This is a genomic window from Rhodoferax sp. P2_H8_2, from assembly GCF_056403235.1.
The window spans coordinates 1-57,435 of sequence record NZ_JBFUFW010000007.1; the positions used below are offsets into that span (position 1 = coordinate 1).

At 59.8% G+C, this 57,435-nt stretch carries 51 protein-coding genes, 1 rRNA gene and 1 riboswitch (1 of these 53 only partly in view); of the genes, 37 read left to right on the forward strand and 15 right to left on the reverse strand.

The genetic code is table 11. The features are described 5' to 3' along the window. The first annotated feature begins 93 nt into the window (after positions 1-93). Positions 94-206: ribosomal RNA gene (gene rrf / locus AC1DV6_RS13080) — 5S ribosomal RNA — on the forward strand. Positions 207-283: 77 nt separating this feature from the next. Here the strand turns inward: rrf and AC1DV6_RS13085 are convergent. Then, on the reverse strand, positions 284-1,027 hold the full coding sequence (locus tag AC1DV6_RS13085) for an FFLEELY motif protein (RefSeq protein ID WP_477978012.1): 744 nt from the start codon (positions 1,025-1,027) through the stop codon (positions 284-286). 179 nt (positions 1,028-1,206) lie between these two features. Here AC1DV6_RS13085 and AC1DV6_RS13090 point away from each other — a divergent pair, with 179 nt between their 5' ends. From AC1DV6_RS13090 to lnt, 3 genes are all read left to right on the forward strand, one after another. Beyond that, a complete protein-coding gene (locus AC1DV6_RS13090; protein WP_477978014.1) occupies positions 1,207-1,938 on the forward strand; it encodes a GNAT family N-acetyltransferase in 732 nt (243 codons plus the stop codon). Positions 1,939-2,012: 74 nt separating this feature from the next. Next, entirely contained in the window at positions 2,013-2,882 is an 870-nt protein-coding gene (locus tag AC1DV6_RS13095) for an HlyC/CorC family transporter (RefSeq protein ID WP_477978016.1), read from the forward strand. A gap of 22 nt (positions 2,883-2,904) precedes the next feature. Then, on the forward strand, positions 2,905-4,452 hold the full coding sequence (lnt, locus tag AC1DV6_RS13100) for an apolipoprotein N-acyltransferase (protein ID WP_477978018.1): 1,548 nt from the start codon (positions 2,905-2,907) through the stop codon (positions 4,450-4,452). Between the two features lie 33 nt (positions 4,453-4,485). On the opposite strand, the gene AC1DV6_RS13105 is transcribed toward lnt, so the two are convergent. After that, positions 4,486-6,237 (reverse strand): N-acyl-D-amino-acid deacylase family protein, encoded by a 1,752-nt coding sequence (locus tag AC1DV6_RS13105; RefSeq protein ID WP_477978020.1) that lies wholly within the window; start codon positions 6,235-6,237, stop codon positions 4,486-4,488. A 95-nt stretch (positions 6,238-6,332) separates the two neighbouring features. Between AC1DV6_RS13105 and glyQ the strand changes: the two genes are divergently transcribed. The 5 genes from glyQ to AC1DV6_RS13130 all read left to right on the forward strand — a co-directional run bounded on the left by glyQ (position 6,333) and on the right by AC1DV6_RS13130 (position 11,786). After that, complete coding sequence (gene glyQ, locus AC1DV6_RS13110; RefSeq protein ID WP_477978024.1) at positions 6,333-7,238, forward strand: glycine--tRNA ligase subunit alpha; 906 nt, start codon at positions 6,333-6,335, stop codon at positions 7,236-7,238. Positions 7,239-7,249: 11 nt separating this feature from the next. Continuing rightward, positions 7,250-9,487 carry a glycine--tRNA ligase subunit beta gene (glyS, locus tag AC1DV6_RS13115; RefSeq protein WP_477978026.1) on the forward strand — a complete coding sequence of 746 codons (2,238 nt, stop codon included), beginning with the start codon at positions 7,250-7,252 and terminating at the stop codon, positions 9,485-9,487. 18 nt (positions 9,488-9,505) lie between these two features. Then, complete coding sequence (gmhB, locus tag AC1DV6_RS13120) at positions 9,506-10,054, forward strand: D-glycero-beta-D-manno-heptose 1,7-bisphosphate 7-phosphatase (protein WP_477978028.1); 549 nt, start codon at positions 9,506-9,508, stop codon at positions 10,052-10,054. 86 nt (positions 10,055-10,140) lie between these two features. Beyond that, complete coding sequence (locus tag AC1DV6_RS13125; protein WP_477978030.1) at positions 10,141-10,848, forward strand: lysophospholipid acyltransferase family protein; 708 nt, start codon at positions 10,141-10,143, stop codon at positions 10,846-10,848. Between the two features lie 5 nt (positions 10,849-10,853). Next, complete coding sequence (locus tag AC1DV6_RS13130; RefSeq protein WP_477978032.1) at positions 10,854-11,786, forward strand: M48 family metallopeptidase; 933 nt, start codon at positions 10,854-10,856, stop codon at positions 11,784-11,786. A 17-nt stretch (positions 11,787-11,803) separates the two neighbouring features. Here AC1DV6_RS13130 and AC1DV6_RS13135 read toward each other — a convergent pair whose 3' ends face one another. After that, complete coding sequence (locus tag AC1DV6_RS13135) at positions 11,804-12,736, reverse strand: LysR family transcriptional regulator (protein ID WP_477978034.1); 933 nt, start codon at positions 12,734-12,736, stop codon at positions 11,804-11,806. Positions 12,737-12,936: 200 nt separating this feature from the next. On the opposite strand from AC1DV6_RS13135, the gene AC1DV6_RS13140 reads away from it, so the two are divergent. Next, positions 12,937-13,329, forward strand: a complete 393-nt coding sequence (locus AC1DV6_RS13140) for a DUF4148 domain-containing protein (protein ID WP_477978036.1) — start codon at positions 12,937-12,939, stop codon at positions 13,327-13,329. 78 nt (positions 13,330-13,407) lie between these two features. Here the strand turns inward: AC1DV6_RS13140 and AC1DV6_RS13145 are convergent, their stop codons facing one another. Beyond that, positions 13,408-13,986 (reverse strand): hypothetical protein, encoded by a 579-nt coding sequence (locus tag AC1DV6_RS13145; protein WP_477978038.1) that lies wholly within the window; start codon positions 13,984-13,986, stop codon positions 13,408-13,410. 92 nt (positions 13,987-14,078) lie between these two features. After that, positions 14,079-15,140, reverse strand: a complete 1,062-nt coding sequence (locus AC1DV6_RS13150) for an MBL fold metallo-hydrolase (protein WP_477978040.1) — start codon at positions 15,138-15,140, stop codon at positions 14,079-14,081. 140 nt (positions 15,141-15,280) lie between these two features. On the opposite strand from AC1DV6_RS13150, the gene AC1DV6_RS13155 reads away from it, so the two are divergent. The 11 genes from AC1DV6_RS13155 (at position 15,281) to AC1DV6_RS13205 (ending at position 26,948) form a co-directional block, all read left to right on the forward strand. Then, entirely contained in the window at positions 15,281-15,703 is a 423-nt protein-coding gene (locus AC1DV6_RS13155; RefSeq protein WP_477978042.1) for a MerR family transcriptional regulator, read from the forward strand. After that, complete coding sequence (locus AC1DV6_RS13160; protein WP_477978044.1) at positions 15,700-16,881, forward strand: isovaleryl-CoA dehydrogenase; 1,182 nt, start codon at positions 15,700-15,702, stop codon at positions 16,879-16,881. Before AC1DV6_RS13155 ends, AC1DV6_RS13160 begins: the two co-directional genes overlap by 4 nt. Positions 16,882-16,911: 30 nt before the next feature. Then, the gene (locus AC1DV6_RS13165; protein ID WP_477978046.1) at positions 16,912-18,921 is read left to right on the forward strand and encodes an LTA synthase family protein; all 2,010 of its coding nucleotides are present in this window, start codon (positions 16,912-16,914) and stop codon (positions 18,919-18,921) included. Between the two features lie 6 nt (positions 18,922-18,927). Next, positions 18,928-19,605, forward strand: coding sequence for a carbonate dehydratase (gene can, locus AC1DV6_RS13170; protein ID WP_477978048.1), 678 nt, complete (start codon positions 18,928-18,930; stop codon positions 19,603-19,605). Between the two features lie 69 nt (positions 19,606-19,674). Then, entirely contained in the window at positions 19,675-21,507 is a 1,833-nt protein-coding gene (aceK, locus tag AC1DV6_RS13175; protein WP_477978050.1) for a bifunctional isocitrate dehydrogenase kinase/phosphatase, read from the forward strand. Further along, the gene (locus tag AC1DV6_RS13180; RefSeq protein ID WP_477978052.1) at positions 21,504-23,066 is read left to right on the forward strand and encodes a serine hydrolase; all 1,563 of its coding nucleotides are present in this window, start codon (positions 21,504-21,506) and stop codon (positions 23,064-23,066) included. Before aceK ends, AC1DV6_RS13180 begins: the two co-directional genes overlap by 4 nt. An 86-nt stretch (positions 23,067-23,152) precedes the next feature. Continuing rightward, positions 23,153-24,334 carry an acetyl-CoA C-acyltransferase gene (locus AC1DV6_RS13185; protein WP_477978054.1) on the forward strand — a complete coding sequence of 394 codons (1,182 nt, stop codon included), beginning with the start codon at positions 23,153-23,155 and terminating at the stop codon, positions 24,332-24,334. Between the two features lie 75 nt (positions 24,335-24,409). Continuing rightward, positions 24,410-25,075: an SDR family oxidoreductase gene (locus tag AC1DV6_RS13190; protein ID WP_477978056.1), complete on the forward strand. Its 666-nt coding sequence runs from the start codon at positions 24,410-24,412 to the stop codon at positions 25,073-25,075. 30 nt (positions 25,076-25,105) lie between these two features. Next, entirely contained in the window at positions 25,106-26,233 is a 1,128-nt protein-coding gene (locus AC1DV6_RS13195; RefSeq protein WP_477978058.1) for an acyl-CoA dehydrogenase family protein, read from the forward strand. After that, on the forward strand, positions 26,230-26,640 hold the full coding sequence (locus AC1DV6_RS13200; RefSeq protein ID WP_477978060.1) for a YchJ family protein: 411 nt from the start codon (positions 26,230-26,232) through the stop codon (positions 26,638-26,640). The genes AC1DV6_RS13195 and AC1DV6_RS13200 overlap by 4 nt, the downstream gene beginning before the upstream one ends. A 14-nt stretch (positions 26,641-26,654) precedes the next feature. After that, positions 26,655-26,948, forward strand: coding sequence for a hypothetical protein (locus tag AC1DV6_RS13205; protein WP_477978062.1), 294 nt, complete (start codon positions 26,655-26,657; stop codon positions 26,946-26,948). A gap of 47 nt (positions 26,949-26,995) precedes the next feature. Here AC1DV6_RS13205 and AC1DV6_RS13210 read toward each other — a convergent pair whose 3' ends face one another. Together AC1DV6_RS13210 and AC1DV6_RS13215 are read right to left on the reverse strand one after the other, a co-directional pair. Beyond that, on the reverse strand, positions 26,996-27,541 hold the full coding sequence (locus tag AC1DV6_RS13210) for an N-acetyltransferase (RefSeq protein ID WP_477978064.1): 546 nt from the start codon (positions 27,539-27,541) through the stop codon (positions 26,996-26,998). Between the two features lie 476 nt (positions 27,542-28,017). Beyond that, the gene (locus AC1DV6_RS13215; protein ID WP_477978066.1) at positions 28,018-28,494 is read right to left on the reverse strand and encodes a thioredoxin family protein; all 477 of its coding nucleotides are present in this window, start codon (positions 28,492-28,494) and stop codon (positions 28,018-28,020) included. 157 nt (positions 28,495-28,651) lie between these two features. Between AC1DV6_RS13215 and AC1DV6_RS13220 the strand changes: the two genes are divergently transcribed. Genes AC1DV6_RS13220 through AC1DV6_RS13230 form a run of 3 tightly spaced genes read left to right on the forward strand, consistent with a single transcriptional unit; the run spans position 28,652 to position 33,240 of the window. Continuing rightward, positions 28,652-30,274, forward strand: a complete 1,623-nt coding sequence (locus AC1DV6_RS13220) for a carboxyl transferase domain-containing protein (protein ID WP_477978068.1) — start codon at positions 28,652-28,654, stop codon at positions 30,272-30,274. A 15-nt stretch (positions 30,275-30,289) separates the two neighbouring features. After that, positions 30,290-32,317: an acetyl/propionyl/methylcrotonyl-CoA carboxylase subunit alpha gene (locus AC1DV6_RS13225; RefSeq protein WP_477978070.1), complete on the forward strand. Its 2,028-nt coding sequence runs from the start codon at positions 30,290-30,292 to the stop codon at positions 32,315-32,317. Positions 32,318-32,319: 2 nt separating this feature from the next. Beyond that, on the forward strand, positions 32,320-33,240 hold the full coding sequence (locus AC1DV6_RS13230) for a 2-hydroxyacid dehydrogenase (RefSeq protein ID WP_477978072.1): 921 nt from the start codon (positions 32,320-32,322) through the stop codon (positions 33,238-33,240). Between the two features lie 19 nt (positions 33,241-33,259). Here the strand turns inward: AC1DV6_RS13230 and AC1DV6_RS13235 are convergent, their stop codons facing one another. Continuing rightward, complete coding sequence (locus AC1DV6_RS13235; protein ID WP_477978074.1) at positions 33,260-33,850, reverse strand: NAD(P)H-dependent oxidoreductase; 591 nt, start codon at positions 33,848-33,850, stop codon at positions 33,260-33,262. Positions 33,851-34,036: 186 nt separating this feature from the next. Here AC1DV6_RS13235 and AC1DV6_RS13240 point away from each other — a divergent pair, with 186 nt between their 5' ends. The 8 genes from AC1DV6_RS13240 (at position 34,037) to uvrA (ending at position 45,462) form a co-directional block, all read left to right on the forward strand. Then, positions 34,037-34,945 (forward strand): hydroxymethylglutaryl-CoA lyase, encoded by a 909-nt coding sequence (locus tag AC1DV6_RS13240; protein WP_477978076.1) that lies wholly within the window; start codon positions 34,037-34,039, stop codon positions 34,943-34,945. Continuing rightward, complete coding sequence (locus AC1DV6_RS13245) at positions 34,946-35,455, forward strand: YbaK/EbsC family protein (RefSeq protein ID WP_477978078.1); 510 nt, start codon at positions 34,946-34,948, stop codon at positions 35,453-35,455. It abuts the gene before it with no gap. 3 nt (positions 35,456-35,458) lie between these two features. Next, positions 35,459-35,728, forward strand: a complete 270-nt coding sequence (locus AC1DV6_RS13250) for a DUF1289 domain-containing protein (RefSeq protein WP_477978080.1) — start codon at positions 35,459-35,461, stop codon at positions 35,726-35,728. Further along, on the forward strand, positions 35,725-36,369 hold the full coding sequence (locus AC1DV6_RS13255; protein WP_477978082.1) for a 2-hydroxychromene-2-carboxylate isomerase: 645 nt from the start codon (positions 35,725-35,727) through the stop codon (positions 36,367-36,369). Before AC1DV6_RS13250 ends, AC1DV6_RS13255 begins: the two co-directional genes overlap by 4 nt. A 168-nt stretch (positions 36,370-36,537) precedes the next feature. Beyond that, positions 36,538-38,298, forward strand: coding sequence for an MFS transporter (locus tag AC1DV6_RS13260; protein ID WP_477978084.1), 1,761 nt, complete (start codon positions 36,538-36,540; stop codon positions 38,296-38,298). 95 nt (positions 38,299-38,393) lie between these two features. Then, the gene (locus AC1DV6_RS13265; RefSeq protein WP_477978086.1) at positions 38,394-38,582 is read left to right on the forward strand and encodes a hypothetical protein; all 189 of its coding nucleotides are present in this window, start codon (positions 38,394-38,396) and stop codon (positions 38,580-38,582) included. 59 nt (positions 38,583-38,641) lie between these two features. After that, positions 38,642-39,127, forward strand: coding sequence for a hypothetical protein (locus AC1DV6_RS13270; RefSeq protein WP_477978088.1), 486 nt, complete (start codon positions 38,642-38,644; stop codon positions 39,125-39,127). A 47-nt stretch (positions 39,128-39,174) separates the two neighbouring features. Beyond that, complete coding sequence (uvrA, locus tag AC1DV6_RS13275) at positions 39,175-45,462, forward strand: excinuclease ABC subunit UvrA (RefSeq protein WP_477978090.1); 6,288 nt, start codon at positions 39,175-39,177, stop codon at positions 45,460-45,462. Between the two features lie 5 nt (positions 45,463-45,467). On the opposite strand, the gene AC1DV6_RS13280 is transcribed toward uvrA, so the two are convergent. After that, positions 45,468-46,418, reverse strand: a complete 951-nt coding sequence (locus tag AC1DV6_RS13280; RefSeq protein ID WP_477978092.1) for a helix-turn-helix transcriptional regulator — start codon at positions 46,416-46,418, stop codon at positions 45,468-45,470. An 84-nt stretch (positions 46,419-46,502) separates the two neighbouring features. Between AC1DV6_RS13280 and AC1DV6_RS13285 the strand changes: the two genes are divergently transcribed. Then, complete coding sequence (locus AC1DV6_RS13285; protein WP_477978094.1) at positions 46,503-47,123, forward strand: LysE family translocator; 621 nt, start codon at positions 46,503-46,505, stop codon at positions 47,121-47,123. A gap of 18 nt (positions 47,124-47,141) precedes the next feature. Here AC1DV6_RS13285 and AC1DV6_RS13290 read toward each other — a convergent pair whose 3' ends face one another. From AC1DV6_RS13290 to AC1DV6_RS13310, 5 genes are all read right to left on the reverse strand, one after another. Further along, on the reverse strand, positions 47,142-47,570 hold the full coding sequence (locus tag AC1DV6_RS13290; protein WP_477978096.1) for a hypothetical protein: 429 nt from the start codon (positions 47,568-47,570) through the stop codon (positions 47,142-47,144). Between the two features lie 150 nt (positions 47,571-47,720). Next, positions 47,721-48,194 carry a hypothetical protein gene (locus AC1DV6_RS13295; RefSeq protein WP_477978098.1) on the reverse strand — a complete coding sequence of 158 codons (474 nt, stop codon included), beginning with the start codon at positions 48,192-48,194 and terminating at the stop codon, positions 47,721-47,723. Positions 48,195-48,274: 80 nt separating this feature from the next. Continuing rightward, positions 48,275-49,108, reverse strand: a complete 834-nt coding sequence (locus AC1DV6_RS13300; RefSeq protein ID WP_477978100.1) for an HAD family hydrolase — start codon at positions 49,106-49,108, stop codon at positions 48,275-48,277. Between the two features lie 15 nt (positions 49,109-49,123). Then, positions 49,124-50,575: a S41 family peptidase gene (locus AC1DV6_RS13305; RefSeq protein WP_477978102.1), complete on the reverse strand. Its 1,452-nt coding sequence runs from the start codon at positions 50,573-50,575 to the stop codon at positions 49,124-49,126. Positions 50,576-50,627: 52 nt separating this feature from the next. Beyond that, positions 50,628-52,259: a peptide chain release factor 3 gene (locus AC1DV6_RS13310; protein ID WP_477978104.1), complete on the reverse strand. Its 1,632-nt coding sequence runs from the start codon at positions 52,257-52,259 to the stop codon at positions 50,628-50,630. Between the two features lie 81 nt (positions 52,260-52,340). Next, positions 52,341-52,434, forward strand: a riboswitch (S-adenosyl-L-homocysteine riboswitch). Positions 52,435-52,508: 74 nt separating this feature from the next. On the opposite strand from AC1DV6_RS13310, the gene ahcY reads away from it, so the two are divergent. The 3 genes from ahcY to metF are packed head-to-tail and all read left to right on the forward strand — an operon-like array spanning position 52,509 to position 55,693. Further along, a complete protein-coding gene (ahcY, locus tag AC1DV6_RS13315) occupies positions 52,509-53,957 on the forward strand; it encodes an adenosylhomocysteinase (RefSeq protein ID WP_477978106.1) in 1,449 nt (482 codons plus the stop codon). Positions 53,958-53,969: 12 nt separating this feature from the next. Beyond that, positions 53,970-54,842, forward strand: coding sequence for a TlyA family RNA methyltransferase (locus AC1DV6_RS13320; protein WP_477978108.1), 873 nt, complete (start codon positions 53,970-53,972; stop codon positions 54,840-54,842). An 11-nt stretch (positions 54,843-54,853) separates the two neighbouring features. Further along, positions 54,854-55,693 (forward strand): methylenetetrahydrofolate reductase [NAD(P)H], encoded by an 840-nt coding sequence (gene metF, locus AC1DV6_RS13325; RefSeq protein ID WP_477978110.1) that lies wholly within the window; start codon positions 54,854-54,856, stop codon positions 55,691-55,693. A gap of 133 nt (positions 55,694-55,826) precedes the next feature. On the opposite strand, the gene AC1DV6_RS13330 is transcribed toward metF, so the two are convergent. Beyond that, the gene (locus tag AC1DV6_RS13330) at positions 55,827-56,723 is read right to left on the reverse strand and encodes a 23S rRNA (adenine(2030)-N(6))-methyltransferase RlmJ (RefSeq protein ID WP_477978112.1); all 897 of its coding nucleotides are present in this window, start codon (positions 56,721-56,723) and stop codon (positions 55,827-55,829) included. 107 nt (positions 56,724-56,830) lie between these two features. On the opposite strand from AC1DV6_RS13330, the gene AC1DV6_RS13335 reads away from it, so the two are divergent. Beyond that, positions 56,831-57,435: the 5' portion of a serine/threonine protein kinase gene (locus AC1DV6_RS13335; protein WP_477978114.1), read on the forward strand. The gene runs 1,153 nt beyond the window's last position; only the first 605 of its 1,758 coding nucleotides appear in the window; its start codon is at positions 56,831-56,833; its stop codon lies off the right edge, out of view.

Consider the following 57,435-nt stretch of genomic DNA (forward strand, 5'->3'; position numbering starts at 1 on the left):
TGTGTGAGAGATCGCACTTCAGTGTCGAAAAGACAAGCTGATTAGCTCTATAAATTGGTCGCCTTGACCTGGTCAAGGTGGCAACAAGTTATGCCTGACGACCATAGCGACTTGGTACCACTCCTTCCCATCCCGAACAGGACAGTGAAACGAGTCAGCGCCGATGATAGTGCGGATTCCCGTGTGAAAGTAGGACATCGTCAGGCTATTACAGCCCGAAAACGCCCCCTCGACCGAGGGGGCGTTTTTTTTTGGGTCGAATGGAAATGGGGTTTGATTACGTTTATGCACGCAGGCATAAACGTAGCTCGCGTAAGCACAAGTCTTTGGGCGTATTGAAGAGCATGCCGATCCATGTCCGTTCGCGATTCGCTATCGTTTCCAGGAACCCGGCTGCAAGATTCTTCGCCCCGGACATCTCCGAAAAAGTGTCAAACCCGGACTCCAGAAACCGTTGAAGTGCATCCAGTCCTGCTGCCTTAGCAGGGCCACGCATCATTCGGAGCATCGTTCGCAGCCCCCGTATTCGGGTTAAGCGGTTGAGCTCCGCGCCAACATTCAAGACGGCATCCAATTGGTGTGTTCGATCAGCCTGACGACCAACAAGTCTCCAGCACTCGAGATAGCGCAGGCATTCGTCGGTCTTTTTGCGGCCATCCAGTGTTAAGCACGCCTTCGCCATTGCGAAGTCCAGTTCCTCCGTCAAGGCATGCAGTTGTGCCAGTGCTACCGCAGTGTCGACCACGGACGCTGGGAAGTATTTCTGCAAAGCGCTGGCAATACGCGCAAACTGTGCATCTCTTAATGCGTAATCTTTGTCTCCGTAAAGTTCAAGGAGAAAGAATCGTGAAGCCGCGCCGAAGTCTCTGGAGTTAAGCAGATCCAAATAGGTTGCGGCAAAGCGGCGGGACTGAAACTCTTTGACCCAGCGCAGGGCTTGGTCCAAATCGGGGCTGTTGTGCGCCGATCCACGAAGTTGGGCTACCTGGTCAACGCAAGAGCGGATGATTTCTGCTGGTTTCGCCATGAATGAAAGTGTAAATGCCAAATACATAAGTATGGGCATTGAAACGAATAACTAAAACCGTTAAGGCGTAAGTGAGCGCAAACATGTAGAAATTTGATTGTCGAAGAAACTGTTGTTTGGAGGGCCGGCGGCATTCGATTGGTATGAAAAGACTAGGGAAAACCCTTATATTTCCGTTCATGGTTCACACCAAGGATTTAATCAAGGCATCGCTGGAGATGGGGCTCGACTTTTTGCGCCCTCCCAGTGATGGCGCGGTTGCGCGCGGAGAAACGCGGGCTACCCCGGTTATCGTACCGATCCGTTCCCTGGGCGAGAATCATCGTGAGCGAATCGCACAACATTTGCTGTCTCTGGAAGACCATGACCGGTATCTCCGATTCGGCTATGCAGCCCAGGATGAGCAGATACGCATTTACGCGGATTCACTGAACTTCGAACGAGACGAAATATTTGGCATCTACAACCGCCGCCTCGAGTTGATTGCAATGGCCCACCTGGCTTACACCCCAGACCAGATGCCAGAGGCGTGCGCAGAGTTCGGCGTGTCAGTTCTAAAAAGCGCTCGGGGTAAGGGGTTTGGCGCACGGCTGTTTGAGCGCGCGGCTATTCATGCCAGTAACGACGGGGTGTCGCTGATGCTCATCCACGCATTGAGTGAAAATACCGCAATGCTCAAGATCGCCCGCAATGCAGGCGCGACGGTTGAGCGTGACGGCTCCGAAACCGAGGCCTACTTGCGACTGCCGCCGGCGACATTGGACAGCAAAGCCACTGAATTCCTGGACGAACAAATCGCACTAACGGACTACCGCATCAAGCAGCAGGCCAAGAGCTTCTGGGGTTTCCTGGCGGATCTCCAGAAAGTGCGGCGTGACGCTATCCAGGCGCAAAAAGACAGTGCGTCCTGAAGGTACTTTCGGGTGGTGGTGCAAATCCGCTATCCTTGGGCCTCCGCAACCACGGCAACTTTGCCACAACGTCAGTGTCTGAACCCCACCATGCGCGCACTCCCGACCGGGAAGACAAGCGCACCTTCCTGCAAAAACTGGCCGAATTCATCCATCCCGGACCGGACTCCACTGCAGAATTGATAGAAACACTGGCTGAGGCGGAAGACAACCACATCATCGGCGCCGAATCGCGCCTGATGCTTGAAGGCGTAATCCGCATGGCGGACATGACGGCCGGTGACGTGATGGTGGCTGCCACGCGCATGGACCTGCTGAACATCCAGGAAACCTTCGACGAACTGCTGCACAAGGTGATCGACACCGCGCACTCGCGTTTCCCGGTATTCGATGGCGACCGCGAGAACATCATTGGCATTTTGATGGCCAAGGATTTGCTCAAGCTGCAGCGCGCGCCTGAGCTCAATATTCGTGCCTTGCTGCGTCCGGCCGTCTTTGTGCCGGAATCCAAGGGTCTGAACGATCTGTTGCGTGACTTTCGCGGCAATCGCAACCATCTAGCTATTGTCATTGATGAGTTTGGCCGCGTGGCGGGGCTTATCACGATCGAGGACGTGCTGGAGCAAATCGTCGGTGAGATCGAAGACGAGTTTGATGTGGCCGAAGACGACGGCGATATCTTCGGTCTGGCCGACCGCACTTACCGCGTCAGCGGCGATACGCCGATAGAGCGGGTCAACGCTGCGTTCTCTGTCACGCTGACCGGTTCTGACCCAGAGGACCATTTCGACACCATTGGCGGGCTGATCGCGCACGAAATGGGTCATGTGCCCAAGCGCGGTGAGCGCCACACCTTGGGTGGGCTCAATTTCCTGGTGCTGCATACCAAGGGCGGCGCGGTGAAGTGGTTCAAAGTGTCGCCTACGGACACCGCCGCGTCCTGACCTCTACGGACGCGTTTCGCTGATGCGCGCCAGACTGCCAGCTGCTGCGACGCTCGCTATTCTTTTCATAGCTGGTTGCGCACATTCTGCGGGCGTTGCGTGGCCTTTCTCCATGCTTTTTCCATACGGTTCAGCGCTTTGGCCGTTGCAAATTCTTTCCCTCGCAGCGCTGGCATGGTGCTTGCCGCGCGGACATAGCTGGAAGCAGGCCGCTGCATTTGGATGGCTGTTTGCTAGCGTTTGGCTCAGCGCTACTTTCTGGTGGCTGTTTATTGCGCTGCACACCTATGGTGGATTGAATGCCGTCTTAGCAGTGGTTGCCGTGGTGGCGTTGGCGGCGGCTCTGGGTCTGTACTACGCCGCAGCGTGCGGTATCTATTGGCGCCTGGCGCACTCTGGCAACAGAAAGAATTCGCAGCCCTTGCTGTTCGCAGGTCTGTGGATTGCTGCTGAACTTGCGCGCAGTACCTGGCTCACCGGATTTGGCTGGGGCGCGATTGGCTATGCGCATGTGGACGGGCCATTGGCCGCTTACGCGCCGCTGATCGGCGTTTACGGCATGGGCGTGTTGGCTGCGTGGCTGGCGATGGTATTGGCCGCGGGATGGAAACAATCGCATGCATCAAAAGCAATCGCCGTGGCTGTGCTGGTGATTCCGTTGCTGATTCCGCAGTCAGCCCTCGATTGGACCCGTGCAAACGGCAAGCTTCCCGTCACGCTGTTGCAGGGCAATATCCCGCAGGACGAGAAGTTCGAAGCGGGCTTGGGCGTTCCGCAGGCACTGCAGTGGTATGGCGCAGAGCTACAGCGCGCGCGCCCCGGCCTGGTCGTGGCGCCTGAAACTGCGATACCGCTACTGCCGCAAGAGTTGCCCGAGGGTTATTGGGAGCAACTGCAAAGCCACTTTGCAACGGGTCAACAAGCGGCTTTGCTCGGTATTCCGCTGGGGAACTATTCCCTTGGCTATACCAACTCCGTCATTGGCCTGGCGCCGGGAGTGGCAAAACCCTGGCGCTATGACAAACACCATCTTGTGCCCTTCGGCGAATTCATTCCGCCTTTCTTCAAATGGTTCATTCGGCTGATGCACATCCCGCTTGGGGATTTCAACCGCGGTGATGTGGGTCAGCCCTCGTTTGCATTTCAGGATCAGCGGCTTGCGGCCAACATTTGCTACGAAGACTTGTTTGGCGAAGAGCTGGGCGTGCGATTCACGGACGCTGAACAGGCGCCGACCATCTTCGTCAACGTCAGCAACATCGGCTGGTTTGGCGATTCGGTCGCGATTGACCAGCACTTGAATATCTCGCGCATGCGCGCATTGGAGTTTCAGCGGCCGTTTGTGCGGGCAACGAATACAGGCGCCACGGTGATCATCGACCACGCGGGCAAAGTCACCGCTTCGCTACCACGCCTGACCCGTGGTGTGCTGGAAGGCGAAGTGCAGGGGCGGACAGGTGTGACGCCCTATGCCTGGTGGGTGGCGCGCCTGGGTCTGTGGCCCTGGTGGGTTGTGATCATCGCGTTGGTGGCATTCGCCTGGCGAGGCAAGGCAAAGCGACTGCTATAAAAACAGTAGCTGCTTACGCACGTATTTCGGGTGCTAGCGCCCCATTCGTACCAATTTTCCGGGGCGCGCTGCGGTGATCTCACCCTCCTTCTGCACCAATACACCGCCTACCCAGGTTCCCACATAGCCCACGCCGCGTTGCAGAAAACGCTTGCCGCCAGCCGGCAGGTCTTGCACCAATTTCGGAGTGCCCATGTTCAGCCGCTTGGGGTCAATCACATTCAAATCAGCGCGCATGCCGGGCGCGATCACCCCGCGGTCGGTCAGGCCCATATAGCGTGCATTGCGGCGCGTCATCATTTCCACCGCACGTTCCAGCGGCAGCGTGTCTTTCGCGCGGTCGCGGACCCAGTGGGTCAGCATGAAGGTCGTGAAGCTGGCATCGCACACCGTGCCCACGTGCGCGCCCGCGTCGCTGAGCGAACTGAGCGCCTGCGGGTGGTCGAGCATGCGGCGCACCACGTCCAGCGAGCCCTCGTTGTAGTTGAAGATCGGGAAGTAAATCAGGTTGGCGCCGTTGCCCGCGCTCAGGTAATCGAGGATCGCCTCCAGCGCGGTGGTACCGGACTTCTTGGCCCGCACAAAGAAGCTGTCCATCACCGTGGGCTCGTAGTTCAGGTTGTCCTCCAGCGGGAACATGCGCCCGCTGATCAGTTCAATCTGCGCTAGCAGGATGTCCACCAGTGGCGGTATCGCCGTGCCGTCACCCGCGAGCTTGTCAGACTTTTCGCTGAGGATGCGCGCCTTGCGCGTCGGTTCGCGCAGTGCGGCCGCACGCTCGGCCAACGGCAGATGCGCGACTTCCTTGTACGCCGGGAAGCCCATGAAGGGGTGAAAGCTGGCGTCCAGCCCGGTGATCACACCAATACCGCGCGCGGCGCATTGCATGTAGAGCGGCAGGCCCGCCTTCACGGCGGCGTCCACACGCTCCTGAATCTTCAGATACTGCTCTCCGCCCGGGTCGCGCTGCATCCAGCTGACCGACAGTGGCTTGCCGCTGACCTTGGCCAAGTCTTCCACCAGATCAAACTCCGCGTCGAAGCGCTCTGGCCCCTGCATCAGGTCGTAATCGCTGACCACCTGCACCACGCCGTGCTTCACGCCCTCAAAGGCCTTGGCGATGCCGGTCAGCTCGTCCCGGCTGGCTTCGGCCGCCGGGGTCTCCTTGCCTTCGGACGTGCGGTGGTTGTCGCTGCGCCCCGTGCTGAAACCCGCAGCGCCGGCTCGCAGCGCGTCGTGCAACAGCGCGCGCATATCGTCGATGTCGTTGGCCGTGGCGATCTGCTTGGTGACGGCGCGCTCGCCCATCACATACATGCGCAGCGGGTCGTGCGGTACCTGCACCAGAAAGTCCAGGCTGTGCGGCATTGCCTCCAGTGCGTCCATGTACTGCGGAAAGCTCTCCCAACCCCAGCGAATGCCCTCGTGCAGCGCGGCGCCGGGAATGTCCTCCACACCCTCCATCAGCTTGACCAAATCGTCCTCATGGCCTGGGCGCAGCGGCGCAAAGCCGACGCCGCAATTGCCCATTACCAGCGTGGTCACGCCGTGGTAAATGCTCGGCGTAAAGCACTCGTCCCAGGTCACTTGGCCGTCGTAATGGGTGTGGATATCCACAAAACCGGGGGTGACCCATTGGCCGGTGGCGTCAATCGTGGTCAGGGCGTCTTCGGTGGTATTGCCTACGGACACGATTTTTCCGTCCCGCACGCCCACATCGGCCACCACGGGCTTGGAACCGGTTCCGTCCACCACGGTACCGCCCTTGATCAGCATATCCAGCATCTTTGTGTCTCCTACGGCGCCAGTCATTCGTCTGGCTATTAGGTTAAATGAAGCCGCCTCTGTAAACCATGGGGTTGACCCGTAAAATCACCCCCATGCTTACATTCCAGCAAATCATCTTGAAATTGCAGTCCTACTGGGCTGAACAGGGCTGCGCCCTTTTGCAACCGTATGACATGGAAGTCGGCGCCGGTACTTCGCATACCGCTACGTTTTTGAGAGCAATCGGCCCGGAGCCATGGAGGGCCGCCTACGTGCAGCCCAGCCGCCGCCCGAAAGATGGCCGTTATGGCGAGAACCCGAACCGCCTGCAGCACTACTACCAATACCAGGTCGTGCTGAAGCCCGCGCCCAGCAACATCCTGGAGCTGTACCTCGGTTCGCTGGAAGCTTTGGGCTTTGATCTGAGGAAAAACGACATCCGCTTCGTCGAAGACGACTGGGAAAACCCGACGCTCGGCGCCTGGGGTCTGGGCTGGGAAGTCTGGCTCAACGGCATGGAAGTGACGCAGTTCACTTACTTCCAGCAAGTGGGCGGCATTGACTGCAAGCCCATCACCGGTGAGATCACTTACGGCCTGGAGCGCCTGGCGATGTACCTGCAAGGAGTGGACAACGTCTACAACCTGACCTGGACTGACGGTCTGACCTATGGCGACGTCTACAAACAAAACGAGGTGGAGCAGTCCACCTACAACTTCGAACACAGCGACGCCGATTTCCTGTTCACCGCATTCACTGCGCACGAGAAACAGGCCAAGCATTTGATGGAAAACCAGTTGGCGCTGCCCGCGTATGAGCAGGTGCTCAAGTGCGCGCACAGTTTCAACCTGCTGGATGCGCGCGGTGCGATCAGCGTGACCGAGCGTGCAGCCTATATCGGCCGCATCCGCAACCTGGCGCGCAGCGTGGCGCAGAGTTATTACGAGAGCCGTGAGCGCCTGGGTTTCCCGATGGCGCCGCGCGAATGGGTGGAACAGATGACGAAGAAGGCAGCGTGAGAGAGATGACGATGACTAGCAAAAACCTTCTCGTTGAACTGTTTGTCGAAGAGCTGCCGCCCAAGGCTTTGAAGAAGCTGGGTGAGGCGTTTGGCAACTCCATCGCGAAATCACTGCTGAGCGACAAAGTTGCGAGCACATCTTCCGTGATCACTATTTTTGCGTCTCCGCGACGGCTAGCCGTCCATATGACAGATGTTCTGTCAAAGGCGCCAGATGAGAACAAGCGCTACAAACTGATGCCTGCAAAGGTAGGTTTGCAACCGGACGGCACTCCCACGGCGGCCCTCCAGAAGAATTTGGAAACAAAATATGGTGGGCTTCATACGGCAATGGGCGACCGCCTAGTAACTGCCAAAGAAGGCGATGCGGATTACATCTATCTCGAACGCGATGTAGTCGGCTCCCGCTTGCAGGGCTGTTTGGGAGATGCCTTGCAAGAGGCAATTCGCACCTTGCCCATTCCCAAAGTGATGACCTACCAATTGGAATCTGGCTGTGAACTGCCTGGCTGGAGCAGCGTGAGCTTTGTACGGCCGGCACACGGCCTTGTGGCAATGTACGGAAGCGAAGTTGTGCCTATCGAGGCACTGGGTCTGAAGGCGGGCAACAGCACGCAAGGCCACCGCTTTGAGGCCAAGGTCTCGCCCGTGGTGTTCAAGGATGCGGACAGCTACGCTGCCGCATTGGCGAGCGACGGTTCAGTGATCGCCAGCTTCGCCGAGCGCCGCGCCGAGATCGTGCGCCAACTGGCCGCTGCTGCGGCCAAGGTTGGCGGGGGCTGCAAACCGATTGATGACGACGCGCTGTTGGATGAAGTGACCGCGCTGGTCGAACGTCCTAACGTTCTCATCTGCAAATTCGAAAAAGAGTTTCTCGAAGTGCCGCAGGAGTGCCTGATCCTGACGATGAAGGCCAATCAGAAATACTTTCCGCTGCTGGACGCGACCAACAAGCTGACCAACAAGTTTCTGGTGGTCAGCAACATTTCGCCTGAAGACACAAGCTTCGTGATCGGCGGCAACGAGCGCGTGGTGCGCCCGCGTCTGGCCGATGCCAAGTTCTTCTTTGACCAGGACCGCAAGAAGACATTGGCTTCGCGTGTTGAAGGCTTGGGTAAGGTGGTTTATCACAACAAGCTGGGCACGCAGGGCGAACGCGTGGAGCGTGTGCGTGCGATTGCGAAGGCCATCGCGGCGCAACTGGGTGATGCCACTTTGGTCGCGCAAGCCGACCAGGCCGCGCAACTGGCCAAGACCGATCTGGTGACCGACATGGTGGGCGAGTTCCCTGAGCTGCAAGGCATCATGGGCGGCTACTACGCACTCAACGATGGCTTGGCGCCCGCAGTGGCCCACGCGATTGAAGACCACTACAAGCCGCGCTTTGCAGGCGACGCATTGCCACGCAACGATGTGGGCGTGGTGGTGGCGCTGGCCGACAAGCTGGAAACGCTGGTGGGTATGTTTGGTATTGGCAACTTGCCGACCGGTGACAAGGATCCGTTTGCGCTGCGCCGCCATGCGCTCGGCGTGGTGCGCATGCTCATCGAGCAAAACATGGCGATTGAGCTTGCGTCACTTGTAAAGGCCGCATTTGATGTTTTGGATGATCCTGTTATCCAGCGTGCAGTTTGGGATCGCCAGCAAGCCGAAGAGTTAAAAACTAAGGCTGCAGCTGGAGGTATTTCCATGCATGCATCCAGCTTTTCTCCTCGCGTGTTCGACCCTTCGACTATCGCAAATTTAGCCGCGTTCATATACGAACGCCTTGCTGGCTCTTTGCGGGAGCAAGGCTACAGCGCTCAGGAAGTTGACGCTGTACTCGCCTTGCACCCGCAGCGTCTGGGCGACGTACCAAAACGTCTTGCAGCAGTACGCGCTTTCGCCGCACTGCCCGAAGCCCCGGCCTTGGCTGCAGCAAACAAACGCGTTGGCAACATCCTGAAGAAGGCCGAGGGTGCAGTGGAAGCATCCATCAACGACGCCTTGCTGGTCGAACCAGCCGAGAAGGCCTTGGCGGATGCTATTAAATCCGTAGCTGCTCACGCCGATTCTGCTTGGGTTGCAGGAAATTACACTGAAAATCTGCAAGCACTGGCTGCGTTGAAGGCTCCAGTCGATGCGTTCTTTGATGGCGTGATGGTCAACGCTGAAGACCCGGCGCTGAAGGCGAACCGACTAGGCCTGCTGGCCACGCTGCACGCTGCAATGAACCGCGTGGCCGACCTCTCCAAACTAGCCGCCTAAACCCAAACGCAACGCCCCATGAAACTCTGCATCCTCGACCGCGACGGCACGATCAACGAAGACAGCGAAGAGTTCGTGAAGTCGCCCGGCGAGTGGCAGCCGCTGCCCGGTGCATTGGAAGCGATTGCCAAGCTGAACCACGCGGGCTGGCATGTGGTCGTCGCGACCAACCAGTCTGGCTTGGGCCGTGGTCTGTTTGACATGTCCGCGCTGAACGCGATGCACGCCAAGATGCACAGCATGCTGGCATCTGTTGGCGGTCGTGTCGATGCGATTTTCTTCTGCCCGCACGCGCCGGATGACAACTGCCGTTGCCGCAAGCCCGAGCCGGGTCTGTTCGAGCAGATTGGTGAGCGTTACGGCGTGGACCTGCACAGTGCAGTGGCGGTGGGCGATTCGGCGCGCGATCTGGTGGCCGCCGTGACAGCCGGTTGCGAGCCGCATCTGGTGTTGACCGGCAAATCGCTGGCGCACCGCGGACGCGCTTTGCCCGAAGGCATTCCGGCGCACACGATGGCGCATCAAGACTTGGCCGCATTTGCAGACTATCTGGTCGCGCGCGCATGAGCAGAAAAAACACCGGCAAAAAATTCGCCCCCGCGCGCGCCGGTTTGATTCCGGCTTTTCTCCGTTCCTGCATTCACCTACTTTGGATGATTGTCACAGTGATCCCGTGGGGCATCATCATGGTGACCGCGTCGATCCGCGTGCGCGGCAAGCCGCTGTGGTGGATGGCGGTGCGCTGGCTGGGCTGGGCGATAGGCGGTGCGCGGGCCATTCTGGGCATTCAGACGCGCATCACGGGATGGGAAAATTTGCCAGTGGGTGAGACCGCCCCGGCGATTCTGCTGGTCAAACACCAGTCCACGTTAGAAACCTTTTTGATGCCCACACTGATGCCGCACCCGCTGGCTTATGTGTTCAAAAAAGAGCTGATCTATGTGCCCTTTTTCGGCTGGGCGATGGCGCGGCTGGACATGATCCACATCGACCGCAGCCAGCGCGCGCAGGCCTTCAACAAGGTCGTCGCGCAGGGCAAGGATCTGCTGGCGCAAGGCATCTGGATCATCATGTTTCCTGAAGGCACGCGCATTCCGCGTGGCCAGAAGGGTGTCTACAAAACTGGTGGCACGCGCCTGGCGGTAGAGACCGGTGCCCCGGTGATTCCGGTGGCGGTGACGTCTGCCAAATGCTGGCCGCGCCGGGCTTTTATCAAGACGCCGGGCATTGTGGACGTGTCCATCGGCAAGCCGATTCCCAGTGCAGGGCGTCAGCCGGAAGAGTTGATGCGCGAAGTGGAGGCTTGGATTGAAGGCGAAATGCGCCGACTGGATCCAGAGGCCTACTCAGCCCCCAACTGACCCCCATGCTGCCGCTGCTTCGCTACACGCTGGACCTGTTTGACGTACTGTCGCAGCCGGCGCCAGTACCGAAGAAATCCAGATCAAAACGGCCTGCAACGCCCGTAGATCGTGCGCAAGCAGCTCCTGAAAATATAGCAACCCCATTGCCACAAGGGCCCTTTGTTGCGGGCCAGAACCTGCAACAAGTGGTCGCGCCGGTAGCGTTTGCGCACCCGCAAGCCACGCGCGAAGTGCGATTGGGCGATGCGGTGGTGGCCTATGCGTTTGCGCGCGCCCGGCGTCGCACGATTGGCTTCATCGTTGGCGCTGAAGGCTTGGTGGTGCGCGCACCGCGCTGGACGCCGCTGTACGAAGTCGACGCCGCGCTCAAAGAGAAAGCGTCATGGATTTTGCGCAAGCTGCAGGAGACGCGCGAGCGCGCGCAGCGGCATGACGACACGCGCATCGCCTGGGCCGACGGCGCAGAGCTGCCCTATCTGGGCGACACGATCCGTATCCAGCTCGACCCGGAACATGGCTTTGCAGCGCGTGGCGCGCAACTCGACGCGCAGACGCTCCGAGTCGGCCTCCCGCACAGCGCCTCGCAAGACCAGATTCGTGACGCCGTGCAGGCCTGGCTGATGCGTCAGGCGCAATCGCTGTTCAAGCAGCGGCTCGACCACTTCGCAGTGCCGCTGGGTGTGAAGTGGAGCAAGCTGTCACTGAGCAATGCCGGTACACGCTGGGGCAGCGCCAAGTCTGACGGGTCCATTCGCCTGCACTGGCGGCTGGTGCATTTCCGGCCTGAGGTGATTGACTACGTGGTCGCGCATGAGCTGAGTCATTTGCGCGTGATGGACCACAGCCCGCGCTTCTGGGATACCGTGCGCTCTGTGGTGCCAGATTACGCCGAACTGCGTGGGCAGCTCAAAGACGAAGCCATCCCCAAGTGGTAACTCAGGAATAGGGCTGTTTAGGTTTTGGTTCGCAGGGGCGCAGCTTGCGCCACATGCAGGCGCGTTTGCTCCGTCAGAAACTCCAGAAACACATGCGTGCGCTGTGGCAAGAACTTGCGGCTGGGTAGCGCCGCGTACATGCTCAATTGCCCGGTGATCCACGGCGACAAAACCCGTACCAGGTCGCCATTGGCCAGATAGGGCGCGACCAGTTCCACCGTCATCGATGTAATGCCCGCGCCATCCAACGCGGCGCGTAAGAGCGTGTCCGGGTGGTTAGCCCATAGCACCGGGTCCATCTCCAGATCCAGCGGCGCAGTGGGGTTGTCTGCCTGAAACAGATGCAAAACCCGCGGATGCAAATGTGGCGCCTTCATGCGCAGGTAATCGTGCCGCACCAGGTCTTCGGGGCGCTTGGGCGAGCCCTTGCGCTTAAGGTAGGCCGGGGACGCGACCAGCTGCGCTTCGGTAGAGATGATCTTGCGCGCGATCACGTCTCCGTCAAACGCAGCGTCCGTGGCAAGCAGTGTGATGTCGTAATCCTCAATCGGCGGCTGCTTGAACGACTGCACGTCGATATCAAGTTGGATCTTGGGATACCGCTCCCGAAAACCTGCGAGCAGAGGGGAGAGCAGGTGGGTTGCCAACACTGGCGGTGTCAGGATGTGCAGCACGCCTGCCAGCTCATGGGTGTGCGAGCTGGCCAGCGTGTGGGCTTCGTCAATGTCCTGCAGGATGGCGCGCACCCGGGCCAGATAGGCTTCACCGGCCTCGCTGAGCGACAGGCGCCGCGTGGTCCGGTGCAGTAGGCGGGTGCCCAGATGGTCTTCCAGATCGGCGATGAGCCGGGTCACCACCGCAGGCGACATGTCCAGCGCCCTTGCAGCGGCCGCAAAGCCGCCTTCGTCTATGACCCGCTCGAACACGCGCATCGACATCAACCGGTCCATGGGAGGCTCCTTGCCATTTCAAGCCCCGATTATTTCGTATTTAGCAACGTATCGGTGACGCCAGGGCTATTTCTCTATGTCCGAAGAAATTTTACAGTTCATCCCATCGACGAGACGCAACTTTAAACGCCGCTTCGATGCTGCTCAGACGACAAGTCCGCCGCCCGAACAGGAACTTAACTTTTAAAAGGAACCTCATCATGAAAAACACTACCGCCACCATCGCTCTCGCAATCGCTACTTTGGCTACAGGCTCTGCCTTCGCCGGTGATTTCTCGACCTTGAGCGCCTGGGAAAACTTCGGCAAGCAAACCGCTGTCCAAGCTGATTCCGGCAAGACCCGCGCAGAAGTGCAGGCTGAACTGGCTGCTTCCAAGACCGCCAGCACTGGCAACTTCGGCAGCGGTCTGAGCACATGGGCCAAGTACAACGGCCAAGCTGTTGACTCCGGCAAGACCCGCGCAGAAGTGCAAGCTGAACTGGCTGCTTCCAAGACTCCCAGCACTGGCAACTTCGGCAGCGGCCTCTCCACATGGGCCAAGTACGGTGTTCCAGCAGCTTCCAAGTCTGCTGACAAGATTGCCAGCCTGTAATGGCTGACTGACGCCCCGGCATCAAACTAAAAAGGGCCAGTTGTCTTCGGACAGCTGGCCCTTTTTGCATGGGCTAGGCTACAGGCAGCGTGCCCGGTAGTTTTCCTTGAAGCGGGCCAGTTCGGCCTGTTCGCCGGCATTCAGGTCGGTGCGCGCAGACTTGGTGTGGATGATGCGTTTGGATTCGTCGCACTGTTGCTGCTTCAGCGCGCTTTGCTGTTTCTCGGCCTTAGCCTGGCGCTGGTTTTCGTCTTTCGCGCTTTGCGAATCTCTGCGGTCCTCGCCCATTTGGCGGTACGCCTGACGCTCATCTTCTCCGCACTCCTTTTGGTAGTTCTTTTGCAGTTCAGAAATGGTCTGCCCAGTCAGGCCGCGTGAATACCCGGTACGAATGGCGTCGTTCATGCCGCTGCACCGGGGGCTCAGGTACTTCAAATGCTCTGGCGCATCGCCAGATTTGGGCACATGCGAAAAAGTCGGGTTTTGTTGGGTCGGACCATACGCAACGAAGGGGGCGGTATCACTACAAGGCCGGTCCGAGATTGTGGTGGAGCCATTGCTCTGTCGGCACACATAGCGCGATTGCCCGAAAGCGGGGCTGGAAGCCTGAATACCGAGCAACAAAAGAATGCAAAGAAACGGAGCGCCTGACTTCATGGGTACCTCTTGATTCGTGACTACCGAAGGTAATGTGATTTTCCGGGTATTGTCCATCCCCCAAATGGGGGAGAACGCCACGATCTTTGGTTTCAAGAGGTTGCAGCGCTAAACCGATACACCCCATCGCTATCTAGCGTGCGGTGCAGCTTGCCTTCGAACCACAGCGCATGCAGATGTGCAATCGATTCGCCCATCGCAAATGTGGTCTGGTGCAAATCCAGGGGCCGTTTGAATAGCACGGGCAGCATGTCGGCGGCGCTGCCGGGCTCGGCGGTACATGCTTCCAGCACTTCGGCCAAGCGGTCACGGTGGTGTTCGTGCAGTTGTTCGATACGCCGATGCAAGCCGGTAAAAGGTTTGCCGTGCGAGGGCAATACCAGCGTGTCGGTAGGCAGGCTTTTGAACTTGTCGATAGAGCTCAGAAACAGAGCCAGCGCATTGGCTTCGGGTTCCTGTTCGTAGACGCTGACGTTGGTAGAAATGCGCGGCAGCATCATGTCGCCGCCTATTAGTACATTCAGGTCTTCGCAATACAGCGCAATATGTTCCGGTGCGTGGCCATAGCCGCTGATGCAGCGCCAGCCGTATTCACCGATGCGCACGATGCCGCCGTCCAGCATGCGGCTGTATTGCTCTGGCACCGATGGCACAAGCGAGGGGAAGTAATTGGTGCGCGCCTTGATCTGCGCCACGGTGTCGGGCGCATTGAGGCCGTGCATGGCAAAGAAATCCGCTGCGCGATCTCCGCCAAAGGCCGTTGGCCCCATGCAGCCGAACTTGGCGACCTGGTAGTCCAGCGCGCTGATCCACAAAGGCGCATTCCAGCGTTCGCACAGCCAGTGCGCCAGGCCAATATGGTCGGGGTGCATATGCGTCACGATCACGCGCAACACCGGCAGGCCTTCCAGCTCATGGGCGAAAATTTCCTCCCATTGCGCCTTGGCTTCGTCTTTGTGGATGCAGCAATCCACAATGCTCCAGCCTTCCCGCCCGTCGATCCGATCGCGCAGCAGCCACAGGTTGATGTGGTTCAGCACAAAAGGCAGACCCATGCGAATCCACTTCACGCCGGGCGCCACCTCGATACAGCGCCCCGATTCAGGGAGCGCTTCGCCCAGTGGGTAGTGCAGTTGGAGTTCCAGGTCGTTCATGGGGGAGGCGTGGAGAGAAGGTGGAGAAGGGGTGGGGTGCTTGATTTGATTCATAATTGACGTTTACGTAAACGTCAATTGGCCCCGCCATTGTAGGCAGCCAAAGCTGCGCGGCCTGTCACCCACGTTTTCAACCGTCTATGACCATCACCTACACGATCAGCGATCTGGCGCGGGAGTTTGATCTCACCACCCGCGCGATCCGTTTTTACGAGGATTTGGGCCTGTTGCAGCCCGAGCGCAGTGGCCCCGGCGGGCGCAACCGTGTCTATACCGGGCGCGATCGTACCCGACTCAAGCTCACGCTGCGTGCCAAGCGCTTGGGCCTGTCGCTGACCGAGGCCAAGGACATCATCGACATGTACGACAGCCCGCGCGATACCGGCGCGCAGATGCAGAAGTTTCTGGACGTGCTGGGCCTGCACCGCAAACAGGTCGAAGAGCAAATGGCTGAGCTGCAGGCCAATCTGGACGAAATCAAACTGCATGAAAAAGAAGCCCGCGCGCTCTTGGTGAAAGCCCAGACGCGCTCTACCAAAAATCAAACGAGGAGCAAAACATGAACAACCTGCCCGGACTGAACTTCCAACTCGGCGAAGACATTGATGCGCTGCGTGACGCGGTGCGCGAATTCGCCCAAGCCGAGATCGCGCCGCGTGCCGCCGAGATCGACCGCAGCGACCAGTTTCCCATGGACCTGTGGCAGAAGATGGGCAGCTTGGGCGTGCTCGGCATCACCGTTGGCGAAGAGTACGGCGGCGCCAACATGGGTTACCTGGCCCACATGATCGCGATGGAAGAAATCTCGCGCGCATCTGCTTCGGTCGGCCTGTCCTACGGCGCGCACAGCAACCTGTGCGTGAACCAGATCAAACGTAATGGCACCGACGCCCAGCGCGCCAAATACCTGCCCAAGCTGATCAGCGGCGAACACGTGGGTGCTCTGGCGATGAGCGAGCCAGGGGCTGGCTCCGACGTGTTGAGCATGAAACTGAAAGCCGAAGACAAGGGCGGCTACTACCTGCTCAACGGCAACAAGATGTGGATCACCAACGGCCCTGATGCGGACACACTGGTGGTCTACGCGAAGAGCGAACCCGAGCTGGGCGCGCGCGGTGTCACCGCCTTCCTGATTGAGAAGGGTATGCCCGGCTTCTCCATCGCGCAAAAACTCGACAAGCTGGGCATGCGCGGCAGCCACACCGGTGAGCTGGTGTTCAACAACGTCGAAGTGCCACACGCCAACGTGCTGGGCCAGGTCAATGGCGGCGCCAAGGTGCTGATGAGCGGTCTGGACTACGAGCGCGCGGTGCTGACCGGCGGGCCGCTGGGCATCATGCAATCGGTGATGGACAACGTCATCCCCTATATCCACGATCGCAAACAGTTCGGCCAAAGCATTGGCGAGTTCCAGCTCATTCAGGGCAAGGTCGCCGATATGTACACCGTGCTGCAGGCCGGTCGTTCATTCGCCTACACCGTGGCGAAGAACCTCGATCTGCTGGGCACCGAACACGTGCGCCAGGTGCGCAAGGACTGCGCTTCCGTCATTTTGTGGACTGCCGAGAAGGCGACATGGATGGCAGGCGAGGGTGTGCAGATTTTTGGTGGCAATGGCTACATCAACGAATATCCGCTGGGTCGCCTGTGGCGCGATGCCAAGCTGTACGAAATTGGGGCTGGTACCAGCGAAATCCGCCGCATGCTGATCGGGCGAGAACTGTTCGCTGAGACAATGTGAGTTTTTGCCCCACGTTGAAGGACGCCTGATTTGCCGCTACTGATCCGCACCATCCTGTCTGCCACCCTGCGGGGTGTTTTGCGTGGCCTGGTGAGGGCCTGGGTGCTGGTGCTGCCTTTGGTGGTGGCGCTGTCCTTGATACGGGTGGGGCAGTTGGCCTATTTCTGGCCACAGGGGTTCTCAGCGCCAGCCTCCGATGTGGCGGCGGTGCTGTTCCAGGGCTTTCGTTTTGATTTGAAAGTCAGCGCGATTGCGGGTGTGCTGCTGCTCCTCGTGTTGCCATGGGTGTCCGCCAAAGTGCAGCAACGCATTGCCCTGGGTTTGAGCGCGGTGTTCGTGCTTTTGTCGCTGGTCAATCTGCATTACTTCGGCTTCTACAAGACGCCCATCGATTCACTGGTGTTTGGTCTGGTGGAGGACGACACGGCTGCCGTGCTGAAAACCATTTGGCATGACTTTCCGGTGGTCTGGACGCTGCTGCTCGTTGTCGCGCTGACGCTGACCGCCGCATGGTTGCATCGCGTGTTGGTCGCCAAGCTGCATCCCGATACCGTTTTGCAATCGCGCCATGTCGCGATCAAATTGGTCGCTGTAGTCGCCGTGTTCTTCGCGCTGGCGTTTGCAGGCAAGGGCACGCTGCGCGAGATGGCGTTGCAGCGCCAGCATCTGACAGTCACGACCTCGCAGTTTCTCAACGACATGGTGCCCAACGGCGTCATCGCGCTGAAGTACGCATGGGACAGTCGCGGCGCCTCTCAAAATCTGCAAAACCCCTTCTTGGGCCTCAAGGCGATGGGCTTTGACTCGGCGATGGCAGCCGCGCAAGTATTAGGTCTGCCGCACGGCAGCGAGGAAGAGGTCAAGGCAGCGCTGGTTGCGCATGATCCGGTAGTAGCGGGTGCGCCGAAGAAGAACCTGGTGTTCTTCCTGATGGAATCCTTCAGCGCTGAACCCATGCTGTACCAGAGTCCCAAGTTCGACGTGCTGGGTCGCATGGCGCCCACCTTGGCGAATGCTTGTCACTTCAAGAACTTCGACTCTGCCCAGCCCGGCACGCATCCGTCGCTGGAAGCTATTCTGTTTTCTTCTCCCATCACCCCGTTGACGCTGGGCGATGTAGGCCGCAAACCGATTCCGTGGGCGATCCCCAAAGTCGTCAAGGACGCGGGTTACCAGACGCTGTTCATCACCTCCGCCCGCTCCGGCTGGCGCGATCTGAACCGCGTGCTCGTGGCGCAGGGCTTTGACGAAGTGGTCGATGCGAATACGCTGAAAGAAGCCTACCCCGACGCGACCCTGGGTATCTGGGGCGTGTGGGACAGCTATGTGTTCAAGTACCTGAGCAAACGCATGGCGGCGCAACCCGCGGACAAGCCCCTGTTCGTCTTCGTGCTGACCAGTACCAACCACCCGCCGTATGACCTGCCTGCCGACTACCAGCGTGTGCAACGCGACATGTCGCTGTGGAAAGGCGAAACCAATTCCGACATGCTGCGCCTGAATCTGGACTCATACCATTACGCAGCTGATCTGCTGGGCGGCTTTGTGCAGGAAATGCAAAGCGGCCCGCACAAGAACGACACCATCATTGCGGCCACCGGTGACCACAACGTGCGCTCGTTTGGTATCTACGCCGAAGCGCAGCGGCGCTACCTGCTGCGCCAGGTGCCGTTTGTGATCTGGGGGCAAGGCTTGGCATGCGGAGAGCAACAGACGCTGCCTGCAAGCCACCGCGACATGTTCAACACACTGCTGCCGTTGGCAGGCGTCAATGGCCCGTATGTCAATGCCGGACGTAATCTACTCAAGGCGGTAGGCGATAAACCCGGCCCCATCGACGCACCGCGTGCGATGTTCTTCACGGGCGAAGCCCGCAACGCCCAGGGCATGTGGCAGTTGGGTCAGTCGAATACCTTTGTCTGCACGTCGGCGAACCAATCCCCGCAAAATTGCCAATTCAATGCACAAGATGACCAGCAGGAGCGCGCGCGCTACGGCTTGCTGGACTGGAATGTGCGCATCAATCTCAGAAAGCCGTAAACATCCATGTCTGACAAATTGAATTCCCTCTTTATCCGCAACCGTGAATGGGCCGCCGAAATGGAGCAGCGTCGCCCCGGCTTCTTCACCGGCTTGGCGAACCAGCAAACGCCGCAGTACATGTGGATCGGCTGCTCCGACAGCCGTGTGCCTGCCAACGAAATCATTGGCCTCGCACCCGGTGAAATTTTCGTGCACCGCAATGTCGCCAACGTGGTGGTGCACTCCGATCTGAACGCGCTCTCGACGATCCAGTTCGCAGTAGAGCGGCTAAAGGTCAAACACGTGATGGTGGTGGGCCACTACGGTTGTTCCGGCGTACAGGCTGCGCTGGAGGGCGCGCGCATTGGTCTGGCCGACAACTGGCTGCGCCATATCCAGGATGTGCGCGACCGCCACAAACATTTGCTGGAAAAAATACCGGAACACAGCCGCGCACCCGCACTGGTCGAACTCAATGTGATTGAGCAAGTCGTCAATGTGGCGCAGAGCACGGTATTGCAGGATGCCTGGGCGGCCAAGCAAGATGTGACGTTGCACGGCTGGGTCTACGGCGTGCACGATGGCTTGGTGCAGGATTTGCACATGACGGTGGGCGGCGCCGACGATCTGGAACAGCATTACACGCAAGCCATTGCCGGTGTCCGCCTGCTCCCGCGGCAAACAGCCTTACAGGGAAAATAGGCTTGTGACGCCCGCGGAACGTGCGTAAGTAGCTATAAATTTGTGAGCAAGCCTCTTTGGTAAGCAATCATGTTCCCTTCCAAACTTGATTCAACGCTTGCTTACGACATCGCCAAGGCGATGATGGATGGCTTCAATCGCCATTACCAGCTGTTCCGCACCGAGTCTGCGCGCGCCAAGCACCGCTTCGAGACGGCCGACTGGCACGGCCAGCAACGAGCGCAGCGGGAACGGATCGAGTTTTACGACCTGCGCGTGCGCGAGGCATCGCGCCGGCTGGAGCGCGAGTTCAAGGCCGGTGAGCAGGGCATGGAGATCTGGCAGCAGATCAAGCTGCACTACATCGGCCTCCTGGTGGACCACCACCAGCCTGAGCTGGCCGAGACCTTTTTCAACTCGGTGACGACCAAGATCCTGCACCGCAGCTATTTTCAGAACGACTTCATTTTTGTGCGCCCGGCCGTCAGTACCGAGTACATCGAGAACGATGAGTCAAAGGTGCGACCCACATACCGTTCGTACTACCCGACGCGTGAAACCATGGCTGACACTTTGCGGCGCATGGTGGAAGAGTTTGATCTGCGCAAGCCCTTTGAAGACCTGCCGCGCGATGCGGGCTATGTGACGGCGGCGATGCTGGAGCGCCTGGTGGACGCCAAGCTGCGCGCCAACTTCCAGATCCAGGTGCTGACCGGCCTGTTCTTTCGCAACAAGGGTTGCTACATCGTTGGCAAGCTGATCAACGGTTTTACCGAATTTCCGTTTGCGCTGCCTGTATTGCACACCAAGGCCGGGGATGGATTGGCGATCGATGCGGCCCTGTTTGGCGAAGACGACCTGCTGATGCTGTTCAGCTTTGCGCGGGCCTACTTCATGGTCGACATGGAGATCCCGTCGGCCTATGTGCAATTTTTGCGCAGCATGATGCCGCGCAAGCCACGCAACGAAATCTACAACGCACTGGGGCTTGCCAAGCAGGGCAAGACGCTGTTCTACCGCGACTTCCTGCACCATCTGCGCCACTCCAGCGACAAGTTCCGCATCGCGCCGGGCATCAAGGGCATGGTGATGCTGGTATTTGATCTGCCCAGCTTTCCGTATGTGTTCAAGGTCATCAAGGACTACTACCCACCGCCCAAAGACACCAGCCGCGAGCAGATCAGCGCCAAGTACCAGTTGGTGAAGCAGCATGACCGCGTCGGCCGGATGGCCGATACGCTGGAGTACAGCGAGGTGGGTTTTCCGCGCGACCGCTTTGACGATGCCCTGATTGCCGAAATAGAGAAGTTTGCGCCCAGCCAGCTGGAGATTAGTGACCGCGATGGCGACGGCGAGGTGGAAGTCATCATCAAGCACCTGTATATCGAGCGCCGCATGATCCCGCTCAATATCTACCTGCAGGAAGCGTTCGACGCGGGCGGTACCGACGCCAGCAACACCGCGCCCACCGCACTGCGCGCCCGTGAGCAGATCGAGCGCGGCGTCATCGAATACGGCAACGCGATCAAGGACATGGTGGCCGCCAACATTTTCCCCGGCGACATGCTGTGGAAGAACTTCGGCATCACGCGCCAGGGCAAGGTCGTGTTCTACGACTACGACGAGATCGAATACATCACCGACTGCACCTTTCGCCGCGTGCCCACACCGCGCAACGAAGAGGACGAAATGTCCGGCGAGGTTTGGTACAACGTCGGCGCCAAAGATGTGTTCCCCGAAACTTTTGGCCCGTTCCTGCTGGGCAACGATTTTGTGCGCGAGGTGTTCATGAAGCACCACGCCGACCTGCTGGACGTGGCCTTCTGGCAAAGCCGCAAGGAGCGGATTGCCACAGGCTATGTGCACGACGTTTTCCCGTATGACCGCGACAAGCGGTTCAGCTTTCAGGAGATGAAGAAATGAGCTACAGAACCGTTTGCGCATTCGCAATCGCCTGTGCCTGTTTGAGCGCATCGGCAGACCCGGCCGCGCCGCCGCAGGCACAGGTCATCCGGGCCGTCGCCAGCCTGGACCGCATGGCCGCCGAATTGATGCAACGCTCGGGCGTGCCAGGCATGGCCATCGCAGTGGTGCAGGGCGACCGCATCCTCTATGCCAAGGGCTTCGGTGTAAGGGCCGTGGGCTCGCCGCAGAAGGTCGATGCGGACACCGTGTTTGCGCTGGCCTCGGTGTCCAAACCGCTGGGCGCCACTGTTGTTGCGCAACAGGTGGGTGCCGGTGTCGTCGCCTGGGACACGCCCGTACGCAAACACCTGCCTTGGTTCACGCCGGGCAACCCTTATGTGAGCGACAACGTGACCATTGGCGACCTCTATGCGCATCGCTCCGGGCTGCCCGATCATGCGGGCGACTCGCTGGAAGAGATGGGCTATTCGCAGGAGCACATCCTGCGTCGCCTGAACCAGTTGCCGCTGACGGCCTTTCGCAGTTCTTATGCCTATGCCAATTACGGCATGACTGCCGCCGCGGAGGCAGTGGCCACCGCTTCCGGCAGCGACTGGGCCAGTCTGTCCGAACGGGTGCTGTACCGCCCCTTGGGCATGGCATCGACCAGTGGCCGATTTGCAGACTTCCTGGCGCGGCCCAACCGGGCGCCAGGCCATGTGAAGGAGAACGGCAGGTTCGTGCTGGGGCCCGAGCGCAGCGGTGCCGGCGAGCAACGCTGGTCGTCCGCCGTCAACACCGACCGCACGCAGGCGACCGGAGGCACCAGTTCCTCGGCCCGCGACATGGCGCGCTGGATGTCGTTTGTGTTGTCAGGTGGCAAGGGACCAGATGGTGCCGTCATCGTGCCGGCGGCTGCGTTGATGCCGGCACTGACACCCAAGTCCATTACGTATGAAGCGAAGGAGCGCGGCAAAAGCGCGGGCCACAATGGCTATGGCTTTTCGCTGGACACCACCGACGCAGGGCGCACGCTGTGGAGCCATTCCGGCGCATTGTCCTGGGGCGCGTCCACCAATGTGAGCATGTTGCCCTCGGCCAACACCGGTATTGTGGTGCTGACCAACACCTGGCCCACCGGCGTGCCCGAGGCACTCGCCGCGCAGTTCAATGACATCGTGCAAACCGGTCGCGTGCAAAAGGACTGGTACCAGCTCTACGCATCGATGTTTGCGCCCTTTTTCAAGCCGCAGGGTGAATTGGCTGGCAAGGCCCGCAGTGCGACGGCTGCGCCAGCCAAAGCCCTGGAGTCCTATGTAGGCAACTACCAGAACGATTACCACGGCACGGCCAGCGTCGTGCGCACCGCCCAAGGCGGGCTGGAGTTACGCCTGGGCCCGGCACCGCACCTAGTCTATGCCCTGCAGCATTGGGATGGAGATACCTTCAGCTTCATGCCAGTCAACGACACGGCTCCACCGGGTTCCATTTCCAAGGCCCAGTTCAGCGGCAACACGCTGACGCTGGAGCATTACAACCACTTCGGTCTGGGAACCTTCGCCCGAACCGCGCCGTAGGTCTTGTGCCTGCAGTGGCACAATTGACGTTTACGTAAACGTCAATTGACGTCCGCCACTCCTTTTCCATTCTTACAAGGAACACCATGTCCGATTCCATCGTCATTACCGGCGCCGCCCGCACCCCCATGGGCGCGTTCCAGGGCGACTTCACATCGCTGTCCGCCCACGACCTGGGCGGCGCAGCCATCAAGGCCGCCGTCGAGCGCGCAGGCATTGCGCCCGAGCTGGTTACTGAAGTTTTATTTGGCAACTGCCTGATGGCTGGCCAGGGCCAGGCGCCAGCGCGCCAGGCGGCGTTCAAGGGCGGCCTGCCCAAGAGCGCGGGCGCGGTGACGCTGTCCAAGATGTGCGGCTCCGGCATGCGCGCGGCGATGTTTGCGCATGACATGCTCTTGGCCGGTAGCCACGATGTGCTGGTGGCGGGCGGCATGGAAAGCATGACCAACGCGCCCTACCTGATGCTTAAGGGTCGCGGCGGTTACCGCATGGGCCACGACAAGATCTATGACCACATGATGCTGGATGGTCTGGAAGATGCCTACGAGGCGGGCCGCTCCATGGGTACCTTCGGCGAAGACTGCGCTGCCAAGTACAGCTTCACCCGCGAACAACAAGACCACTTCGCCACTACCAGCGTACAACGTGCGCAAGCAGCTATCAAATCAGGAGCGTTTGAGGCGGAAATCACCCCTGTCACGGTCAAAACCCGCGCAGGCGAAACCGTGGTGGCTATCGACGAAGGCCCCGGCAAGGCGAGGCTGGACAAGATTCCGGGCCTGAAGCCCGCGTTCAAGAAAGACGGCACGATCACTGCAGCATCCAGCAGCTCGATCAACGACGGCGCCGCCGCACTGGTGATGATGCGCGAAAGCACCGCCACCAAGCTGGGCAGCAAGCCGTTGGCCCGCATCGTCGCCCACACCACCTTCGCGCAAGAGCCCGAATGGTTCTCCACGGCCCCGGTTGGCGCCACACAAAAGCTGCTGGCCAAAGCCGGCTGGAAAGTGGAGGACGTGGATCTGTGGGAGATCAACGAAGCCTTTGCCGTTGTGCCCATGGCGCTGATGAAAGAACTGAACATTCCACACGACAAGGTCAACGTCAACGGCGGTGCTTGCGCTCTGGGTCACCCGATCGGCGCGTCTGGTGCGCGCATCATGGTGACGCTGATCCATGCGCTGAAGGCGCGCGGCTTGAAGAAGGGCGTTGCCACGCTGTGTATCGGTGGTGGTGAAGCCACCGCGGTCGCACTTGAGTTGCTATAAATCCAGTAGCTGCTTACGCACATTCCATGCGCCTTGTGGCCGAATTTGATCTGATTTTTCATTCCTCTGAACGATATGAACATCCTCATCCTCGGTGCATCTCGCGGCATTGGCCTGGAGTTTGTGCAACAGTACCGCGATGCGGGGCACCGCGTCATCGCCACCGCCCGTGACGAGGCGGGGCTGGAGCGCCTGCGTGCACTGGACGCGGTCGCGCTGAAGCTGGACGTGGCCAAGCCAGCCAGTATCAGCGGTTTGGCATGGCAGCTCGATGGCGAGAAAATTGACGTGGCGCTGTATGTGGCCGGCGTGCTGACCCGCGCCGATGCCAGCGCACCGCCCACGCTGCCCGACTTTGACCATGTGATGCACACCAATGTGCTTGGCGCCATGCAGGCGATTCCCCAAGTGGCACCGCTGGTGGAAGCCGCGCAGGGCCGCTTCGGCTTCATCAGTAGCGACATGGGGCAGATCGCCGGCGTGGGCTCCAGCTACAGCTGGACCTACCGCGTAAGCAAGGCGGCCCTCAATATGGCCGTGGCATCCGCAAAGCACGACTACCCCCAGGCCATCTTCGCGGCGCTGTCACCTGGTTGGGTGCAGACCGATATGGGCGGCAGTGGTGCGACCCTGTCTGCACACGACAGCGTGGCCGCCATGCGCCGCACGCTGGGCCAATTGCAGCCCGCGGACAGTGGCCGCTTCTTTGGCATAGACGGCAAGCCGATGGCGGGCTGGTAAGTACATCGTAGAAAAATACCGGAGACAAATATGTTGTTGACCCAAGACCAGGAAATGGTGCGCGACGCGGTGCGCGATTTTGCGCAGGCTGAGCTGTGGCCCAACGCCGCCAAGTGGGACAAGGAACACCACTTTCCCAAAGACGCACACAAGGGCCTTGCCGCGCTGGGTGCGTACGGCATCTGCGTGCCCGAAGAACTGGGTGGCGCGAATCTGGATTACGTCACGCTGGCTTTGGTGCTGGAAGAAATCGCCGCTGGTGATGGCGGCACCAGCACGGTCATCAGCGTGACCAACTGTCCGGTCAACGCGATTCTGATGAAGTACGGCAACGCGGAGCAAAAGAAGAAGTGGCTGACGCCGCTGGCGCAAGGCGAGATGCTGGGCGCGTTTTGCCTGACGGAGCCGCATGTGGGCAGCGATGCCTCTTCATTGCGAACCACCGCCGTCAAAGAAGGCGACGAATATGTCATCAACGGCGTCAAGCAGTTCATCACCAGCGGCAAGAACGGCGATGTCGCCATCGTCATCGCGGTGACCGACAAGGGCGCGGGCAAGAAGGGCATGAGCGCGTTTCTGGTGCCCACCAACGCGCCGGGATACGTCGTCGCGCGGCTCGAAGAGAAGCTCGGCCAACATTCCAGCGATACCGCGCAGATCAACTTCGACAACTGCCGCATCCCCGCCGAGAACCTGATTGGCAAAGAGGGCGAAGGCTATGGCATCGCGTTGGGCGGTCTGGAAGGTGGGCGCATTGGCATTGCCGCGCAAAGCGTGGGCATGGCGCGCAGCGCGTTCGATGTGGCGGTGGCCTATGCCAAAGACCGCCAGAGTTTTGGTCAGCCCATCTTCAACCACCAGGCCGTCGGCTTTCGCCTCGCGGAGTGCGCTACGCAGATCGAAGCGGCGCGCCAGTTGATCTGGCACGCCGCAGCGTTGCGCGACGCGGGTCGCCCATGCCTCAAAGAAGCCGCGATGGCCAAACTGTTTGCCAGCGAAATGGCCGAGAGGGTTTGCAGCGCCGCGATCCAGACGCTGGGCGGCTATGGTTATGTCAACGACTTTCCGGTAGAGCGCATCTACCGCGACGTGCGCGTGTGCCAGATTTACGAAGGCACCTCCGACGTGCAGAAAATCATCATCCAGCGCGCGTTGTGATTTCCTGGGCACTAGACCGCGCCTGCCCTTGCGGCAAGCTGGATGCCAAACGCAAACCCTTGGCGTATGGCAAGTGTTGTGGGCAGTGGCTGGAGAACGATGTGCCCGCGCCTGATGCCGAAAGCCTGATGCGTAGCCGCTACAGCGCGTTTGTGCTGGAGCGTCGCGATTACCTGATGCGCACTTGGTATCCCGGCAAACAACCCGCGTCGCTGGAGTTTGATCCGGGCGTCAAATGGCTGGGGCTGGAAGTGCGCAACCACCGCGTGCTGGACACGAGCCATGCCGAGGTTGAATTCATTGCCCGTCAAAAGCCCGTTGGTGCGCCCGCCGTGCGTCTGCATGAGCGCAGCCGGTTTGTGCTGGAAGCGGGCCGTTGGTACTATGTCGATGGGGATATGCAATAACAAAGGGAGTACCCATGGGAGTTTTCCAGCAACCAGTGCGCGGCCTGTATTGCCTGCGCTGCAGCAGCCGCAAAGTCGTGCGTGGGTCATTGGGCGAAGCGGCTCGCTTCTACCCGCTGCGCGGCGTCATCCGGGCCCTGATGGGCAAGCCTGTTTTCTTCTCCGAATCCGAATCACACGCCTGCCTGGATTGCGGCCTGACCTGGAACGAGGTCGACCCGGCCGCGTTGCGGCGCAATCTGCGGGACTACGGCATTTCGCCGCATAGCACGGGGGTGATGCAGGTGGTTAACGGGGCGCCGGATTGAGCGACTTGGCAGAGGTGGGGACGGATTCTGATGCCAGCGCGGCTTCACTAGTGGAGCGACAGCGGATTTCTTGACTCCTTCACCAGTCGCACATAGCCTGTGTCCTGATTGAAGAATTTCGAGTTGATGGACATGGGGAATTCGGTTTCTGGTAGGTAGCCACGGCTTCTCCAGAAGTTCAACGCTTTGGCGTTGGATAGCGACACGATGGCGCAGGCATACTGACTACCCGGATTCAAACAGGCCTCTGCCATTGACAACGCTTCATGGCCGATGCCCAAACCACGATGTTGGGAATCCAGAAGCAGCAGAGGGAAAATCGATTGTCGAATCTCTGGCGCGTATTGAACAGCAATGACTCCGACAGATTTCGCTATGTGATCCTCGTGGATGATTTCATACACTTTTACTTCTGCGGTTGCCGGCCCGAAGAGGATCTTGAAGAACTCTACGGCCTCGCCCCCGGTACAGGCGTGGCCAAACACCAAGTCCGTGAAGTCACCAGAGCAGTTGAAGATGCTCTGGATGGCATCGATAGATTCCACGGGGATATGCCCTCGTGTGCAATTGAAATCACGCAGAATAGTTCTCATAGATCGCTCCCCTGGCAAATAGCTGAGCTTCTCGTTGGGAAAAGCCAATAACTTGGAAAAAGAAGATCTAGGCTTTAGGAGGATGAAAAATGGAAGTGCAAAAGACCCACTGTGGAAGCACCAAGTCGTGGCTAGCCAAAGTAGCTGCGGGCGAGGATTCCCAGAGTTGCTCGTCCAATGTGTCTTCCACTGTGCCCAGTAGGTGATAACCCAAATTGATATGGCTGGTAGGGTTATCGCCTAAGTCGACGCTTTTCTCAGATCCAACGGAGCATTCTGGGTCAATCGCTAGGCACACGCCGCTATACAGTTCGGCGGCTTCAATAGCCGACTGCACCAGCGTAGGGCCAGCAAGAAACCTCATTGCAAAGACGCATGCAATGAGGATTGACATCAGCGTGCGATGAACGGCTCTGTTTGGCACAACTATTGGTTCCGCAATAGGGGGACGTCCTCCCCCCTTCACCTGAAGAAACTTACTTCTTAGCAGTCTGCTGCATGATAAACGCCATCACCTTAGGCTTGTCATAGGTATCCAAGCCCTCTGCAGCCTCCAGATCGCCCGTATTCTGCGAATGCAACAACTTGCCATCGGCATCCAAGACAAACAAATGCGGGTAGCCCTTGACCTTGGGCCATTGGGACAGCAGTTCGACGTTCTTGTTGTCGGGTGACCAGTTCACCTTGACCCAGACGAAGTTCTTGTCCAGCGCGGATTTGACGTCGGCGTTGGTGTTGATGAACTTGTCCAGAAAGTGGCACCACTTGCACCATTCGCCGCCCACATCCACGATCACGCGCTTGCCTTGTGCCTTGGCCAATGCGGTTGCGGTGCGCACGTCTTTGGCGGCGTCGCGCTGGGGGTCGAATTTAGCGGGCAGTTCCTGGGCAAAAGCACTCAGGGAAAACACGGTCAGCGCGAGGGCGCCAAGAAGGCTTCGAATGGTGGACATAGGTCTGTGGCTGGGTTACAAGCTGAGAATTAAACGAATGGGCGTAACGATATCTCATCCCGACGATGGTCGTCCGGGTGGGGTTGATCTGTCACAATTGACGTTTACGTAAACGTCAACTCGGGTGCAGCCAAAAGCAGCGCCATCTGGAGCATCGATGCCGGTACTGGAATCCAAACTCAATCCCCGCTCGGCGGATTTCGTGGCCAATGCCACGGCCATGCGCGCGCTGGTCGCCGACCTGAACGCGCAGATTGACAAAGCGGCGCTGGGCGGCGGCGAGGCGGCCCGCGCCAAGCACACGGCCCGCGGCAAGCTGCTGCCGCGCGACCGCGTGGGCATGCTGCTGGACCCCGGCACACCCTTCCTCGAACTCTCCCCTTTGGCCGCGCTGGCGATGTACCCGGACCGCGACGGTAGCGACAGTGCGCCTTGCGCCGGTGTGATCGCCGGTATTGGCCGTGTCAGTGGCGTGGATTGCATGATCGTCTGCAACGACGCCACCGTGAAGGGCGGTACCTACTACCCGTTGACAGTGAAGAAGCACTTGCGCGCGCAGGAAGTTGCGGCGCAGAACAACCTGCCTTGCATTTACCTCGTTGACTCTGGTGGCGCGAACCTGCCGAACCAAGACGAGGTGTTCCCCGACCGTGACCACTTTGGTCGCATCTTCTTCAATCAGGCGAATATGAGCGCGCAGGGCATTTCCCAAATCGCCGTGGTGATGGGTTCGTGCACGGCGGGCGGCGCCTATGTGCCCGCGATGAGCGACGAAACCATCATCGTCAAGAACCAGGGAACGATCTTCCTGGGCGGCCCGCCGCTGGTGAAAGCGGCGACGGGTGAGGTGGTGACGGCGGAAGACCTGGGTGGTGGCGATGTGCACACGCGGCTGTCCGGAGTGGCCGATCATCTGGCGCAGAACGATCTGCACGCGCTGTCTCTGGCCCGCGAAGCGATTGCAAATTTGAATAGAAACAAGCCCGTAGCGCCCGCCACAAAGGCGCAAGCAGCTCCTAGATATGTAGCGGACGAGTTGTACGGCGTGATCCCGACGGATACGCGCAAGCCGTTTGACGTGCGCGAAATCATCGCCCGCATCGTTGACGGCTCGGAAATGCACGAGTTCAAGCCGCGCTATGGCACTACGCTGGTCTGTGGCTTTGCGCATATCGAAGGCATGCCCGTGGGCATCATCGCCAACAACGGCATTCTGTTCAGCGAATCGGCCCTGAAGGGCGCGCACTTTATCGAACTGTGCTGCCAGCGCAAGATTCCATTGGTGTTCCTGCAGAACATCACCGGCTTCATGGTGGGCCGCAAATACGAGAACGAAGGCATTGCCCGCAACGGCGCGAAGATGGTGACGGCAGTGGCAACGGCTGCGGTGCCGAAGTTCACGATCATCATCGGCGGCAGTTTTGGCGCAGGCAACTACGGCATGTGCGGCCGTGCCTATTCACCGCGCTTTTTGTGGATGTGGCCGAACGCCCGTATTTCGGTGATGGGCGGTGAGCAGGCGGCCAGCGTGCTGGCCACCGTCAAGCGCGACGGCATTGAAGGTAAGGGCGGCGCTTGGAGCACGGACGAAGAGGAAGCCTTCAAGGCACCGATCCGCCAGCAATACGAAGTGCAGGGCCACCCCTACTTTGCGACGGCGCGCCTGTGGGATGACGGCATCATCGACCCAGCCGACACGCGCCGCGTGCTGGCGCTGGGCTTGTCAGCTTCGCTGAACGCGCCGATTCCGGAAACCAAGTTCGGCGTGTTCCGGATGTGATGGGGAAGAAGAAAAATGTTTAACAAAATCCTTATTGCAAACCGCGGAGAGATCGCCTGCCGTGTTGCGGCAACTGCGCGCCGCATGGCCATCAAGACGGTGGCTGTGTATTCCGATGCTGACGCGAATGCCAAGCACGTTGCGGCCTGCGACGAAGCCATCCATATCGGCGGTAGCGCACCCAAGGACAGCTACCTACGCTGGGAAAAAATCATTGAAGCTGCCAAGGCCACGGGCGCGCAAGCGATTCACCCGGGCTATGGTTTCTTAAGCGAGAACGAAGAGTTCGCTCAAGCCTGCGCCAAAGCGGGGCTGGTATTCATCGGCCCGCCCGCGTCGGCGATCCTCGCAATGGGCCTGAAGGCCGAATCCAAACAGCTGATGGAAAAAGCCGGCGTACCGCTGGTGCCCGGCTACCACGCTGCCGACCAGGACCCTGCGCTGCTGCAGCGCGAGGCGGATCGCATTGGCTACCCGGTGCTGATCAAGGCCAGCGCTGGCGGCGGTGGCAAGGGCATGCGTGCGGTGGACAAGGCGGCTGACTTTGCGGCGGCACTGGCAAGCTGCAAGCGCGAAGCGATCAACAGCTTTGGCGATGACGCGGTGCTGATCGAGAAGTATGTGCAACGCCCGCGCCATATCGAGATTCAGGTGTTTGGCGACACGCATGGCAATTACGTCTACCTGTTCGAGCGCGACTGCTCAGTGCAGCGCCGCCACCAGAAGGTGCTGGAAGAAGCCCCCGCCCCGGGCATGACGGAAGCCTTCCGCAAGCAGATGGGGGAAGCCGCAGTGGCAGCAGCGCGCGCCGTGAATTACGTAGGCGCTGGTACGGTCGAATTCATCGTCGAACAAAAGCCCGATGGCGCCATGACCTTCTTCTTCATGGAGATGAACACGCGCTTGCAGGTGGAGCATCCGGTGACCGAAGCCATCACCGGGCAGGATCTGGTGGAGTGGCAATTGCGCGTGGCGTCTGGCGAGAAGCTGCCGTTGCAGCAAATCGATTTGAAGATTCTGGGTCACGCGATCGAGGCGCGTATTTGTGCCGAGAACCCGGACAACAACTTCCTGCCCGCGACTGGAACGCTGCATGTCTATGGTCTGCCCGAGCATGTGACGTTTGAGCGCGCGCCGCATAGCGTGCGTGTGGACGCTGGCGTGCGCCGGGGCGACACGATCAGTCCTTTCTACGACTCCATGGTGGCCAAGCTGATCGTGCACGGCGCGACGCGCGAGGAAGCGCTGGCGCGCATGGACGCGGCACTGGCGCAAACGCATATCGTGGGATTGGCGACCAACGTGCAGTTCCTGCGCCATGTGGTGACCAGCCCGTCGTTTGCAAACGCAAATCTGGACACCGCGCTGATTCCGCGCGAGGCGGATCGCTTGTTCAACCAGGATAAGGTGGGTCTGCCTTTGGCTGTTGCCGCCTTGGTGGCACAGACGCTGACAGATGAGGCTACCGCGGCGGCGCGGCCTGACGCATCCGGATGGGTGGACCCGTGGGCGCGGCGCGATGGCTGGCGTTCGCATGGTCCTTCGGTGCGGAGCTTCTCAATTGAGTATGCGGGCACTGCTCACACAGCGCAGTTCACGCGCCTGCACGATGGCGCGCTCACGCTGGCTGTCGATGGAAACACGGCCGCGTTGCGGTTTTCGTCAACGACAACGGGCGCGATCGACCTGCATTACGGTACGCAGCGCGTCATTGCGAATGTCTATAGAAATGGCGAGACAGCGCACGTATTCACTTCGCTGGGCGCTAACCAAATCGTAGCCATTGACGCACTGGCGCATGCGGGCGAAACCCAGGCCGAAGGCGGTCGTCTGACCGCGCCGATGCCGGGCAAGGTCGTGTCGTTTGCGGTGAAGGCGGGCGATGCCGTGAAGAAGGGCCAGGCGCTGGCAGTGATGGAGGCCATGAAGATGGAGCACACGATTGCCGCGCCGGCGGACGGCACCGTGGCCGAACTGTTGTTCGCGCCGGGCGATCAGGTCACTGAAGGCTCCGAGCTGCTGCGCATGGAGGCGGCAAGCTGACTATGCGGGTGATTTATTGCAGCGCTGACCACGACGGCACGACCTGGGTCCCGGGTTTGCAGGCCGCGTTGCCGCAAGCCGAAGTCAGCCTGTGGGAGCCCGGCGCGCCAAAGGCGGACTACGCGGTGGTCTGGAAGCCACCACAACAATTGCTCGATGAGCAGACGCAACTCAAAGCCTTGTTCAACACCGGCGCGGGCGTGGATGCGCTGGTGAAGCTGCGTTTACCTGAGGGCCTGCCCATCATCCGGCTGGACGATGCGGGCATGTCGGTGCAAATGGCCGAATATGTGTGCCATGCGGTGATCCGGCACTTCCGCGAGTTCGATGGTTACGAGGCCGACATGGGTGCTGGCAAATGGTCCTTCCGCAAGCCACGCAGCCGCGCGGACTTTCCCGTAGGCATCCTGGGGCTGGGCGTGCTCGGTGCGCGTGTTGCGCGTACTGTGGCGCAGTTCGACTTTCCTGTGAATGGCTGGAGCCGCTCGCCAAAAGCGCTGGACGGCGTGCAATGCTTCTCCGGAGAGGCGGGGTTGGATGCGTTTCTGCAAGCCACGCGGATTGTTGTGTGCCTGCTGCCGCTGACGCCCGATACGCAAGACCTGCTGAACGCCAAGCGCCTGTCGCAACTGATGCCCGGTGGTTATGTGATCAACGTAGCACGCGGTGCGCACATCGTCGATGCGGACCTGTTGGCGTTGCTGGATAACGGGCATCTGGCGGGCGCCACACTGGATGTGTTCCGCACCGAGCCGCTGCCAGCAGACCACGCATTCTGGAAGCACCCGAACATTACCCTGACGCCGCACACCTCGGCGCGCACTTTGCGTTCTGAGAGCATCGCGCAAATCGCAGGCAAGATTGGTGCGCTGGAGCGTGGCGAGCAGGTTGCTGGGCGCGTCGACGCCACACGCGGCTACTGAGTGAATCCTCGACCGAGCGTTACTGCGCCTTGGCGCCCATGCGCTCCAGCTTCTGCAGCCATTTGGCCGCGTCGGCGGCTTTCATATTGGCCACCATGCCGATCAGCGTTTCATGGATCGGAGCGATGCCTACAAAGCCCAAGATATTGCGTTTTAGCGACCTCAGGCCGTGCGCGAGGAAATACCAGCGATAGGCCATAGCCGGCATGCCCATCGTGATCACAATGCGCGCGCTGCGTCCGGTCAGCCCTTTTTTTCCAAAGGGGTTGCCGTCCTTTCCGCCGGTGAACGCAAAGCCCGGTCGCGCCACCTGTTCCAGAAACGCCTTGAGCAGGGCGGGCATTTCGCCCAGCCACAGCGGGAAGAAAAAGACAATGTGCTGAGCCCATGCGATGGCCTCTTGGGCGGACTGCAGTCCTTCAGGGACCGTGCCAGTCTCCCAGTCGATCTGGCGCCGCAGTATGGGGAAATCCAGCTCGGCGACGGCCAGGTGCCGCACGGTATGTCCCGCGGCTTGGGCGCCTTTGGCATAGCTGGCCGCCAGCGCATGGCACAGGTGTTGGTCAATCGAATCAGGGTGGCCCTGAATCACAAGAATGCGTTGGGTCATAGTTTGTCCAGTGTCGGCAATTGGGCCGGCCCCATCTTTGATCTGCCGCAAGGAATCGGCTGTGCGCAAGGCCGCTTATGCGCTGTGGGATCGGCATCTGAGGAAATTCAATGCCGCAAGACGGGTTTCTGGGCTCGGTACACAATAGAGCAATAGCGCCAAACAACAGCGCCAGAAATAGATCCCATGACCATTCCAACCAAAGTAAAACTCGTCGATGTCGGCCCGCGCGACGGCCTGCAAAACGAAAAGCAGCCGGTGCCTGCCGCGATCAAGATCGAGCTGGTGCACCGCCTGCAGGCCGCAGGCCTGACCGAGATCGAGGTCACCAGCTTTGTGTCGCCCAAATGGGTGCCGCAGATGGCGGACAACGCGGAGGTAATGGCGGGTATTGCGCGTAAACCTGGCGTGCGCTACTCGGTGTTGACGCCGAACCTGAAGGGCTTTGAAGCCGCGATCTTGAGCAAGCCCGACGAGATCGTCGTGTTTGGTGCGGCCAGCGAGGCCTTTAGCCAGAAGAACATCAACTGCTCGATTGCAGAAAGCATTGAGCGCTTTGCGCCGGTGGTGGAAGCGGCCAAGGCTGCGGGCATTTATGTGCGCGGTGCGATGTCGTGCACGGTGGGCTGCCCGTACGAAGGCGAGATTGCGCCCGAGCGGGTTGAGTACCTCGCTGGTCTGATGAAACAGATCGGTGTGCAACATGTGGGCGTGGCCGACACGATTGGGGTGGGTACGCCGCGCAAGGTACAGCGCGCGCTGGAAGCGACGCTGAAGCACTACGACATCGACCATGTCTCCGGCCACTACCACGACACCTATGGCCAGGCGCTGGCAAATACGCTGGCGAGCCTGGAGATGGGCGTGTGGAACTTTGATACGTCGGTGGCGGGCCTCGGTGGCTGCCCGTATGCCAAGGGCGCAACGGGCAACGTCGCGAGCGAAGACGTGGTCTACATGCTGCATGGCATGGGCATTGATACCGGCATTGATCTCGACGCGCTGATTGACGCTGGAAAATTCATCAGTGACTTTTTGGGCCGCAAGCCGCATTCACGCGCGGCCAATGCGTTGCTGACCAAGAGGGCTGGCTAGATGTGTGGGGCTGAATTGCAGGCGCTGCCGGAAGGCGCGCAACGCGTTGCTGCGTTCCTGAAAGAACGCGGCCACCCGGATGGGCCGCGCATGCTGGAAGACGCCGCACGCACAGCCCAGCAGGCCGCCGACGCTTTGGGCGTGGCGCTGGGGCAGATTGCCAAGAGCATCATCTTCAAGCGACTGTCCGATGATGCCGCCGTGCTGGTGGTGACATCGGGTGACAAACGCGTGGACCAGAAGAAGGTGGAGGCATTGGTCGGCCCGTTAGGGCGCGCCGATGCGGCGTTTGTCAAGGCGCAAACCGGTTTCTCGATTGGTGGCGTGTCGCCTGTAGCGCATGCCCAGCCTTGCGTCACGCTACTGGACCAGGAGTTGTTTCGCTTCGATACCGTATGGGCCGCAGCGGGCCATCCGCATGCGGTGTTCCCGCTGACGCCGCAGCAATTGCATGCACTGGTCGATGCGCCGGTGGCCGATGTGACAGAAGCACACAAGCCAGAGGCCTGAGCCGTGGACGGAACTGCGCCCCTGCCATCGCCAGCCACGCTGAGAAGGCTGGCGGCGCGCGCCGTCATCGTTCGCACGCAGGCCAGCGATATTCCCTCACCCTGCATCAATGTGTGCCGTATCGACCCGGTGCAATCCGTGTGCACCGGTTGTTTTCGCACATTGGATGAGATTGCTGCCTGGGGCCTGTCCGACGACGCCAGCAAACGCCAGGTCTGGGCGCGCATTGCCGAGCGTCTGCCGATACCAACTCCCCATAGTGAAACCCCATGAAGCACATCACCTTTTATCTGGACTTCATATCTCCGTATGCCTATCTGGCGTTTGAGGAGCTGCCGCAGGCGCTAATGGGGTTGAGCTACAGCGTGACCTACAAGCCATTGCTGTTTGCCGCATTGCTCAAGCACCATGGGCAACTAGGCCCCGCTGAGATTGCGCCCAAGCGGGACTGGACCTACCGCCAGGTGCTGTGGCAAGCGCATGCGCGTGGCATCCAGTTGGATATGCCTGCAGCGCATCCGTTCAATCCGCTGGGATTGTTGCGGCTGGCGATTGCTACGCAGGCGCAGGGCCTGCCCAACCGCTACGTTTGCGAGACGCTGTTTCGCCATGTATGGACGGGCGGTGCCGATGCATCGGACAGCGCGCGGCTTGCGGCATTGACCCAACAGCTGGCGCCCGAGCGCGATCCGTCCGACGCTTCTGTCAAAGAGCAACTCAAATCCCATGCCGAAGATGCCATTGCAGAGGGTGTCTTTGGTGTGCCTGCGATGGTGGTGGACGGCAAGGTGTTTTGGGGTCTGGATGCCTTGCCCATGCTGCGTGCCTACCTCGATGGCAACCCCTGGTTTGCTGACACGCACTGGGATGGTGTCAGTCAGGTTCCGTCGGGCCTGGATGTACGACGCCCCTGATTTGCCGTAATGTGAAACCGTCTCTAAGGGTTCGACCTTAGTTTGTCAGTGCCTTGTAAGACGGGCGCAAGCTAGCGTTGGTTTCGCGTCAGAGCGGGGTCAGTGCTTGCTCCAAGAATACCGGCAGGCCTTCACGTCGAAGGCTTCATAACATCCTGGAGACACACAATGGCAACTGCGACACCCCGGCCGATGTCGGCGGAAGAGAAGAAAGTTATCTTCGCTTCCTCGCTCGGTACCGTTTTTGAGTGGTACGACTTCTACCTCTACGGTTCTTTGGCAGCCATCATTGCCAAGCAGTTCTTCTCCGGTCTGGACGAAGGCTCTGCCTTCATCTTTGCCTTGCTGGCGTTTGCTGCGGGCTTCATCGTGCGTCCGTTTGGCGCGCTGGTGTTTGGCCGTTTGGGCGACATGATCGGCCGCAAGTACACCTTCCTGGTGACCATTCTGATCATGGGCTTGTCCACGTTCATCGTGGGCATCTTGCCGAACTACGCCAGCATTGGCGTGGCGGCACCGGTGATCCTGATCGCATTGCGCATGCTGCAAGGCCTGGCGCTGGGCGGTGAGTACGGCGGTGCAGCGACCTATGTGGCCGAGCACGCGCCCATGGGTAAACGCGGCTTCTACACCTCCTGGATTCAGACCACGGCCACGTTGGGGCTGATGCTCAGCCTGATCGTGATTCTGGTGACCCGCACCGCGATGGGCGAGGCAGAATTCGGTGACTGGGGCTGGCGCATTCCGTTCCTGGTGTCCATCCTGTTGTTGGGCGTGTCGGTGTACATCCGCTTGTCGATGAACGAGTCTCCTGCTTTTGCAAAGATGAAGGCTGAAGGCAAGACCTCCAAGGCGCCTTTGTCCGAGTCTTTCGGCCAGTGGAAAAACCTGAAGATCGTGATCCTGGCACTGGTGGGCCTGACCGCCGGTCAAGCCGTGGTCTGGTACTCCGGTCAGTTCTATGCGCTGTTCTTCCTGACGCAAACGCTGAAGGTCGACGGACCGACTGCCAACATCATGGTTGCGATTTCGCTGCTGATCGGCACACCGTTCTTCGTGATCTTCGGTGCATGGTCTGACAAGATTGGCCGCAAGCCCATCATCATGGCTGGTTGCCTGTTGGCCGTGCTGACTTACTTCCCAGTGTTCACGGCGCTGACCAAGGCTGCAAATCCGGACCTGCATGCTGCACAGCAAGCTAACAAGGTGACGGTCACTGCCGATCCGGCCGAATGCTCGTTCCAGTTCAACCCGACCGGCACCAAGAAGTTCACCAGCTCCTGCGACATAGCCAAGCAGCGTCTGGCAAATGCCTCGGTCAGCTACGACAACATCGTAGCCCCTGCTGGCACACCGGCCACGATCCATGTGGGTGAAACCGTGGTGCAAGTGAAGTACACGCCGGAAGATATTGCTGCTGCCAAGGCCAAAGCCGAAGCCAAGCTGGCTGAACTGACAGCCGCACAGCCGCAAGACCCCAAGGCTATCGAAGGCGCAACCAAGGCTGTGAAAGACCTGGCCAACGAAAAGACAGCTGGCACCACCTTGTTTGGCAACAGTCTGACTGCAGCGTTGAAGGCCGCCAACTATCCTGCCAAGGCGGATATGGCCAAGTTTGACAAAGTCACAGTGGCTGCGATCCTGACCTATCTGGTGATTCTGGTGACCATGGTGTACGGCCCGATTGCAGCGATGCTGGTGGAAATGTTCCCAACCCGCATCCGCTACACATCGATGAGCCTGCCGTACCACATCGGCAATGGCTGGTTCGGCGGCCTGCTGCCCACCACGGCCTTCGCCATCGTTGCGCAGACCGGCAATATGTACAACGGCCTGTGGTACCCGATCATCATTGCGGCAATGACGCTGGTGATTGGCACCTTGTTCGTCAAGGAAACCAAGGACGTTGACATCTACGCCAACGACTGATCGCGCATCTTGTAAGTGAGTTGACGCCCCGGCCTGAGTGGCTGGGGCAATTTCCGGGCTCTCCTTGTGAGGGCCTTTTTTTTGAAAGAATTTGTATGTGGAAAATTGTTGTGGGCTTTCTCGTTTTCGGCGCACTGGCGATCTTTGTTTTGAGCAAAGGTGGTGACATTGACCTGAGCGGCGAGAAACACGGGGATGCCACGCACGCGGAGACACCCGCTAGTGCCGCGTCGACGACTGCGCCTGCGCCCGCTGCCTCTGCTGCGAGCAGTGTTGCGAAGTAACCGGACCTTTTGTCCAATGATTCCTTGCTGATGCAAACCGCCAGTCCTAAAATGGCCCGATGCAACTTATAAAGACAGCATTGGGCCAGACGGCGTTCAAGGAGCGCTCTGCGCTCTTCTCCGCGCGTCAGCGTTCCATCTTCATTTTGTTCGACGGGCAGAAGACCGTGGAGCAGGTGCTGGCTTCAACATCGGGTATGGGTACCAACCAGGCGGACGTTGATCACATGCTGGCGCAGGGCTTTCTAAGTCTGGTAGCGGACGTTGTCGTAGCACCCACACCCACAGCTACCCAGCCTGCTGCCGCACCAGAAAGCGCTGCACCGTCTGCGACCTTCAGCCATCTGAGCCATCAGGAACGCTACGCGCTAGCCATGCCGTTGGCAACGAAGCTCACCGCCAGCAAGGGTCTGTTTGGCGTTCGCCTGAATATGGCGGTTGAGCGGGCAAGCGGCTACGACGATTTGCTGGCGTTGTTGCCAAAGATCCAGGAAGCCGTAGGCACCAAGTCCTGTCAGGAATTGGAACGCATACTCAAAGGGTAATCAAGACTGCCTAGAATGTCTCTCCCCCACCTAGAGAGCATTCACTTATGTCCCAGGGCACCATCCGCATTCGCGGGGCGCGTCAGCACAATCTCAAGAACCTTGACCTGGACATTCGCACCGGTGAACTGACCGTGGTGACCGGCCCCAGTGGCTCGGGCAAATCCAGTCTGGTGTTCGACACGCTGTACGCCGAAGGCCAGCGGCGCTACGTGGAAACGTTCTCGGCCTACGCGCGCCAGTTTCTGGACCGGATGGACAAACCGGCGGTCGACAAGGTGGAGGGAGTCCCTCCTGCTATCGCTATCGACCAGACCAACCCGGTACGCTCCAGCCGCTCCACCGTCGGCACGATGACGGAGTTGAACGACCATCTGAAGCTTTTGTTCTCGCGTGCTGGTAATTTATTTGACAAGCAGACTGCGTTGCCGGTACAGCACGACACGCCAGAGACGATTTACACGGAGCTGGTGCGCAGGGCCGCAGCCGAGAATGATCCACGCGTGGTGCTGACCTTCCCCGTAGAACTTCCTGCAGACACGACTGCCGATGAAGTCACGCAGTGGTTGAGCGCCAGCGGCTTCACCCGTATCCATGCCGAGCGCGAAGTAGAGGTTGTATTGGGAGAGGAGTCCGATGCAGCAAAAACCAAAGCCGCAGACAAGAAGTCCAAAGCGAAGCCCGGTGCGGCCTCCAAAGGAACCGGTGCTACCCGACGCAAAGTGCTGGACGTCGTCGCCGATCGCTTCCGCATCACCACCGCAGACAAAGCCCGCGTGCTCGAAGCGATCGAGCTGGCGTTGAAGAGGGGCAGCGGCCGCCTCAATGTTTATGTATTAAATGAGGCTGCAGAGCCCGCAGAACGTGCGCAAGCAGCTCCTGAAACGATAGCAACGGCCGGGCCTACGTTATGGCGTTTCTCCACCGGCCTGCACTGCCCGCAAAGCGACATTCGCTACGCAGACCCGATTGCGTCGATGTTCTCGTTCAATTCCGCGGTTGGCGCTTGTGAGGTCTGTCGGGGTTTTGGCCGTGTGGTCGGGGTGGACTACGGCTTGGTCATTCCCAACGACAAACTCACACTGCGCGCCGGTGCGGTCAAGCCTATGCAGACGCCCGCCTGGCAGGAGTGCCAGGACGACCTGATGCGCCACGCTGAAGCTGCGGGCATCCCGCGCGACACGCCTTGGTACAAGCTGACCGAGGAGCAGAAAAACTGGGTCTACAAGGGTTCGCCTAACTGGAACGGCAAGTGGAATCAGCACTGGTTCGGCGTCGACCGCTTCTTCGAGTACCTGGAGAGCAAGGCCTACAAGATGCACATTCGCGTGCTCTTATCCAAGTACCGCAGCTATACGCCATGTGGCACCTGCGGTGGTGCGCGCCTGAAGACCGAGAGTTTGCTGTGGCGCATTGGGACCAAGGAGCAGGCGGATGCAGTGCTGGCTCCAGCCAAGCGTTTTATGCCGCAAGGTGTGCAGTGGACGCGCGCACAATTGGAAGCTTTGCCAGGGCTGTGTCTGCACGACATGATGCTGATGCCGCTCGACAAACTGCGACGGTTCTTCGATTCACTGCAAGTGGGACTGAATGTGTCCCAAGGCTCGGAAGCCGACGCGAAGACATTGAAGCTGCTGTTTGAAGAAGTCTGCACCCGACTCAAGTATTTGTGCGACGTGGGCATCGGCTACCTGACGCTGGATCGTCAGAGTCGCACGCTCAGTGGCGGTGAAGTGCAACGCATCAATCTGACCACCGCACTTGGCACTTCGCTGGTCAATACGCTTTTCGTGCTGGACGAGCCCAGCATCGGTCTGCACCCGCGCGACATGCACCGCATCATCGTGGCGATGCAGCGCCTGCGCGATGCGGGCAATACGCTGGTGGTGGTGGAGCACGACCCGGCGGTGATGCTGGCAGCCGACCGCATGATCGACATGGGTCCCGGCCCCGGCGAGAAGGGCGGGCAGATTGTGTTTGATGGCACAACCGACGACCTCAAGACTTCAGACACGATGACCGGCGCCTACCTCGGTGGGCGCAAGCAGGTGGGCATGGGATTCAAGCGCATGGTGGCCGCCAACACGCCGCGCCTGGTGCTGGAAGGTGCGACCGAGCACAACCTGAAAAACGTGACGGTAGAGATCCCGTTGCAGCGTCTGGTGTGTGTGACCGGAGTGTCCGGCTCCGGCAAATCCACGCTGATTCAGGATGTGCTGGCGCCTGCATTGCTGCGCCACTTTGGCAAGGCGACGGAGACGCCTGGTGCGCACGCACGTCTGCTGGGTGCCGAGCAACTCAGCGAAGTGGTGTTTGTGGACCAGTCGCCGATTGGCAAGACGGCGCGCTCCAACCCGGTGAGCTATGTGGGCGCGTGGGATGCGATCCGCGAATTGTTTGCCGGTGCGTCACTGGCGCGCGAGCGCAGTTACACGGCCAGCAAGTTCAGCTTTAACAGCGGCGATGGCCGTTGCGCGCTGTGCGGTGGTTCGGGCTTCGAGCACGTCGAGATGCAGTTCCTGAGCGACGTGTATTTGCGCTGCGCCGATTGCGATGGCAAGCGCTACCGGCCCGAGATTCTGGAAGTGACCATTGAGCGCAAAGGGCGCAACGTCAATGTGGCCGATGTGCTGGACCTGACCGTCAGCGAGGCGGCCGATCTGTTCAGTGCCGACCGCGATGTGATTCGCGTGTTGCAGCCTATCGTGGATGTGGGGCTGGAGTACGTGAAGCTGGGCCAGCCTGTGCCCACGCTGTCGGGCGGCGAAGCCCAGCGTCTCAAACTGGCGGGTTTTCTGGCCGAGGCGGCCAAGGGAAAGAGTGCGAGTGCGCAGTTCCTGGCCAAACGCGGTTCGCTGTTCATGCTGGACGAGCCGACGACCGGACTGCACTTTGACGACATCGCCAAGCTGATGCGCGCATTGCGCAAGTTGCTGGATGCGGGGCATTCGCTGGTGGTGATTGAGCACAACCTGGACGTAATTCGAGCTTCTGACTGGCTGATCGATTTGGGGCCAGAGGGCGGTGATGCGGGTGGCGAGGTGGTGGCGTATGGCACGCCGGAGGATGTGATGTTGCATGCTTCGTCGCACACCGGGCAGGCGTTGCGGGAGTATGCAGCGGCCATGGGGGTTGTTCACGAGGTTGCTGAGCCCAGTGCCAAATACCTTTCTATCGCTGCCGAGGATGGGGTTGCGCCCCGTGCCTCGTACATTCGCTCCGCGACTGCAAAGTCGGCACAGCGCGCAACCCCAACCCCGGCGGGTGGTGTTGTGAGCGATGCATCTAATTCCATTCGCATCGTTAATGCCAAAGAGCACAACCTGAAGTCGCTTTCCGTTGATATTCCGCGTGGAAAATTCAGCGTCGTTACTGGTGTGTCTGGTTCTGGAAAGTCGACTCTGGCGTTCGACATTTTGTTTAACGAAGGGCAACGGCGTTATCTCGAATCACTGAACGCCTATGCGCGCTCAATCGTGCAGCCCGCTGGGCGGCCTGAGGTGGATGCTGTGTATGGCATTCCACCGACTGTGGCTATTGAGCAGCGCTTGTCGCGTGGTGGGCGCAAGTCCACGGTGGGTACTACTACCGAGGTCTGGCACTTCTTGCGCTTGTTGTATGTCAAGCTGGGTACGCAGCATTGTGTGAACGATGGGGCAGCGGTTGCGCCGCAGACGGCGGACAGCATTGCGGCGCAGTTGCTGAAGACCTACCGCGGGCAACACATTGGCCTGTTGGCGCCGCTGGTGTCGGGTCGCAAAGGTGTCTATACCGAGCTGGCCGATTGGGCGCGACCGCGCGGCTTTACGCACTTGCGTGTGGACGGCAATTTCCTGCCGACCACCGGTTTCCCGCGTATTGACCGGTTCAAGGAGCACAACATCGAATTGCCGGTGGCGAGCCTCGATGTGAGCCCCGCGCGTGAGACCGCGTTGCGCGAAGCGTTGGCACTGGCGTTGACGCACGGAAAGGGCATAGTGCATGTGCTCAGTGGCATGGACGGTTTGCGCGAAGCAATGCTGGCAGGCAATACCGCAGCGGGCATTGGCAAAGTGCAGGTGTTCTCCACCAAGCGCGCCTGCCCGATTTGTTCCACCTCGTACGCCGAGCTGGACCCGCGACTTTTTTCGTACAACAGCAAGCACGGCTGGTGCCCGGATTGCGTGGGCACTGGTGTTGCGTTGACCAAAGACCAGCGCAAGGTGTTTGACGATTCGGTCAAGGACGATGACAACAAAGGTCGCGAGCAGACCTTTGCTGAAGCCGATATTGAAGACCTGCACGACGCAACTTGCCCTACATGCCAAGGTACGCGGTTGAATGCGACGGCACGTGCGGTGCAGTTCGCTGGCGTGGGCATCACCGACATTGCGCGACTCTCAGTGACTGATGTGCGCAAGTGGGTACAGACACTGCAAGTCGCAGGTGGTTTGACAACACGTGAAGGTGATATCGCGCGTGACTTGATTCCCGAGATTCGTAGTCGTCTGGAGTTTCTGGAGGAAGTGGGGCTAGGCTACCTGACGCTGGATCGCGGCGCGCCTACGCTGTCGGGTGGCGAGGCGCAGCGCATCCGATTGGCTGCGCAGTTGGGGAGCAATCTGCAGGGCGTCTGTTACGTGCTGGACGAACCCACCATCGGACTGCATGCGCGGGACAACAAGATTTTGTTGGGCGCGTTGCAATCCTTGAGCGACAAAGGCAATACGCTGGTGGTGGTGGAGCACGACGAAGACACGATTCGCTATGCAGACCACATCATTGATATTGGGCCGAGCGCGGGCAAGCGCGGCGGACGGTTGGTGGCGCAGGGGTCTGTGGCGGATGTGCAGAACGCGGCTGACTCACAGACTGGGCGGTATTTGTTGCATGCGATGAAGCATCCTTTGGCCATTCGTCGCGGGGTTGTTGCCTTCGCTGCGGAGGATGCCGATGCGCCAGACGCCTCGTACACTCGCTTCGCGATTGCAAAGTCGGCGTCCGGCGCATCGGCATCCCCCGCGGATGTAGGTGCCAAGCCGCCGAAGAAGCTAAGTGCGAAAGCGGCTAAAGCCGCGGCTGCCGCCGCGACGGCAGCAATGAGTGCGAACGCAAACGCAGAGCTCGTTGAGCGCACCCGCGTAGCCGCCGAATACGCAGCCCTAGCGGACCGTTCGCTCGCAAAACTCTCGGTCGCAGCATCGGGTAGCCCAGGGGTGGGCGCCGACATTGCAGTCGCGCAGAGAATGCACGAGGCGCCTGCCCCTGGGCTACCCGATGCGAGCACAGCCAACATCGACTGGCTGACGGTATCAGGTGCCAGCATGCACAACCTGCAAAACGTGACAGCGCATGTGCCGCTGAAACGCCTGGTAGCCATCACCGGCGTCAGCGGTTCTGGTAAGTCCACTATCGCAAGAGATGTACTGCTCGCCAATGTGCAAACCGCAGTTCAGAAACGCAGCACCAAAGCAGGCCGAGACGCATTGGACGCTGGAGAGAAAATCCAGTGGACCGGCTGCGAAGGCGTTGCCGGTTTTGAGACTGTGGACCGTGTGCTGGAAGTGGACCAAACGCCTATTGGAAAAACACCACGCTCTTGCCCCGCAACCTACATCGGCTTCTGGGACACCATCCGCAAACTGTTTGCCGACACACTGGAAGCCAAGGCGCGTGGTTACGCTGCGAATCGGTTCAGCTTCAACACCGGCGAAGGCCGTTGCCCGGGTTGCGAAGGGCAGGGTATCCGCACCATCGGCATGAGCTTTTTGCCCGATGTGAAAGTCTTGTGCGAAACCTGCAAGGGTGCGCGTTTCAACCCCGAGACTCAGGCCGTCACCTGGCGTGGCAAAAACATTGGCGACGTTCTGCAGATGGAAGTGGACGAAGCGGTCGACTTCTTCGCAGCGATGCCCGTTATCGCGCATCCGCTGCAACTACTGAAAGATGTGGGCCTGGGCTATCTCACGCTGGGTCAGCCATCACCGACACTGTCCGGTGGCGAAGCGCAGCGCATCAAGTTGGTGACGGAACTCAGCAAGGTGCGCGATGACATCGGCAAGCGCGGCCAGAAGGCGCCGCATACGCTGTATGTGCTGGACGAACCCACGGTAGGCCTGCATATGGCGGATGTGGAAAAGCTGATTCATGTGCTTCATCGCCTTGTAAATGCGGGCCATAGTGTGGTCGTTATTGAGCACGACCTCGACGTGATCGCCGAAGCCGACTGGGTGCTGGACCTGGGCCCTGAGGGCGGGAATGGAGGTGGCCGTGTCGTCGCTGCCGCCACGCCGGAAAATGTGGTGCGCCTGGGGACGCACACCGGCAAGGCGCTGGAGGCGGTGCTGGCGCGTTGACGGGCTCAGCCGTGCACCTGCAATAGCTTTTGCAGGTGCTGCTTAAGCGCTGTCTTCAGCGCGGGCGGTTGCAGGATTTCGAATGGCAGGCCCAGGCCTGCGAGGTCACGCGCAAATGAATGCAGGTCGTCCATTTGCGCATCGAGTCGTATGCCGTTCTTCTGCGCGGTCAGTTTGCCTACGCTGGGTGGCATGGCGCGCCGCACCGCTTGCAACTCCGCATCGAACCGCACGGCCACGGTGTGCTTGCGCGGCAGGGCCGCGATGGATTCGCGCAAATACTGCAAGACATCGAAATTGTCGGGTCGACCAAATGACTTGGGCAGCGCCTGCACGGCCTGCACCCGGTCCAGACGGAACGAGCGCAGCGCGCGCCGCGTGTGGCAATACCCCACCACATACCAGGCGCCATACAAATAGCCCAGACCATAGGCATCGAGTTCGCGCACGGTGGTGCGGCCATCCAGCGCGCTGTACGTCATCTGCAGGCGCCGGGCTGTGCTGGCGCACTGGCTGATCTCGGCGAAAAATTCGCTGCCATTGCCCTCTGCCTGCGGACGCGCCAGATCCAGCGTGACCACGGTGTTCAGGTCGCCGACTTTGCGGCTAACCGACTTGGGCATGACCCGGTCCAGCTTGGCCTGGGCGCTGGCCACGGCGGGCGTCATGCCGCTCAATCCCAGCTCACGCGCAACGCGCAGACCCACAGACAGCGCCAGCGATTCGTCGTTGGAGAACATCAAGGGTGGCAGTTTGTAACCGGGCATCAACGCGTAGTGGCCATCGCGCCCGCGCGTTGCGCGGATCGGCACGCCAAACTTCTCCAGCTCCACGATATAGCGGCGCACCGTGCGGCGCTCCACATCCAGCCGCTCTGCCAACTCGGCGCTTGTCAGGCTAGCGTGCGCTTGTAGCAATTCCAATGCAGCCAACACGCGTTGCAGGGGTTTGTCCATGGCGATCATCATAGATCGATATAGGACCAATTTAGACCTATATCAAATCTACACTGCGCCATCTTTCAAAACGCGGGGGCAAACATGGGATTAGATCTTTGGCTTTATTTCCTGGCGGTATTCGCCGTCATCGTGTTGCCAGGCATGGACATGGCCTATGTGCTGGCCAGCAGCGTCAGCGCCGGGCGGCGCGGTGCGGTGGCTTCGGTGTTGGGTATTGCCAGTGGCGGGGCGATTCACGTGGTGGTCGGTGCCACCGGCATGGCGGCGTTGATGGTGGCGTTTCCGCCGCTGTTTCGCGTGATGCTGCTTTTGGGCACGCTGTACCTGCTCTGGGTAGGTTGGGGCATTTTTCGCAGCGCTGATGCGGCTGCGTCGCCGCAACAGGAGCAGACAGTCGCCACCTCCAGTCGCGCCATTTATCGCCGCGCGGTGACAACCTGTCTGTTGAATCCCAAGGCCTATGCGTTTACGTTTGCGCTGTTCCCGGCGTTCATTCCGCACGATGCGGCAGCATTGCCCGCGCGTACGTTGGCGTTGTGTTTAATCACCGTTGCGACGCAGGTCGCGGTGTATGGGGCGGTGGCGAGTCTGGCATTGCGCGTGCGCGCTTGGATACAAAAATCCCAGGCCGCGATGATGCGTGCCATGGGATTGCTGCTGATGGGCTGTGCGGTGTTGACCGCTGCGCTGGCCTGGAGTTAAGCCAGCGCGCTGGTCGACTTAGTCGCGATCGTGGCCTTTGCCGTGTTTGTCTTTGCCATGGCCTTTACCTTTGCCGTTACCGCGGTCATCATCACGGTCACCATGGCCGTCATGGCGGCGGTGGTCTTCGTAGCGCTCACGCACCCAGTCTTCGCGAACGAAATAGACCGGCCGACCACATGCGTTGTAGCGCCCACAGTGCTTGCTCCAGTTCTTCTGGTGGCCTGGTGGCACGTACAGATACATGGGCGGTTGCTCCACATAATGAACCGGGCGTGCGATCAGAATCGGTTGCGCGTTGATAAAGCGGGGTTGGGGGAAATTGCCAATATCGATTTGGCCATACACACCGGGTTGATTGATCCCGATGGATACGCCGACCGACGTTTGCGCAAAGGCGGGGGCCAAAGCGCTGGCGGCGAGGGCAAGAATTGCGAGGCGTTTCATGAGATACCTTTCACGGTTAGAGACCATTCAACGTCCCAAGGATACGCCTAGATGACACGCCTACTTTTCGTTACAAGCGTTTTGGGACGTGCGATGGGCTGCGCGCTGCGCAACGCAGCGACGGCTTGGAGTTAAGTCAGCACCTTGTTTTTAGTCACGACCGCCGCGATGGTCGCGGTCGTGCCTGTCGTCGCCACGTCCCCGATCATGGTCGCGGCCATGACCATTTCCGTTGCCATTGCCGTGCCCACGTCCATGGTCCCAGCGTTCGTGGTTGTCGTAGCGGTCATGCTGGCGGCGGTATTCATAGCGCTCCCGAACCCAGTCTTCGCGGACAAAGTAGACCGGTTGGCCGCATGCGTTGTAACGGCCGCAATAGTGACCCCAATTCCTCTGATGGCCTGGTGGCACGTACAAATAAGCGGGTTGCTGCTGCACATAGTGCACAGGGCGAGATATCAAGACGGGTTGCGCATTGATAAAACGGGGCTGTGGGAAGTCGCCGATATTGATGCGGCCATAGATCCCTGGCTGGTTGACGCCGATGGAAACACCGACCGAAGTCTGTGCGAACGCAGGAGCCAGAGCACAGGCGGCGAGAGCGAGAACGATTAGCTTTTTCATGGAGTACCTCCAACAGTAAGAGGCTATTTAACGTGCTGGGGTGAGGCCGCGACGACACGCCTACCTTTGCTTACAAGCGTTTACGCGGTACGCGATTCCAGAATGCGATGCGCCATTTCGGCAAACCCGGTGCCTCGTGCGCTCGGTGTGATGTAGCGGGGCAGGTGCTGCATGTTTGCAGCGTAATGCGAGATATTGGCCACGCCAACGCTATGGGTGAAATGCTCAAACATGGCTTGGTCGTTGCCAGAGTCGCCGATGAAAACCCATTGGTCCAGTTCCAGCGCAAGATCGCGCCCGAACAGCTCACGCGCGATCCAGCAAGCCCCGGTCCATTTGGTGAAGTCACCAAAGCAGCCATGGATGTGGATGCTGCTGACGGTGGTGTGCATGCCCGCAGCTTGCAGCAAGGTCACGACCTGCCGCACCGTTTCGGGCGGCAGCTTGGCAAATTCGTTGTAGTCGAACGCGAGGTCGGTTTCACGGCCACCGCCATCGCGTGACAGCGCCACGCCAGGCACTTCAGCCACTATTTGCGCTGCGATTTGCTGCATGCGGGCCTGGTTGCGGGCTCGGGTATCCGAATCCTGTTGGTATAGTTTTGATAGCTGCTCACGCACATTCTGTGCGGCTTGCGGGCCTTTTTTGCTTGCAAAAGCGACGCCACCGTTCTCTGCCACCATCGCATCGACCGGCCACGGTTTTTCGCCAACGCCCGCAATGAACGGTTCGCACCAGCCGATGGGGCGCCCAGTAATGGGAATGATGATGAGCCCCGCCGCCTTCAAGTCCGCCAGGGCTTGCAGCGCATCGGCGGTGATGGCGCCGCCGGTGGTCAGCGTGTCATCAATGTCGGTGAATACGCCTACCAAACCGCGCCGCGCATGCAGGGGCCAGGACGACAGCGGTTGCATGCGTGGCGAAGGAGGTCAGGGAGAGGTGGGTCGCAACAGGCGGCCGCGTTGCGGGCGCTCTATCGACAGCGAGCTGTACCCGGAAGGAGGGCTGATGGTCAGAGACTGCCTCTGCACAGCGACTGGCTCGCAGCTTCCGTGGTCCAGATGGTAAAGCGCCGAAAACAGCATGCCTTCCTGCGTTTGACCGAGCGCGTGGTCCAAGTCATCGGTGCCGGAGCATGTCGGTGCAAAACCCGCGCTGTAGTCACCAAAGCCCTTTTGATTGGTACCCTGGAATTCAATCGGGTAGTAAGACAGGGCGCAATTGTTCTTGCGCGTAAAGCCATATGGTTTGCCGCAGGTGGATTTACCAATCAACACGACGTCCACATCGACGCCGCGCAAGGCATTGATCACGGATTCGCTGGCCGAGCAGGTGTCTGCCGACGTCAGCACATAAACCCGCTTCAGATTCAGGCGCGGCAGTGTGTAGCCGACGGGATAGGTGGATTCCGCGTATTCCACTTTGTTGGCGATACGGTAGATGTTGTCTGCGGTATCCGACGTTCGCTTGTCATTGAAGCGCAAGGCCTCAAAAACTTTTCCGTCAGCCTGCGTGCCGGTAACCATCGCAGCCAGTGTGCTGGCGATGTAGAGATAGCCGCCGGAGTTGTAACGCATGTCCAGCACCAGCTCGCTGATCCCATTGGTCTGAAGCGAACGCACCGCAGTGATCAGTTTGTCCTGTGCGCCTTGGGCGTGGGCTGTGAATGCGATGTATCCGGCACGTTTGCCGCCGGGGCTGGTGACGGTGCTGGCGAGCGGGACGGGTTCGTCCTGGACGGTGCGCGCTGCCAGGTAAATCGTGCGCTCGCTTGCGCCCGGTTTATCGCTGTATTTGAACTGAACAAACGCGCCGGCCGTATTGGGGTACCAGCTGTTCACGTTGTAGCTGATGACCCCAGCCATGTGGCCTCCGCGTGCCATGCCCGCATCGGCGGCGGGCGACCCCGGCATGACTTGGGCCACACGCTGAAGGCCTTTGGAATCCAGGGCCCACTCGATACCGTATCCCACATTCACGCCCGTCGACAGCGAATCGGCATCGGCTGTGGCGATCGCAAAACTGAACTGGTCCTTTGGCAGACCATTTGGATCAGGTGTCTTGACCAGCAAGGCCTTGAAATAGTCGATGACCTTGGTATAGGTCGATGCATCGACGGTGGGTATCTCGCGGTACCACAGGTACTTTTCATCCAGATAGGAGCGAACGAATTTTTTTTCGCCTTCTACGGTGCAGACATTGGCTAGCGTGTTGGATGCAGGATACGCCGATGCTGGAGGCGGAGCAGGGGGCGCAGTGTTGCTGGCCGCAGTGCTACCACCGCCGCCTCCGCCACCGCAGGCGGCCAGGCCTGCTGCCAATACCAGAGACACAAAGCTGTACGCAACATTGCGCTGCATACGGTGAGAAATTACGCGCATCAGAAAGCTCCCTTTCAAAATCAAGCATTGAATGCTTTTTAATGCGGGCAGTTTATCCTGCGTTTTGCAGCGCCAGACCCGCGTGCTCACGCAGCGGATGGAAGTGAATCTTGGGGAAGCGTTCTTGCGCCAGGCGCACGTCGTAGGGGCTGGTGCACAGGTAAGCCAGCGTGTCCGCCGCGTCGCGCGCCATGCGCTGCGGGTAGGCATTTACAAACTCTTGCAACTCCTTGGGTGTGTCAGCCGTGATCCATCGCGCGCCGGTGTACTGGCAGCCTTCCAGGCGGATGTCGGCGTCGTATTCGCCTTTCAATCGATGCTGCACCACTTCAAATTGCAGCTGACCGACGGCGCCCAACAGCATGTTGCCGCCCATCTCAGGGCGGAACACCTGGATCGCACCTTCTTCGCCCAATTGGGCCAGGCCCTGCTGCAACTGCTTGGTGCGCAAAGGGTTGCGCAGCACCACAGTCATGAACATTTCAGGTGCGAAAAAGGGCAGTCCGGTGTACATCAGGTTCACGCTGCCGTCGGTAATCGTGTCGCCCAGTTGCACGCCGCCGTGCGTGGTAAAGCCGACGATATCGCCTGCGTAGGCTTCTTCCACCGCCTCACGGCGCTGGCTCATGAAGGTGACGACGGACGTGGGGCGTAGCTCCTTAGCCGTGCGCATCACTTTGAGCTTCATGCCTGGGGTGTATTTGCCGGAGGCCATGCGCACAAAGGCGATGCGGTCGCGGTGGTTGGCGTCCATGTTGGCCTGCACCTTGAAGACCACGCCGCTGAACGACTCGTCATCGGGCTGCACCTGTTTGATCACGGGCTGTTTGTTGACAACAAAGGAGCTGGTGCGCGGGCCGGGTGATGGCGCCAGGTCCACCAACGCGTCCAGCACTTCCATCACGCCAAAGTTGTTGACGCCGGAGCCAAAGAACACGGGTGTTTGCTTGCCGGCCAGAAAGGCCTCATGGTCCCAGGCGGGGGAAGCGCCGGTGGCCAGCTCCATGCTTTCCATCGCGCTGGTCCATTCATGGCCAAAGCGCTTGGCCAATGAATCCGAATCGTTGAGCGGCACGGTGTCAAAGTCCTGCGGGCGGCGTTCGCTGCCCGACTCGAACACCGTCATCGCCTGCGTGCGCAAATTGATGATGCCTCCAAAGGCCTTGCCCTGACCCACCGGCCAAGTCATCGGTACGCAGGGCATGCCCAGTTCGCGTTCGATCTCGTCCAGGATGTCCAACGGCTCGCGCACTTCGCGGTCCATCTTGTTGACGAAGGTGATGATGGGTGTATCGCGTTGGCGGCAGACTTCGATCAGGCGGCGGGTTTGCGCTTCCACACCGTTGGCTGCATCAATCACCATCAGCGCCGAGTCCACCGCGGTCAGCACGCGGTAGGTGTCTTCCGAAAAGTCCTTGTGGCCGGGTGTGTCCAGCAGGTTGACCACATGGTCGCGGTAAGCCATTTGCATTACCGATGACGCGACCGAAATGCCGCGCTGCTTCTCGATTTCCATCCAGTCGGAAGTCGCATGGCGACTGGCCTTGCGCGCCTTCACCGAGCCGGCAATCTGGATCGCGCCCGAGAACAGCAGCAGCTTTTCGGTCAGCGTGGTTTTACCGGCGTCCGGGTGGGAAATGATCGCAAAGGTGCGGCGGCGACGGGTTTCTTCGAGGAAAGACATGGGCAAATGGAATGCAGGCGTCGCGGGCCTTTGGTGGCCGTGCGATCTGGTGCAGAGTTCTGGAAAAGGCTAGAATTATCGCTTTCCGAGGAGCGTTGCAGTTCACGACCAGTGAGCGAGGCTCGGAAAGCTGATTGAATTTGATCAGTTCAAGCACCAACCACGCTCACCCACTGGTCTGTGCGGTGAGTCCTTTTCCCCGATTCCCGTACTTGTCAGTGGCTTTCAAATTTACTTTTGGAGTGAGCCATGAGCGTACTGAAGCCCGTAAAAAACCAAGATTACAAAATTGCCGACCTGAGCCTTGCGCAGTGGGGCCGCAAAGAGCTGACCATTGCCGAGACCGAAATGCCCGGCCTGATGGCCATCCGCGAAGAGTTCACCAAGAGCCAGCCGCTGAAGGGCGCGCGCATCACCGGTTCGCTGCACATGACCATCCAGACCGGCGTGCTGATTGAAACGCTGAAAGCCCTGGGCGCCGATGTGCGTTGGGCTTCGTGCAACATCTTCTCCACACAAGACCACGCCGCTGCCGCGATTGCCGCCACTGGCACGCCGGTGTTCGCCGTCAAGGGCGAGACGCTGGAAGACTATTGGGACTACACCCATCGCATTTTTGAATTCAGCGGTAAAAAGGGCACCGCAGCTGAAGGTCCGAACATGATCCTGGACGACGGCGGTGATGCCACGCTTCTGATGCACTTGGGCGCCCGCGCCGAGAAGGACATCAAGGTTCTGGCCAAGCCCGGTAGCCATGAAGAAATTTGCCTGTTCAACAGCATCAAGGCCAAGTTGAAGGTCGACCCCACTTGGTACAGCCGCCGCCTGAAAAACATCATGGGCGTGACCGAGGAAACTACGACCGGCGTGATGCGCCTGGAGGAAATGGCCGGCAAGGGCGACCTGAAGATGCGCGCCATCAACGTCAACGACTCGGTGACCAAGAGCAAGTTCGACAACCTGTACGGTTGCCGCGAATCGCTGGTGGACGGCATCAAGCGTGCGACCGACGTAATGATCGCTGGCAAGGTCGCGCTGGTGGCTGGCTACGGCGACGTGGGTAAGGGTTCTGCCCAAGCACTGCGCGCGCTCTCCGCCCAAGTGTGGGTGACGGAGATCGATCCGATCAACGCATTGCAAGCCGCGATGGAAGGCTACAAGGTTGTGACCATGGAATACGCTGCCGACAAGGCCGACATTTTCGTGACCACCACCGGTAACAAGAACGTCATCACCTACAAGCACATGGACGCGATGAAGGACCAGGCTATCGTCTGCAACATCGGCCACTTTGACAACGAAATCGATGTCGCATCGCTGGCCAAGTGCAAGTGGGAAGAGATCAAGCCTCAAGTCGACCATGTGATCTTCCCCAAGAGCGGCAAGAAGGCCGAGAAGCGCATCATCCTGCTGGCCAAGGGCCGCCTGGTGAACCTGGGTTGCGGTACAGGCCACCCAAGCTTTGTGATGTCCTCCAGCTTCGCGAACCAGACGATTGCCCAGATCGAACTGTTCACCAAGCCCAAGGAATACAAGGTCGGCAAGGTCTATGTATTGCCCAAGCACCTGGACGAGAAGGTGGCCCGTTTGCACCTGAAGAAGGTCGGCGCGATGCTGACGGAACTGACTACCGAACAGGCTGCCTACATTGGCGTCTCCAAGGCCGGTCCGTACAAAAAAGAAACCTACCGCTACTAAGCCAAGGACTGCATGCGAATTGACCAATTGCTGGTTCAGCGCGGGCTGGCCAGCACCCGTTCCCAAGCCCAGCGTCTGATCGCCGATGGCGTGCAATGGCGCAAGGGAGAAGAGTGGAAACGGGTCGCCAAAAATGGCGATGAGGTTCCGGAAGACGCACCCATCCAGCTCTTGGACGACTCCGAGGCACGTTATGTGTCGCGGGGTGGTCTGAAGCTGGAAGCTGCGCTCAAGCACGTTGGCCTTTCGGTGAAAGGAATGCGCTGCATGGACGTTGGGCAAAGCACGGGCGGTTTTACCGACTGCCTGCTGCAAGCCGGGGCCGAGTCCGTGGTGGGCGTGGACGTGGGCAGTGCCCAGTTGCACCCCAGCTTGCGCGGTGATGCGCGTGTGCTGTGTGTGGAAAGCGTCAATGCCCGTACTCTATCTGCTACTGATTTGATAGCTGCTTACGCACGTAGCACGGGCGCTGACGGCCAATTTGATGAGGAAAATGACGGGTACGAAGACGATGGTGAAGACGAAGCAGCGGACGTTGAGCCAACTGAGCTGCCCGCTGAATTCGCACCACCGTTTGACCTGATCGTCGCGGACCTGGCCTTCATTTCGCAAACGCTGGTGTTGCCAGCGGTGGTGCCCATGCTCAAGGCGGGCGGCATTTTGTTGACGCTGGTCAAGCCGCAGTTTGAGTTGCAACCCGGCCAGGTGGGCAAGGGCGGCATCGTGCGCGATGACACTATGTACGCATTGGTCGAGGAGCGCGTACGCACGGCTTGCAGAGACCTGGGGCTGGAAGTCACGCATTGGTTCGACTCGCCCATCGAAGGCGGCGACGGAAACCGCGAATTTTTCATCTGCGCGCGCAATACGGCGCCCGCTGCATAAGACACATTGCCATGACGGACACTACTTTCCCGGTCAGCCTGGAGTTCTTCCCGCCCAAAACCCCGGAGGGGGCGGATAAGCTGCGCGTTGCGCGCCAGCAGTTGTACGCGCTGAAGCCTGAGTTTTGCTCGGTGACTTTTGGTGCGGGTGGCTCGACCCAGGATGGCACGTTCAATACGGTCAGTGAAATTCTGGCCGAAGGCGTCGCGGCTGCATCGCATTTCTCGTGCGTAGGCGCCACCAAAGTCACGGTGCGCGCCCAACTGGCGCAACTCACGGCGATGGGCGTGAAGCGCCTCGTTGCTTTGCGCGGTGATTTGCCCAGTGGCTATGGGGCAGGTGGTGAGTTCCAATACGCCAGTGATCTGGTGGCGTTCATTCGCGCAGAGACCGGAGATGCATTCCATATCGAAGTGGCGGCGTATCCGGAGGTGCATCCGCAAGCCAAGTCTCCTGCATCCGATTTGCAAGCCTTCGCCGCCAAGGTACGCGCCGGTGCAAATGCCGCGATCACGCAATACTTTTACAACGCAGACGCGTATTTCAAGTTTGTCGAAGAGGTCGATGCGATGGGTCTGCAGGTTCCGGTCGTGCCTGGCATCATGCCGATCGGCAGCTCTACCCAGCTGATGCGCTTCTCGGACGCCTGCGGCGCAGAAATCCCCCGCTGGATTCGTTTGCGCCTGCAAAGCTTTGGCGACGACACCGCGTCCATCAAGGCATTTGGACTGGATGTGGTGACGGATCTGTGTGAGCAACTGCGTGCCGGCGGTGCGCCGGGCTTGCACTTTTATACGATGAACCAGAGTGCTGCGACGCTGGCTCTGTGTGATCGTTTGAACTTGCGTTAACAGGCATCGGGTCCGAGTCGCCCCGAATCCCAAAAGCTTAGCCAGATAGGCCACAGGCCGGGCGGCGATTTGTGCGCGTTTGGCACCATGAGCCGCCCGGCCTGTGGCCTAACTGGCGTGCGAGAACCAGGAGTTATCCGCCAGATTCCAGCGTATGGGTCGCGTGGGCGTCCTGCTTGAGTGCTTCCACCATCTGCGGCAGTGCATCCTTGAGCGAGGCCTTGAGTGTGTGCGGCGGGTTGATGAGGAACATACCGCTCGCAGGCAAACCCGGGCGAACGGTTTCACCCTCTTCGTCTTGCAGCAACTTGCTGGACTTGACGGTCAGCGTCGCGTGCAACCAGCTCTTGCCCGCCTTGTTGGCCAGGGTTTTGAGTTTCTTGGGGATATCGTGCGCCTCAGGGCGGGGAATGATGGGGTACCAGACGGCGTACGTGCCAGTTGCGAAACGCAACATCGCATCGGCAATCATGGCAGGCACCCGTGCATAGTCATTCTTCACTTCGTAGCTCGGATCGCACAGCACCAACGCGCGGCGTGAAGGCGGTGGCAGAAACTTCTTCAGCCCCTCAAATCCGTCTTCCCGCAGGATGGCCACTTGCCGCCCCGCTTCGAGCTGGGCCACATTGGCCGCAAGTGTCTTGGAATCTGTCGGGTGCAGTTCATACAGCTTGAGCTTGTCGCGCGCCTCTTCGCGCAACAGGCGCTGGATGATGAAGGGCGAGCCTGGATACACCTTCCACTGACCCTTGGTGTTGAACGCGGCAACTAAGTCAATGTAGTCCTGCAATGCGGGTGCGAAGGGCTCGGTACGCTTTTCATTCACCAAACGCAGGAACCCTTGTGCCGCTTCGGCGCTGGTTTGCGCGTAGTCGCCGTCCAGGCGGTACAGGCCCGCCCCAGCATGGGTGTCAAAAACGTTGAGGGCCGCGTCTTTTTGCGTCATATAGCGCAGCACGGCCAGCAATACGGTGTGCTTGAGGACGTCGGCGTGATTGCCTGCGTGGAAGGCGTGTCGGTAACTGAACATCCCCTATGATAAGGGCACGGGCCTCGGCCCCGCAGGCGTAACCATTTGTTGCTGCACCCGCTTATTGAGCTATTCAGAGCCCGCATGCCGCGACACAATACCGAACAATGCTTGAATCTGAACCCCTGACAGGCAGGCCCTTGGAGCCCGCGCTGACACACATGGACGCCCTACCGGCAGGCACCGTGCTGGGGGAGTTCGAGCTGCGCGGGTTGTTGGGTGTCGGAGGCTTTGGCATCGTCTACCGGGGCTATGACCATTCGCTGCAAAGGCCCGTGGCGATCAAGGAATACCTGCCCTCCGCCTTGGTGGGGCGCGGCACGAACATGCAGGTGTCCGCCCGGTCTACAGCAGATTCACAACCCTTCCAGGCGGGGCTCAAGTCATTCATTGCTGAGGCGCGACTGCTGGCCCAGTTCGACCATCCCTCCCTGGTCAAGGTGTATCGCTTTTGGGAAGCGAACAACACCGCCTACATGGCAATGCCGCTGTATGTGGGCTGCACCCTGAAGGAGGCCCGCGCGCAAATGAGTGCGCCGCCGCCCGAAGAGTGGTTACGCACCATCTTGTGGTCGGTGCTCGAGGCGCTCAGAGTTTTGCACTCGAACAACACGTTGCACCGTGACATCTCACCGGACAATATTTTTCTGCAAGATCAGGGGCCTCCGGTTCTGCTGGATCTGGGCGCCGCGCGCCGCGCCATTCGCGACGG

Coding starts and splice junctions, on each gene's coding strand:
- AC1DV6_RS13085 (WP_477978012.1), bottom strand. CDS start 1,027: ATGGCGAAACCAGCAGAAATCATCCGCTCTTGCGTTGACCAGGTAGCC.
- AC1DV6_RS13090 (WP_477978014.1), top strand. CDS start 1,207: ATGGTTCACACCAAGGATTTAATCAAGGCATCGCTGGAGATGGGGCTC.
- lnt (WP_477978018.1), top strand. CDS start 2,905: ATGCGCGCCAGACTGCCAGCTGCTGCGACGCTCGCTATTCTTTTCATA.
- AC1DV6_RS13105 (WP_477978020.1), bottom strand. CDS start 6,237: ATGCTGGATATGCTGATCAAGGGCGGTACCGTGGTGGACGGAACCGGT.
- glyQ (WP_477978024.1), top strand. CDS start 6,333: ATGCTTACATTCCAGCAAATCATCTTGAAATTGCAGTCCTACTGGGCT.
- glyS (WP_477978026.1), top strand. CDS start 7,250: ATGACTAGCAAAAACCTTCTCGTTGAACTGTTTGTCGAAGAGCTGCCG.
- gmhB (WP_477978028.1), top strand. CDS start 9,506: ATGAAACTCTGCATCCTCGACCGCGACGGCACGATCAACGAAGACAGC.
- AC1DV6_RS13125 (WP_477978030.1), top strand. CDS start 10,141: ATGATTGTCACAGTGATCCCGTGGGGCATCATCATGGTGACCGCGTCG.
- AC1DV6_RS13130 (WP_477978032.1), top strand. CDS start 10,854: ATGCTGCCGCTGCTTCGCTACACGCTGGACCTGTTTGACGTACTGTCG.
- AC1DV6_RS13135 (WP_477978034.1), bottom strand. CDS start 12,736: ATGGACCGGTTGATGTCGATGCGCGTGTTCGAGCGGGTCATAGACGAA.
- AC1DV6_RS13140 (WP_477978036.1), top strand. CDS start 12,937: ATGAAAAACACTACCGCCACCATCGCTCTCGCAATCGCTACTTTGGCT.
- AC1DV6_RS13145 (WP_477978038.1), bottom strand. CDS start 13,986: ATGAAGTCAGGCGCTCCGTTTCTTTGCATTCTTTTGTTGCTCGGTATT.
- AC1DV6_RS13150 (WP_477978040.1), bottom strand. CDS start 15,140: ATGAACGACCTGGAACTCCAACTGCACTACCCACTGGGCGAAGCGCTC.
- AC1DV6_RS13155 (WP_477978042.1), top strand. CDS start 15,281: ATGACCATCACCTACACGATCAGCGATCTGGCGCGGGAGTTTGATCTC.
- AC1DV6_RS13160 (WP_477978044.1), top strand. CDS start 15,700: ATGAACAACCTGCCCGGACTGAACTTCCAACTCGGCGAAGACATTGAT.
- can (WP_477978048.1), top strand. CDS start 18,928: ATGTCTGACAAATTGAATTCCCTCTTTATCCGCAACCGTGAATGGGCC.
- aceK (WP_477978050.1), top strand. CDS start 19,675: ATGTTCCCTTCCAAACTTGATTCAACGCTTGCTTACGACATCGCCAAG.
- AC1DV6_RS13180 (WP_477978052.1), top strand. CDS start 21,504: ATGAGCTACAGAACCGTTTGCGCATTCGCAATCGCCTGTGCCTGTTTG.
- AC1DV6_RS13185 (WP_477978054.1), top strand. CDS start 23,153: ATGTCCGATTCCATCGTCATTACCGGCGCCGCCCGCACCCCCATGGGC.
- AC1DV6_RS13190 (WP_477978056.1), top strand. CDS start 24,410: ATGAACATCCTCATCCTCGGTGCATCTCGCGGCATTGGCCTGGAGTTT.
- AC1DV6_RS13195 (WP_477978058.1), top strand. CDS start 25,106: ATGTTGTTGACCCAAGACCAGGAAATGGTGCGCGACGCGGTGCGCGAT.
- AC1DV6_RS13205 (WP_477978062.1), top strand. CDS start 26,655: ATGGGAGTTTTCCAGCAACCAGTGCGCGGCCTGTATTGCCTGCGCTGC.
- AC1DV6_RS13210 (WP_477978064.1), bottom strand. CDS start 27,541: ATGAGAACTATTCTGCGTGATTTCAATTGCACACGAGGGCATATCCCC.
- AC1DV6_RS13215 (WP_477978066.1), bottom strand. CDS start 28,494: ATGTCCACCATTCGAAGCCTTCTTGGCGCCCTCGCGCTGACCGTGTTT.
- AC1DV6_RS13220 (WP_477978068.1), top strand. CDS start 28,652: ATGCCGGTACTGGAATCCAAACTCAATCCCCGCTCGGCGGATTTCGTG.
- AC1DV6_RS13225 (WP_477978070.1), top strand. CDS start 30,290: ATGTTTAACAAAATCCTTATTGCAAACCGCGGAGAGATCGCCTGCCGT.
- AC1DV6_RS13230 (WP_477978072.1), top strand. CDS start 32,320: ATGCGGGTGATTTATTGCAGCGCTGACCACGACGGCACGACCTGGGTC.
- AC1DV6_RS13235 (WP_477978074.1), bottom strand. CDS start 33,850: ATGACCCAACGCATTCTTGTGATTCAGGGCCACCCTGATTCGATTGAC.
- AC1DV6_RS13240 (WP_477978076.1), top strand. CDS start 34,037: ATGACCATTCCAACCAAAGTAAAACTCGTCGATGTCGGCCCGCGCGAC.
- AC1DV6_RS13245 (WP_477978078.1), top strand. CDS start 34,946: ATGTGTGGGGCTGAATTGCAGGCGCTGCCGGAAGGCGCGCAACGCGTT.
- AC1DV6_RS13255 (WP_477978082.1), top strand. CDS start 35,725: ATGAAGCACATCACCTTTTATCTGGACTTCATATCTCCGTATGCCTAT.
- AC1DV6_RS13260 (WP_477978084.1), top strand. CDS start 36,538: ATGGCAACTGCGACACCCCGGCCGATGTCGGCGGAAGAGAAGAAAGTT.
- AC1DV6_RS13265 (WP_477978086.1), top strand. CDS start 38,394: ATGTGGAAAATTGTTGTGGGCTTTCTCGTTTTCGGCGCACTGGCGATC.
- AC1DV6_RS13270 (WP_477978088.1), top strand. CDS start 38,642: ATGCAACTTATAAAGACAGCATTGGGCCAGACGGCGTTCAAGGAGCGC.
- uvrA (WP_477978090.1), top strand. CDS start 39,175: ATGTCCCAGGGCACCATCCGCATTCGCGGGGCGCGTCAGCACAATCTC.
- AC1DV6_RS13280 (WP_477978092.1), bottom strand. CDS start 46,418: ATGGACAAACCCCTGCAACGCGTGTTGGCTGCATTGGAATTGCTACAA.
- AC1DV6_RS13285 (WP_477978094.1), top strand. CDS start 46,503: ATGGGATTAGATCTTTGGCTTTATTTCCTGGCGGTATTCGCCGTCATC.
- AC1DV6_RS13290 (WP_477978096.1), bottom strand. CDS start 47,570: ATGAAACGCCTCGCAATTCTTGCCCTCGCCGCCAGCGCTTTGGCCCCC.
- AC1DV6_RS13295 (WP_477978098.1), bottom strand. CDS start 48,194: ATGAAAAAGCTAATCGTTCTCGCTCTCGCCGCCTGTGCTCTGGCTCCT.
- AC1DV6_RS13300 (WP_477978100.1), bottom strand. CDS start 49,108: ATGCAACCGCTGTCGTCCTGGCCCCTGCATGCGCGGCGCGGTTTGGTA.
- AC1DV6_RS13305 (WP_477978102.1), bottom strand. CDS start 50,575: ATGCGCGTAATTTCTCACCGTATGCAGCGCAATGTTGCGTACAGCTTT.
- AC1DV6_RS13310 (WP_477978104.1), bottom strand. CDS start 52,259: ATGTCTTTCCTCGAAGAAACCCGTCGCCGCCGCACCTTTGCGATCATT.
- ahcY (WP_477978106.1), top strand. CDS start 52,509: ATGAGCGTACTGAAGCCCGTAAAAAACCAAGATTACAAAATTGCCGAC.
- AC1DV6_RS13320 (WP_477978108.1), top strand. CDS start 53,970: ATGCGAATTGACCAATTGCTGGTTCAGCGCGGGCTGGCCAGCACCCGT.
- metF (WP_477978110.1), top strand. CDS start 54,854: ATGACGGACACTACTTTCCCGGTCAGCCTGGAGTTCTTCCCGCCCAAA.
- AC1DV6_RS13330 (WP_477978112.1), bottom strand. CDS start 56,723: ATGTTCAGTTACCGACACGCCTTCCACGCAGGCAATCACGCCGACGTC.